This window comes from Streptomyces sp. Inha503 (assembly GCF_047215865.1).
Taxonomy (GTDB): Bacteria; Actinomycetota; Actinomycetes; order Streptomycetales; family Streptomycetaceae; genus Streptomyces; species Streptomyces lycopersici.
Genome location: NZ_CP178360.1, coordinates 517,386 through 573,976 on the forward strand (window position 1 = coordinate 517,386; position 56,591 = coordinate 573,976).

The 56,591-nt window shown below is 67.8% G+C and carries 53 protein-coding genes and 3 pseudogenes (2 of these 56 cut by a window edge); 27 read left to right on the forward strand and 29 right to left on the reverse strand.

The features are described from left to right. Positions 1-824, reverse strand: the 5' portion of a protein-coding gene (locus ACJX2R_RS02325; protein ID WP_413098495.1) for an acyl--CoA ligase family protein. 742 nt of this gene lie to the left of the window's left edge; only the first 824 of its 1,566 coding nucleotides appear in the window; it begins with the start codon at positions 822-824; the stop codon falls past the left edge of the window. Next, positions 821-1,162, reverse strand: a complete 342-nt coding sequence (locus ACJX2R_RS02330; protein ID WP_413098496.1) for an LLM class flavin-dependent oxidoreductase — start codon at positions 1,160-1,162, stop codon at positions 821-823. The genes ACJX2R_RS02325 and ACJX2R_RS02330 overlap by 4 nt, the downstream gene beginning before the upstream one ends. A 309-nt stretch (positions 1,163-1,471) precedes the next feature. Between ACJX2R_RS02330 and ACJX2R_RS02335 the strand changes: the two genes are divergently transcribed. The 4 genes from ACJX2R_RS02335 to ACJX2R_RS02350 all read left to right on the forward strand — a co-directional run bounded on the left by ACJX2R_RS02335 (position 1,472) and on the right by ACJX2R_RS02350 (position 4,975). Next, entirely contained in the window at positions 1,472-1,654 is a 183-nt protein-coding gene (locus tag ACJX2R_RS02335; RefSeq protein WP_413098497.1) for a hypothetical protein, read from the forward strand. Next, complete coding sequence (locus tag ACJX2R_RS02340; RefSeq protein ID WP_164437305.1) at positions 1,647-2,147, forward strand: flavin reductase family protein; 501 nt, start codon at positions 1,647-1,649, stop codon at positions 2,145-2,147. Before ACJX2R_RS02335 ends, ACJX2R_RS02340 begins: the two co-directional genes overlap by 8 nt. Positions 2,148-2,369: 222 nt before the next feature. Further along, the gene (locus ACJX2R_RS02345; protein WP_413098498.1) at positions 2,370-2,735 is read left to right on the forward strand and encodes a VOC family protein; all 366 of its coding nucleotides are present in this window, start codon (positions 2,370-2,372) and stop codon (positions 2,733-2,735) included. A gap of 581 nt (positions 2,736-3,316) precedes the next feature. Then, positions 3,317-4,975, forward strand: coding sequence for a sodium:solute symporter family transporter (locus ACJX2R_RS02350; protein WP_413098499.1), 1,659 nt, complete (start codon positions 3,317-3,319; stop codon positions 4,973-4,975). 95 nt (positions 4,976-5,070) lie between these two features. Here ACJX2R_RS02350 and ACJX2R_RS02355 read toward each other — a convergent pair whose 3' ends face one another. The 5 genes from ACJX2R_RS02355 to ACJX2R_RS02375 form a co-directional block, all read right to left on the reverse strand. After that, positions 5,071-6,369: an MFS transporter gene (locus ACJX2R_RS02355; protein ID WP_413098500.1), complete on the reverse strand. Its 1,299-nt coding sequence runs from the start codon at positions 6,367-6,369 to the stop codon at positions 5,071-5,073. Positions 6,370-7,052: 683 nt separating this feature from the next. Then, positions 7,053-7,418 (reverse strand): hypothetical protein, encoded by a 366-nt coding sequence (locus ACJX2R_RS02360; protein ID WP_413098501.1) that lies wholly within the window; start codon positions 7,416-7,418, stop codon positions 7,053-7,055. Positions 7,419-7,586: 168 nt separating this feature from the next. Next, positions 7,587-7,796 (reverse strand): hypothetical protein, encoded by a 210-nt coding sequence (locus ACJX2R_RS02365; RefSeq protein ID WP_413098502.1) that lies wholly within the window; start codon positions 7,794-7,796, stop codon positions 7,587-7,589. A gap of 600 nt (positions 7,797-8,396) precedes the next feature. Then, the gene (locus tag ACJX2R_RS02370) at positions 8,397-8,945 is read right to left on the reverse strand and encodes a TetR/AcrR family transcriptional regulator (protein ID WP_413098503.1); all 549 of its coding nucleotides are present in this window, start codon (positions 8,943-8,945) and stop codon (positions 8,397-8,399) included. Positions 8,946-9,013: 68 nt separating this feature from the next. Further along, positions 9,014-9,781, reverse strand: coding sequence for a creatininase family protein (locus ACJX2R_RS02375; RefSeq protein ID WP_413098504.1), 768 nt, complete (start codon positions 9,779-9,781; stop codon positions 9,014-9,016). Positions 9,782-10,218: 437 nt separating this feature from the next. Here ACJX2R_RS02375 and ACJX2R_RS02380 point away from each other — a divergent pair, with 437 nt between their 5' ends. From ACJX2R_RS02380 to ACJX2R_RS02395, 4 genes are all read left to right on the forward strand, one after another. Next, positions 10,219-10,902: an LLM class flavin-dependent oxidoreductase gene (locus ACJX2R_RS02380; protein WP_413098505.1), complete on the forward strand. Its 684-nt coding sequence runs from the start codon at positions 10,219-10,221 to the stop codon at positions 10,900-10,902. Positions 10,903-11,047: 145 nt separating this feature from the next. Then, positions 11,048-11,866: an enoyl-CoA hydratase/isomerase family protein gene (locus ACJX2R_RS02385; protein ID WP_413098506.1), complete on the forward strand. Its 819-nt coding sequence runs from the start codon at positions 11,048-11,050 to the stop codon at positions 11,864-11,866. A 12-nt stretch (positions 11,867-11,878) separates the two neighbouring features. After that, a complete protein-coding gene (locus tag ACJX2R_RS02390; RefSeq protein WP_413098507.1) occupies positions 11,879-12,658 on the forward strand; it encodes an enoyl-CoA hydratase/isomerase family protein in 780 nt (259 codons plus the stop codon). Further along, positions 12,651-13,943 carry a LysR substrate-binding domain-containing protein gene (locus ACJX2R_RS02395; protein ID WP_413098508.1) on the forward strand — a complete coding sequence of 431 codons (1,293 nt, stop codon included), beginning with the start codon at positions 12,651-12,653 and terminating at the stop codon, positions 13,941-13,943. The genes ACJX2R_RS02390 and ACJX2R_RS02395 overlap by 8 nt, the downstream gene beginning before the upstream one ends. A 181-nt stretch (positions 13,944-14,124) precedes the next feature. On the opposite strand, the gene ACJX2R_RS02400 is transcribed toward ACJX2R_RS02395, so the two are convergent. From ACJX2R_RS02400 to ACJX2R_RS02425, 6 genes are all read right to left on the reverse strand, one after another. Then, positions 14,125-14,562, reverse strand: a complete 438-nt coding sequence (locus ACJX2R_RS02400) for a VOC family protein (RefSeq protein WP_413098509.1) — start codon at positions 14,560-14,562, stop codon at positions 14,125-14,127. 302 nt (positions 14,563-14,864) lie between these two features. After that, a complete protein-coding gene (locus tag ACJX2R_RS02405) occupies positions 14,865-15,068 on the reverse strand; it encodes a hypothetical protein (RefSeq protein ID WP_413098510.1) in 204 nt (67 codons plus the stop codon). 23 nt (positions 15,069-15,091) lie between these two features. Beyond that, positions 15,092-15,463, reverse strand: a complete 372-nt coding sequence (locus ACJX2R_RS02410) for a YybH family protein (protein WP_413098511.1) — start codon at positions 15,461-15,463, stop codon at positions 15,092-15,094. Next, positions 15,441-15,782: a muconolactone Delta-isomerase family protein gene (locus tag ACJX2R_RS02415; RefSeq protein WP_413098512.1), complete on the reverse strand. Its 342-nt coding sequence runs from the start codon at positions 15,780-15,782 to the stop codon at positions 15,441-15,443. The genes ACJX2R_RS02410 and ACJX2R_RS02415 overlap by 23 nt, the downstream gene beginning before the upstream one ends. Before the next feature lie 139 nt (positions 15,783-15,921). Further along, positions 15,922-16,104, reverse strand: a complete 183-nt coding sequence (locus tag ACJX2R_RS02420; protein ID WP_413098513.1) for a VOC family protein — start codon at positions 16,102-16,104, stop codon at positions 15,922-15,924. 28 nt (positions 16,105-16,132) lie between these two features. Continuing rightward, positions 16,133-17,107 (reverse strand): aldo/keto reductase, encoded by a 975-nt coding sequence (locus ACJX2R_RS02425; RefSeq protein ID WP_413098514.1) that lies wholly within the window; start codon positions 17,105-17,107, stop codon positions 16,133-16,135. 220 nt (positions 17,108-17,327) lie between these two features. Here ACJX2R_RS02425 and ACJX2R_RS02430 point away from each other — a divergent pair. Beyond that, positions 17,328-17,672, forward strand: a pseudogene (locus ACJX2R_RS02430) (RNA-guided endonuclease TnpB family protein); the annotation flags it as partial. Here ACJX2R_RS02430 and ACJX2R_RS02435 read toward each other — a convergent pair. After that, positions 17,659-18,408, reverse strand: a complete 750-nt coding sequence (locus ACJX2R_RS02435) for a TetR/AcrR family transcriptional regulator (RefSeq protein WP_413098515.1) — start codon at positions 18,406-18,408, stop codon at positions 17,659-17,661. The pseudogene ACJX2R_RS02430 and the gene ACJX2R_RS02435 sit on opposite strands and share 14 nt — an antisense overlap. Before the next feature lie 8 nt (positions 18,409-18,416). On the opposite strand from ACJX2R_RS02435, the gene ACJX2R_RS02440 reads away from it, so the two are divergent. Both ACJX2R_RS02440 and ACJX2R_RS02445 read left to right on the forward strand, forming a co-directional pair. Continuing rightward, positions 18,417-19,094 carry an NADPH-dependent F420 reductase gene (locus ACJX2R_RS02440; protein ID WP_413098516.1) on the forward strand — a complete coding sequence of 226 codons (678 nt, stop codon included), beginning with the start codon at positions 18,417-18,419 and terminating at the stop codon, positions 19,092-19,094. Positions 19,095-19,132: 38 nt separating this feature from the next. Next, the gene (locus ACJX2R_RS02445) at positions 19,133-20,128 is read left to right on the forward strand and encodes an alcohol dehydrogenase catalytic domain-containing protein (RefSeq protein ID WP_413098517.1); all 996 of its coding nucleotides are present in this window, start codon (positions 19,133-19,135) and stop codon (positions 20,126-20,128) included. A 138-nt stretch (positions 20,129-20,266) separates the two neighbouring features. Here ACJX2R_RS02445 and ACJX2R_RS02450 read toward each other — a convergent pair whose 3' ends face one another. Next, the gene (locus ACJX2R_RS02450) at positions 20,267-20,827 is read right to left on the reverse strand and encodes a HEAT repeat domain-containing protein (protein WP_413098518.1); all 561 of its coding nucleotides are present in this window, start codon (positions 20,825-20,827) and stop codon (positions 20,267-20,269) included. Then, positions 20,757-21,123: pseudogene (locus ACJX2R_RS02455) on the reverse strand (deaminase); the annotation flags it as partial. The pseudogene ACJX2R_RS02455 and the gene ACJX2R_RS02450, both read right to left, overlap by 71 nt. Before the next feature lie 659 nt (positions 21,124-21,782). On the opposite strand from ACJX2R_RS02455, the gene ACJX2R_RS02460 reads away from it, so the two are divergent. Beyond that, on the forward strand, positions 21,783-22,442 hold the full coding sequence (locus ACJX2R_RS02460; protein WP_413098519.1) for a DUF1707 SHOCT-like domain-containing protein: 660 nt from the start codon (positions 21,783-21,785) through the stop codon (positions 22,440-22,442). Positions 22,443-22,947: 505 nt separating this feature from the next. On the opposite strand, the gene ACJX2R_RS02465 is transcribed toward ACJX2R_RS02460, so the two are convergent. Further along, positions 22,948-23,580 (reverse strand): TetR/AcrR family transcriptional regulator, encoded by a 633-nt coding sequence (locus tag ACJX2R_RS02465; RefSeq protein WP_413098520.1) that lies wholly within the window; start codon positions 23,578-23,580, stop codon positions 22,948-22,950. 578 nt (positions 23,581-24,158) lie between these two features. Here ACJX2R_RS02465 and ACJX2R_RS02470 point away from each other — a divergent pair. The 4 genes and pseudogenes from ACJX2R_RS02470 to ACJX2R_RS02485 all read left to right on the forward strand — a co-directional run. Beyond that, a complete protein-coding gene (locus ACJX2R_RS02470) occupies positions 24,159-26,474 on the forward strand; it encodes a pentapeptide repeat-containing protein (RefSeq protein ID WP_413098521.1) in 2,316 nt (771 codons plus the stop codon). A gap of 619 nt (positions 26,475-27,093) precedes the next feature. Beyond that, complete coding sequence (locus ACJX2R_RS02475; protein ID WP_413098522.1) at positions 27,094-27,906, forward strand: acyl carrier protein; 813 nt, start codon at positions 27,094-27,096, stop codon at positions 27,904-27,906. Positions 27,907-28,379: 473 nt separating this feature from the next. Further along, complete coding sequence (locus tag ACJX2R_RS02480; RefSeq protein WP_413098523.1) at positions 28,380-29,777, forward strand: IS4 family transposase; 1,398 nt, start codon at positions 28,380-28,382, stop codon at positions 29,775-29,777. A 155-nt stretch (positions 29,778-29,932) separates the two neighbouring features. Beyond that, a pseudogene (locus ACJX2R_RS02485) lies at positions 29,933-30,827 on the forward strand (IS701 family transposase); the annotation flags it as partial. Between the two features lie 908 nt (positions 30,828-31,735). On the opposite strand, the gene ACJX2R_RS02490 reads toward ACJX2R_RS02485, so the two are convergent. Continuing rightward, on the reverse strand, positions 31,736-33,052 hold the full coding sequence (locus ACJX2R_RS02490; RefSeq protein ID WP_413098524.1) for a DUF1214 domain-containing protein: 1,317 nt from the start codon (positions 33,050-33,052) through the stop codon (positions 31,736-31,738). Positions 33,053-33,184: 132 nt separating this feature from the next. Here ACJX2R_RS02490 and ACJX2R_RS02495 point away from each other — a divergent pair, with 132 nt between their 5' ends. The 4 genes from ACJX2R_RS02495 (at position 33,185) to ACJX2R_RS02510 (ending at position 36,860) form a co-directional block, all read left to right on the forward strand. Continuing rightward, on the forward strand, positions 33,185-34,549 hold the full coding sequence (locus ACJX2R_RS02495) for a DUF1254 domain-containing protein (protein ID WP_413098525.1): 1,365 nt from the start codon (positions 33,185-33,187) through the stop codon (positions 34,547-34,549). 207 nt (positions 34,550-34,756) lie between these two features. Next, the gene (locus ACJX2R_RS02500) at positions 34,757-35,035 is read left to right on the forward strand and encodes a transposase (RefSeq protein ID WP_413098526.1); all 279 of its coding nucleotides are present in this window, start codon (positions 34,757-34,759) and stop codon (positions 35,033-35,035) included. 17 nt (positions 35,036-35,052) lie between these two features. After that, positions 35,053-35,256 carry a transposase gene (locus ACJX2R_RS02505; protein WP_413098527.1) on the forward strand — a complete coding sequence of 68 codons (204 nt, stop codon included), beginning with the start codon at positions 35,053-35,055 and terminating at the stop codon, positions 35,254-35,256. Between the two features lie 227 nt (positions 35,257-35,483). Continuing rightward, positions 35,484-36,860 carry an MFS transporter gene (locus ACJX2R_RS02510; protein ID WP_413098528.1) on the forward strand — a complete coding sequence of 459 codons (1,377 nt, stop codon included), beginning with the start codon at positions 35,484-35,486 and terminating at the stop codon, positions 36,858-36,860. A gap of 353 nt (positions 36,861-37,213) precedes the next feature. Here ACJX2R_RS02510 and ACJX2R_RS02515 read toward each other — a convergent pair whose 3' ends face one another. Beyond that, the gene (locus ACJX2R_RS02515) at positions 37,214-38,611 is read right to left on the reverse strand and encodes an IS4 family transposase (RefSeq protein WP_413098523.1); all 1,398 of its coding nucleotides are present in this window, start codon (positions 38,609-38,611) and stop codon (positions 37,214-37,216) included. A gap of 157 nt (positions 38,612-38,768) precedes the next feature. Between ACJX2R_RS02515 and ACJX2R_RS02520 the strand changes: the two genes are divergently transcribed. Together ACJX2R_RS02520 and ACJX2R_RS02525 are read left to right on the forward strand one after the other, a co-directional pair. Continuing rightward, a complete protein-coding gene (locus tag ACJX2R_RS02520; protein ID WP_413098529.1) occupies positions 38,769-39,458 on the forward strand; it encodes a type 1 glutamine amidotransferase domain-containing protein in 690 nt (229 codons plus the stop codon). Positions 39,459-39,787: 329 nt separating this feature from the next. Then, positions 39,788-40,207, forward strand: a complete 420-nt coding sequence (locus tag ACJX2R_RS02525) for an NAD(P)-binding protein (protein ID WP_413098530.1) — start codon at positions 39,788-39,790, stop codon at positions 40,205-40,207. Here ACJX2R_RS02525 and ACJX2R_RS02530 read toward each other — a convergent pair. Next, a complete protein-coding gene (locus ACJX2R_RS02530) occupies positions 40,165-40,734 on the reverse strand; it encodes a TetR/AcrR family transcriptional regulator (RefSeq protein WP_413105756.1) in 570 nt (189 codons plus the stop codon). The genes ACJX2R_RS02525 and ACJX2R_RS02530 overlap by 43 nt on opposite strands. A gap of 94 nt (positions 40,735-40,828) precedes the next feature. Here ACJX2R_RS02530 and ACJX2R_RS02535 point away from each other — a divergent pair, with 94 nt between their 5' ends. Further along, positions 40,829-41,758 (forward strand): NADP-dependent oxidoreductase, encoded by a 930-nt coding sequence (locus ACJX2R_RS02535; protein ID WP_413098531.1) that lies wholly within the window; start codon positions 40,829-40,831, stop codon positions 41,756-41,758. Positions 41,759-42,022: 264 nt separating this feature from the next. On the opposite strand, the gene ACJX2R_RS02540 is transcribed toward ACJX2R_RS02535, so the two are convergent. Both ACJX2R_RS02540 and ACJX2R_RS02545 read right to left on the reverse strand, forming a co-directional pair. Beyond that, a complete protein-coding gene (locus ACJX2R_RS02540) occupies positions 42,023-43,639 on the reverse strand; it encodes a hypothetical protein (RefSeq protein WP_413098532.1) in 1,617 nt (538 codons plus the stop codon). A gap of 103 nt (positions 43,640-43,742) precedes the next feature. After that, positions 43,743-44,036, reverse strand: coding sequence for a hypothetical protein (locus tag ACJX2R_RS02545; RefSeq protein WP_413098533.1), 294 nt, complete (start codon positions 44,034-44,036; stop codon positions 43,743-43,745). A 526-nt stretch (positions 44,037-44,562) separates the two neighbouring features. Between ACJX2R_RS02545 and ACJX2R_RS02550 the strand changes: the two genes are divergently transcribed. Beyond that, on the forward strand, positions 44,563-45,906 hold the full coding sequence (locus ACJX2R_RS02550; RefSeq protein WP_413098534.1) for an endonuclease domain-containing protein: 1,344 nt from the start codon (positions 44,563-44,565) through the stop codon (positions 45,904-45,906). Positions 45,907-46,069: 163 nt separating this feature from the next. After that, the gene (locus ACJX2R_RS02555; protein WP_413098535.1) at positions 46,070-46,675 is read left to right on the forward strand and encodes a hypothetical protein; all 606 of its coding nucleotides are present in this window, start codon (positions 46,070-46,072) and stop codon (positions 46,673-46,675) included. A gap of 120 nt (positions 46,676-46,795) precedes the next feature. On the opposite strand, the gene ACJX2R_RS02560 is transcribed toward ACJX2R_RS02555, so the two are convergent. Further along, a complete protein-coding gene (locus ACJX2R_RS02560; RefSeq protein ID WP_413098536.1) occupies positions 46,796-47,323 on the reverse strand; it encodes a hypothetical protein in 528 nt (175 codons plus the stop codon). Between the two features lie 231 nt (positions 47,324-47,554). On the opposite strand from ACJX2R_RS02560, the gene ACJX2R_RS02565 reads away from it, so the two are divergent. Then, entirely contained in the window at positions 47,555-50,500 is a 2,946-nt protein-coding gene (locus ACJX2R_RS02565) for an alpha-glucuronidase family glycosyl hydrolase (RefSeq protein ID WP_413098537.1), read from the forward strand. A gap of 69 nt (positions 50,501-50,569) precedes the next feature. Here the strand turns inward: ACJX2R_RS02565 and ACJX2R_RS02570 are convergent, their stop codons facing one another. The 6 genes from ACJX2R_RS02570 to ACJX2R_RS02595 form a co-directional block, all read right to left on the reverse strand. Beyond that, complete coding sequence (locus ACJX2R_RS02570) at positions 50,570-51,328, reverse strand: SDR family NAD(P)-dependent oxidoreductase (protein ID WP_413098538.1); 759 nt, start codon at positions 51,326-51,328, stop codon at positions 50,570-50,572. Beyond that, the gene (locus ACJX2R_RS02575) at positions 51,325-52,266 is read right to left on the reverse strand and encodes a 3-keto-5-aminohexanoate cleavage protein (protein WP_413098539.1); all 942 of its coding nucleotides are present in this window, start codon (positions 52,264-52,266) and stop codon (positions 51,325-51,327) included. The genes ACJX2R_RS02570 and ACJX2R_RS02575 overlap by 4 nt, the downstream gene beginning before the upstream one ends. Continuing rightward, positions 52,266-53,171, reverse strand: a complete 906-nt coding sequence (locus ACJX2R_RS02580; protein ID WP_413098540.1) for an LLM class flavin-dependent oxidoreductase — start codon at positions 53,169-53,171, stop codon at positions 52,266-52,268. The genes ACJX2R_RS02575 and ACJX2R_RS02580 overlap by 1 nt, the downstream gene beginning before the upstream one ends. Positions 53,172-53,249: 78 nt before the next feature. Continuing rightward, positions 53,250-54,038: an HpcH/HpaI aldolase family protein gene (locus ACJX2R_RS02585; protein ID WP_413098541.1), complete on the reverse strand. Its 789-nt coding sequence runs from the start codon at positions 54,036-54,038 to the stop codon at positions 53,250-53,252. Continuing rightward, positions 54,035-54,970: a hypothetical protein gene (locus ACJX2R_RS02590; protein ID WP_413098542.1), complete on the reverse strand. Its 936-nt coding sequence runs from the start codon at positions 54,968-54,970 to the stop codon at positions 54,035-54,037. Before ACJX2R_RS02590 ends, ACJX2R_RS02585 begins: the two co-directional genes overlap by 4 nt. Further along, on the reverse strand, positions 54,971-55,861 hold the full coding sequence (locus ACJX2R_RS02595) for a DUF6282 family protein (protein WP_413098543.1): 891 nt from the start codon (positions 55,859-55,861) through the stop codon (positions 54,971-54,973). 196 nt (positions 55,862-56,057) lie between these two features. On the opposite strand from ACJX2R_RS02595, the gene ACJX2R_RS02600 reads away from it, so the two are divergent. Continuing rightward, positions 56,058-56,591 carry the 5' end (the start) of an MFS transporter gene (locus ACJX2R_RS02600; RefSeq protein WP_413098544.1) on the forward strand. Its footprint extends 864 nt past the window's final position, so the window shows 534 of its 1,398 coding nt (coding positions 1-534); the start codon lies at positions 56,058-56,060; its stop codon lies off the right edge, out of view.

The window sequence follows — 56,591 nt, forward strand, 5'->3', positions numbered from 1 at the left end:
ACCGTGCGGCCCAGGGGGGCGGCCTCTTGGGCGTAGGCGATCATCGACAGCACCGTCGGCGCCCCGTTGAGGTGCGTGACGCCCTCCTCCCGGAGCAGTCGCCAGACCTCCTCCGGACTCACCTTCGGCAGACAGACGTGTGTCCCAGCCGCCGCGGTCACCGCCCACGGGAACGTCCATCCGTTGCAGTGGAACATCGGCAGCGTCCACAGGTGCACGCTCGACGGAGTCAGTCCGGTGTGTCCCACCATCGCCACGGCCTGGAGGAACGCGCCCCGGTGGTGGTACATCACGCCCTTCGGGCGGCCCGTGGTCCCCGAGGTGTAGTTGATCGACAGCAGGGCCCGTTCGTCGGTCGGGGTCAGATGCAGCGGCTCCGCCACGGCCAGCAGATCCTCGTATTCCCGCCCCGCCCTGATTCGGTGCGGTGAGGCGTCCAGCCGGGCGAGGGCCTCGTCCACCAATGCGTCGAACGACGGGTCGTGGATCAGCACGGACACCTTGGAGTGCTCCAGGATGTAGGCGACCTCGCCCGCCGACAGCCGGGTGTTCACCGCGACCAGCGGCACGCCCGCCCACGGCACCCCGTAGTGCGCCTCCAGCGACATATGCGTGTTCGGTGCCAGCACCGCCACCGGACGTCCCCCGGCCAACGAGGCCAACCCGCCCGCCAACCGCTGACACCGATCACGCAGCTCCGCATAGGTCCACCGGGACCGCCCATCCACCACTGCGACTCGATCCCCATGCGACGCCGCAGCACGATCCAGATACGACGTCGGGGTCAACGGCTCGAAGGACAAGGAGCCCAGGTCGCGGGTCATCGCACCGCTCCGTGTACCAGGAAGGGGGCGTCGAGGAAGGCGCGGCGGATGAGTTCGACGCCTTCTCGCCACTGGGACTTGTTCTCGGATGGGTCGACTTCGAAGGCGCGCAGGGCGAGGGTGGTGTTGCCGCGTCCGGTGCCGAGTTCGACGCGGCCGTTGGAGAGGATGTCCTCGGTCGCGACGCGCTCGGCCACACGCAGTGCGTGGTCGGAACTGCCGAAGGCGTCGAAGCCGACGCGCTCTGCGAGCAGTACCTCCTCGACCAGTTCCCGGTAGCGGTGCTCATGCGTAAGCCCGACCGGGGTGTCCCCCTCAGACATGAGGATGAAGTCCATACCGACCCTTCCTGCGAATGTTATTCGGCGATAACGTAAGGCGTAGCCCAACCCAGGTCAAGGCCATTAGAGAGAGTGAATGCGTTACCAATCGATAACAACAAGGTCCAGCGAGCGCACACGGAGGCAGTGACCAGCGCAACCCCGGTCGCGTCGCCGACCGAGAGCCGCACAGTGAGGCCACAGAACGGCCTGGGGTCCTCCCTGGTTACCGTGTACTAACGCCTCTGCCTCCCCAGTCGGGCCTTGACCCCGCCCAGGTCAGGATCATATGTTATTCATCAATAACATTCGAAGGAGGGGCCGGTAATGAACGTCATCGTCATGGCTGAGGGGGACACCCCGACCAGGCTCGCGCGTGAGCACCGCTACCGGGAACTGGTCGATGAGGTGCTGCTCGCAGAAAAGCAGCCCAGCGCCGCCCTCACCAACGCGCGCCCCGTCTACCACGACCCTGCCGTCCGAGCTGTCCGCGAGGTGTGGAATGGCTGATCAAGTCCAGGGGCTGGACGCGGCTGCCTTCCGTTCGGCGTTGGCCCGCTTCCCTGCCGGCGTGACGATCGTGACGACCCGAAGTGCCGGGGGCACGCCGCATGGGTTCACCGCGAGTTCCTTCGCGGCGCTGTCGCTTGATCCACCACTTGTTCTGGTTTGCCTGGACCAAGGAGCGGACTGCTTCCCAGCATTTATAGCGGCTGAGCAGTTCGTCGTGAACATCGTGACGCCCGCGCATGCAAAGTTGGCCATGAGGTTCGCCACGAAGGGCGAGGACAAGTTCGCACACGGGAGCTTCGAGTCCGACGAGGGCGGACACCCGATACTGCCCGACGCCGCAGCGGTCATCCGCTGCGAGCTGGAGCAAGCCGTACCCGGCGGCGATCACGTCATTCTCATCGGTCGCGTGCACGACGCGCGCATAGGTAGCGGCAAGCCGGTGATGTGGTACCGCGGTGATTTCCTCCACCTCGGGCAGAGTGTTAAATGAATGACATCGGCCCCGGCTCATCAGCTCTGGTGGATCTGCGGAGAGGCCGTGCCATGGATCTGATGAATTCTGAACCGACCCGGACGAAGGCCCTTCGCGCCTACGCCGCCATGGCCACCAGCGTCGACACCGGCGCCGTCCGCCAGATCGCGCCAGTGGTTCATCGATACGCGGCGCGCGGTGTAGCGGGACCCTCCGCTTGGGCCGTTCCAAGGCCGTCCGGTGAGTGATCCCGTGGAGATCGACCTCGTGAAGATCGGGAACGTGCTGCACCCGGTGGCCGACATCGGCGCCGCCGTGCGCTTCTACACCGACACCTTCGGCCTGGCCACGAAGTTCGTCGACGGCGACCGCTACGCCGCCCTCGACGCCGGCAGCACCACGTTGGCCCTGACCAGCCCGGCCGAGGACGTCACCGGTGGGGTGCCAGCGGCGTCGTTCAAGGTCCCCGACGTGGCCTCGGCGCTCACCGCCCTCGTACAAGGCGGCGGATCCGTAGTCCGGGAGCCCGAGCAGGGCCCGCACGAGGTCCGGGCCGTGGCCCGGGACCCGTGGGGCAACACCGTAGTGATCTACGGGCCGCGGTAGCGGTCAGTCCGGTAGCGGGGCGGCCTCCGCCATGCCCCGGACCGAGACGTCGTCGGATGCCCTTGATATTCCCGTTCGTGTCCCTCCCCGGCCGTCGGCAAGATCCTCGACCTTTTGCGCGCCGGAACAAGCCGCGCGTCCGAGGCACCAATACTCGTCGGCCGAGTCACCCGCCCTCGAAGCCCGGAAGGTTTCCGTGCACCCCGTCTTCTCCTCGCCCGCACCGGATCACCCGCCGACACCGGACCCATCGCTCGATGCCCTCCGACTGCAACACGGTGAAAGTCTCCGCGGAACCACGCGTCGTGCCCAGCGTGCATTCGTCGCCGCCAACGCTGTCCCTCTTGTCGTCGGCCTCGCGCTGTCCTTGCTGACCGCCGTTCCCGCGGTTCATGTGTACGGGCACATCACTCTCGGCCTCGTCTGGGGCATCCTGCAATGCGGCCTCTTCGTCGCCACCGTATGCGTGTACGAGACGCGATGCACAGCCTGTGATCCCGTCGAGCGGCCCCGGACCTCCGGCATACCCCAGGCCGAGACGCCGGGTGCGTCCCCCGTCGATGATCCCTGGCGGTGAGGCGGTGACCGTACACATCTTGAGCGCAGGTGTACTCGACCCGATCGGTTCAGACGCCAGAGGCCCCGTGATCGTCGCCTTCCTGGTGTTCATCGGGCTGTCTCTCCTGTGGCTTTTCACGCTTGCCTCGGGTCAGGAACACGAGCCGGAAAGGCTCTACATCGCGGATCGGTCACTCTCTCCGGTCTTCAACGGGTTCGCCATGGCGGGCGAGCAGATCACGGTCGTCACTCTGTTGGTGACGTCCGGGTTCATCGCTCTGTACGGCTACGACGGGTTCAGCATCGCCATCGACCTCATGCTCGCCCTCGGTGTACTGCTGCTCCTTGCTCAAAAAATACGCGACAGCGGACTTTACACTCTCGGTGACCTCTTTTCCCTGCGTGCTGCGGGGCGCGCGTCGCGGACTGCCGCGGCTCTGGTGACACTTGCGATCACCATTCCTCTTCTCATGGTCCAACTGCGGGCTACCGGCATCAGCGTGGCCCTCCTGATCGGCCGGTCGAACCATGGAACCCAAGTGGTCTGCACGGTGCTGATGGGGCTTCTCGTCGGCTTCTTCGCCGTCGTGGCAGATCTGCGAGGCACCAGTTTCATGCAGGTCGTCAAGGTGGTCGTCACCCTGATCACGCTTTCGCTGATCACGCTGCTGGCCCTCAGCAGATTCGAGTGGAACCCCGGGTATCTGCTCTCCACGGCGGCAGAGAAGAGCATGTCGCCGAACGGATATCTGAGCCCTGGACTCTGGCCGCGCACCGCGAACCTCGGATCACTCAACGCGATCGGCGAACACATCGTCCTTATCATCGGTACGGCCGTGCTGCCGAACCTGATTCTGCGTGTGAGTGCCTCCCCCACCGGGCGCTCGGCACGCCGATCCATGAGCATTGCCTCGGGACTGGGTGCTGCCTTTGTCGTCCTCCTGAGCGCGGCGGGCTTCGCGGCCGCGGCCGTGGTGGGAGGCGACGCCATCCGAGCGGTTGACGACGTTGGGCAGGGGTCCCCGATTCTGCTGGCTTCGGAAGTACTCCCGCACGGCTCAGTGGCGCGCGTTGCGCTCATCACGGCCATGGCGTCCGTGGCCTTCCTCGCCGCGCTCACGACCGTGTCAAGTGTGGCCTTCGCTGGCGCTGTCACCTTCGCGCGTGATGTGTTCGCTCAGGGCAAGGACCCGCGTACCCGAACCGGAGAAGCGCGAGTACTGCGTCTGGTCCTCGCCGTCCTGGTCGCCGTGAGCCTGTCGCTGTCCACAGCCATCAGCCGGTACCCGGTCGAGTCCCTGGTCATCTTCGCTCTCTGCGTTGCGGCGTCGGGTGCATTCCCGGCGCTGATCTACACTTTCTTCTGGCCCAAGTTCAATCGCCGGGGGCTTCTCTGGTCCGTCTACGGGGGATTGCTGCTGTCCATCGTGCTCACGGTCTCCTCGCCCGCCGTCACCGGTACCAAGAACTCACTATGGCCGGAGTTGAGCTTCAACTGGTATCCGTACTACAACGCGGGCATGGTGTCCGTGCCAGCGGCACTCTTCCTCGGGTGGATCGGCAGCCTCACCTCACCAGCGAGTTCTCAACCGGTTGTCGGTGCAGTGAGTACGACGGGAAAGGAAGTCGGACGGAGGAGTACAGCCCGCCCGCGGACAGCGCGTGGTCGGCATGCAGGCTGATTCGCCGCGGTTGTGGTATCCGCAGGCTCGACGATCTCCTGCACCCGGGCGGCTTCCGCACAGCGTTGCAGGAGATCGTGGACCTGGGTGTCCGCTCAGGCGGGTAGCGGCTTCGACGCGGTCTTCGGTAGTCGCGCGACGGTGATCACTCCGATGAGTGCTACGGCGAGGATCCAGTAGACGGGGCTGGTTCTGCTTCCGGTACCGGCCACGAGGGCAGCGGCGACGAGTGGCGTGATGCCGCCGATGATCACGCCCAAGTTGTAGCCGATCGCGATGCCTGAGTAGCGCACGCTTGCCGGAAACAGCTCCGTGGCCAACGGCCACGTAGGCACCTGCGCCCACCCGGTGAAGAACATGAAGACCAGATAGACGGCTCCGACGGCCCAGAGGTTGGTTGCTGCGATGAGGAGTGCGAAGACCGGCCAAGCGATGACGGCGAAGATGATGTAGGACGCAAGCAGGATGGGCTTGCGGTCGTAGCGATCCGTCAACTTGCCCGCCCACGGGTAGGTGAAGGTGGCCAGGGCGATGCACAACGCTGATGTCCAGGCGACGCCTGTGGCGGAGAATCCTTCCTCCTGTAGGAAGATGGCGAAGTAGGCAACGCCGAAGTAGCCGGTGCCGTTGAATGCGATTGCCAGGCCCGCCACACGGGCAACCGACAGCGGGTGGCTACGCAGAGCGGCCAGCATCGGGCTGCGCACGATCGCGGCCTTCTCCTTCAGCTCTTGGAATTGAGGCGACTCCTCGACCCGCAGCCGAGCCCGCAGACACACCACAGTGAGGACCAGCGAAAGGAGGAACGGAATCCGCCAGCCCCACGTTGCCATCTGGTCGGCCGGAACCAGCAGCCGGACCAGCCCTACGACGCCGGCGGCCACGGCGAACCCGAGAGTAGACCCCATGGAAACCGTCGATCCGTAGAAGCCCCGCTTGCCGGGCGGCGCCAACTCGGCGATGTAGGTGGCAGCGCCACCGATCTCACCACCGGCAGCGAACCCTTGGACGAGTCGCACAACGATGATTGCGATCGTCCCGGCGACTCCAATCTGTCCGTAGGTGGGCAGCAGGCCCATCACGCCGCACGCCGCGCCCATCATCACGATCGTCGCGACGAGGGCTGTCCGGCGGCCGCGGCGGTCGCCGAGGCGACTGAAGAACCAGCCACCGAGCGGACGGATGAGGTAGGACGACGCGAACACCGCGAGCGCGGACAGGGTTGAGACCGTCGGATTGTCGCTGGGGAAGAACAACGGTCCGATGGTGAGGGTCAGAAACCCATAGACACTGAAGTCGTAGTACTCGATCAGTGTCCCCACGCCGCCCGCCAGCGATGCACGCCGGGCGGACCTCAAGCTGATCGCCTTTTCGGAATGTTGTGCCGTCGTCATTGACTCTCCTTGTCACACCAGGATGGGAGATGCGCCGTTCGGCCGCCCTCGCCGCGCGAGGTCGACGCCGTCACGTTGCTCGGCGCGATCAGGGGGGGTGGGTCCTGACTGGACCCTTCCGTCGGGTCAGGCTCCGAGACACTGTGGCGAGGTCGACAGTCGCCGGTGCCCGGTGCTGCCTCAGGGGGCTGAAGCCCCAATCTCTCTGGATTCGAGCGGCGCAGCCGTCAGCGCTACCTCGTCGGTGACTGCTGATTCGACGACTGCGGGATGGCCACCGGATGATGGGGCGCATTGATGGAGCGCCGCCGATCGCATGCCAAACCTCGTGGGTCAGCAGGAACTGCGTACGCACACACTCGATGCACTTCGCATGTGCTGACTCTGACCCGTCGTACACAGACGCGCAATGCACTGATACGACTGGAATAATTCAAATTCCACAAGTATGGATGCAGAAGAGACATGATCTGGGAGTGGCGCGCAAGAATGGAATTAAGTCAGCATTGTCGAACCACTCAAGCCGCAGACGCGGTCCGGGTAACCGAACCGCTCGGGCCAGGGCAGAAGCCGGAGTTGATCTGAGTCTCCCCATTGCTGTATGCGCGTCAGCAGATGTCGGAGCCACGGCCGACTCATTAAAGTTCTTCGCTAATGCGACCGCGGTCGTAGGTGGTTCGCGATCACTGTGTCGTCGTTTTGCCGCCGCTGGTGATGATCACGTCCTTCTTTCGGCCGATGAGGCGGATCTCACCGTGCGCGGTACGCTCAATCAGGTCGCCGGTACGGAACCAGCCGTCCCGCAGAACGGCATCTGTCTCTTTGGGGTTGCGCCAGTATTCGCGAAACAGCAGTGGTGCGCGGACCAGCGTTTCACCATCATGTGCGACCTCGACCTGGAAGCGTGGGTCCGAGAATTTTCGACCAATATTTCCCGGGCGAGGAAACGTCTGGTCGAAATGAGCAACGGATCCGCCATAGCGCGATGACGTTCTCGGGCGTCGCGGCAGAGGCGGTGAAAGCGACGCGAAGGCGGTCCAATCCGACACTTGCCCGCAACGGCAGGAAGACACGGTGAAGCACTGCGGTGTATGCGATCCGCAGCAATACCGAGGGATGACCACTGGACCAACGGCGCACGGCCATTCGGCGACCGACCCACATCGCGCCTTTGTAGGCGTACCGGCGCACCCGGGGCCAAGCCTGCGTTCGTGCGATCAGCTCGTGAAGATCAGCAGCAGCGCCGGCACCACGTGGGCCAGCGGCAGGAAGCCGACGATGTCGTGCTCACGGCTGTCGAGCTCCGGAGGCAGCGCCGACGGGGCGGTGTCCATGCCGACGACGAGCCGCAGCTTGGGTGTGCGGGCTGCGATCTCCGCCACCTTGTTGAGCTCCGTGGTTGTCTCGCCCAGGCTCGGAGCGCGCACGATCAAGCAACAGCTGCGGATGCGTCCGGATCGGTTCAAAATTCATCAGACCCATCACACGGCCTCTCCGCAGATCCACCAGAGCTGACGAGCCGGGCCCGATGAGTTTCATGTAACACCCTGCCCGAGGTTGAGGAAATCATCGCGGCACCACATCACCGGCTCGCAGCGGATGACCCTGCGTCGTCGAAGGGGAGCGGGCCAATACGGTGCTCATAGCGAGCCCGACCGGGGCGCCGGTCAGTCTGAAGTAATGAAGGAGGGAGGCAGTGGCGTGTAGTGTTCGATACAGCGCACCGGATCCTTCGGCATCCGGCCGAGTCTGCCCAGGGCCGGGCGGTCGTGGACATCGCCTCACCCAAGACACTGCGCGAGTGTTGGCCTGGGGAGATGCTGTTCGCGGTCCTGGACAGCTTCTCCCTGCATCGGCACGCCGAGGTCCACGCTGGACCGCCGCCAACGACGTGGAGCCGACGCTCGCCGCCAGCGGTGCCCCGACATCCGGATCATCCCGAAGCGCCGGGTCACCTCCCGGTCGCCAGCCCCGGCCTGGATCAGGTCAGCGGCTACGAGCCGCGCCCTTGAAGACCCCCACTCTTGTCAGATCGCGTCCGCGGGGATGAGCAGCGCGTTGATCGCGGCGGTGCGGATGGTCGTCGCGACGATGTCGGGATCGAGGCCGCTGTTGAACTGGGGTACCGCGTTGATCATCGAGAAGACGGCGTGTGTGAGAACGCGGGTCTGCGCGTCTGACAGGTCGGGCCGCAGCCGGGTGACCAGTCCGCTCCACTCTTCGGCGTAGAGGCGCATCATGCGTCGCATGCGATGGCGTTCGTCCTCGGGGACGTTGTGTTCGTTCTTCAGGAACACCAGTGTGGACGGAACGTTCTGGAGACTGCGTTTGACGTGGTAATCGATCATCTCCTCGAGTGCCTTGCGTGGATCCGTCACCTCGGCTGCCGTCTTGCGGGCATGAGCCAGTAGCTCGTCGAGCGGATCCTCGAGCACGGCGATCAGCAACGCCTGCTTGCTCGGGAAGTGCCGGTAGAGCGCGGGGCCGGTCACACCGGCGCGCGCGCCGATCATCTCAGTGGTGACCGCATCGAAGGCACGCTCGTTGAACAACTCTCCGGCGACCTTGATCAGCACCTGCCGACGGGTGGCGCGGGGAGACGCGGTACGGGGGGTAGGTGAGCTCGACACACGTAGAGTCTAGTCTAGGTGAGCGGCCGATAACGGGCCATTGCGTGTTCCGCGAGCAGGTCGGCCCCTGCGGTCAGACAGGCGAAGCCCAGCTCAGACGACATGCCGCGCGGATCACCGAGCACCCCGCTGGGTGCGACTGCCTTGACACCGTCAGTGAATACGCTGGCCAGCGACGCGTCATCCATGGACCCGGTGAAACCTGTGGCGGCACGATCGTTCCTCACGGCGTCCGGCCGCACGGCTAGCATGATCGAACTTTCGGCGACGTCGGCATGGCCTCCGACGTGGTCGGCGAGACCGGCGACGCGTTGAGCAGCATCGCGCCATGCGCGGAGGACCGCTGCCGAGTCTGCGAAGGCGATGACATCCAGGTCGGAGGGAAGCCGCGCGGCGAGCTTCGGCTCGATGTCGCTGAGCACCGGGTAGTTGCCGATATGCGCCGAGAAGATCAGCACCCGACGGAAGCCGTGCACGGCAAGGCTCGCACAGCAGTCGGCGCAGATCGCGTCGAGCGTCTCGGCCTGCAACGAGAGCGTTCCGGCGAAGCCGAGGTGGTGCGACGAGCAGCCGATCCGCACCGTCGGTAGCACGAGCGCGTCGCCAAGCCGCTCGGCGACAAGAACAGCCAGTCGATCGGCGTGATCACTGTCGACCGACATCGGCAGGTGCGCACCGTGCTGCTCCGTGGCGCCCAGCGGCAAGACCGCCGTACGCATACCGCTCGCGATGGCACTCGCGATGTCAGGTGAGGTCAAACGCTCAATCCGCAACTCGCTCACGTGTGGTCACTCCTGCGCCTGCTCGGCCAGTACCTCGCGGATGCGTCACTACTCGACGGATGGGGAGCGGCTCGCAGTCGAGACCCGCCTACGTTAGTCACAACTAACGCCTTCACTCTCTCTCATGGCCTTGACCTGGGTTGGGCCACGCCTTACGTTATCGCTGAATAACATTCGCCGGAAGGGTCGGTATGGACTTCATCCTCATGTCTGGGGGGACACCCCGGTCGGGCTCACCCATGAGCACCGCTACCGGGAACTGGTCGAGGAGGTACTGCTCGCAGAGCGCGTCGGCTTCGACGCCTTCGGCAGTTCCGAGCAGCACGTCGCCCTCGGGACGGCCTCGGTCTCCGCACCGGAAGTGCTCTATCCGTACCTGATGGCTCTCACCAGCCGGATCCGCTTCATCCACCTCGTGACGCTGCTGCCCGACACGGATGAACCACGCACTGCGCGTGGCCGAGCGCGTCGCGACCGAGGACGTCCTCTCCAACGGCCGCGTCGAACTCGGCACCGGACGCGGCAACACCACCCTCGCCCTGCGCGCCTTCGAAGTCGACCCATCCGAGAACAAGTCCCAGTGGCGAGAAGGCGTCGAACCCATCCGCCGCACCTTCCTCGACGACCCCTTCTCCTACGTGGGCGAGCACTACAAGATCCCGCCCCGCAGCCTGGTCCCCAAGCCCCTCCAAACCCCCCACCCACCCATCTCAGCCGCCGCCGGCAGCCCCAGCTCCGTCGAAACCGCGGCCACCATGGGCATCGGCGCCATCATGGGCGGCCTCTACCTCGGATTCGACCTCGTCGAAAACATGGTGAAGCTCTACGACAAGACACTCGCCGCCACCGACCACCCCCACCCGATCACACCACGCAAGATGGTCGCCATCTCAGGCGGAATGCACTGCGCCGAGACAACAGCACAAGCCCGCACCGAGGCCAAACCCCTCTTCGAGATGGCCAAACTCTCCACCGACGCCTACGAACGGCTGTCCAAACTCTCACAGGACTACGCCTACATGGGCGCCGTCAAAAACATCGACTTCAACGACGAGGAGTACATGTTCGCCTCCCCCACCACCAGCTACTGCGCTCGATCGAACTCTTCGGCAAATACGTGATCCCCCACTTCAAAAACCCCCGCAACATCATCCGCCCGGCCGACCACGTACTCGCCGACATCCGAGCCGCACGCCCCGCCCACCAACAAGCACTCCACCAGTTCCACTCCCAGCACAACCCCACACACCACAAGGAGACCGGCCGATGACCAACCTCTACAACCACGGCACCGGCGACATCCTCACCGAACGCCACGACAACGGCACCCTCCTGATCACGATCAATCGACCCGACCGGTACAACGCGCTCACTATGCCGATGTTCGAGGAGATGAACCAGATCTGGGCCGACGTCGAGCGCGACGAACAGACCCGGGTCGTCGTCATCACCGGGGCCGGCAACGCCTTCTGTACCGGGATGGACGTCGCTCAGCCCGATCCCACGCCCGAGGAAGCGCTCGCGATGCTGGAGACCGAACGCAAGCGGGTTGCGACGGTGCTGCGCATCGAGAAGCCGATCATCTCTGCGATCAACGGCCCCGCGGTCGGCTACGGGCTGTCGACCGCGCTTCTCGCCGACATCAGCATCGCCGCGGACGACGCGGTGCTGATGGAAGGCCACACCAAGGTCGGCGTGACCGCCGGCGACCACGCCGCACTCATCTGGCCGTTGCTTGTCGGCATGGCCAAGACCAAGTACTACGTGCTCACCTCCGAGAAGCTGACGGGCACCGAGGCCGAGCGGATCGGGCTCGTGAGCCTGTCCGTTCCCCGCGAGCAGGTGCTGCCGCGCGCGCTCGAGGTCGCATCCCAGCTGGCCCGCGGTTCCCAGCAGGCGCTCCGTTTCACCAAGCGTGCGCTCAACGCCTGGCTCACCAACGCGGTGCCTCAGCACGAGCTGTCCTCGGCACTCGAGATCCTCGACTTCGCCGGTGCCGACTACGCCGAAGCACGCCAGGCTTTCCGGGAGAAGCGCCCCGTGGACTTCCCCTCCGCTCGCGCCGCTGGCGGACCGGCGAACTAAGGGAAGGCGAGCATGAGCATTGCCTCGCACAACACAGCGCCCAGCGCTGTGCACGCGTCCGACGAAGTGGACGGCGTGGTCGTACTCACTCTGAATCACCCGCCGGCGAACGCGCTCAGCAATTCGCTCGTCAACGAGCTGTCAAAGACGCTGGAAACCCTTGCCAGCGGCCCCGGCACCCCCGCGGTGGTCCTGACGGGAGCTGGTGAGCGCTTCTTCTGCGCGGGTGGCGACATCAAGGAAGCTATCGACTTCGACGCCGATTCGATGGTCGAGCGGATGGCGTCGTTTCACGCGCTGCTCCGCGCACTGGAGGACTTTGCCCGGCCGCTGGTGTGTGCGGTCAACGGCTGGTGCGTCGGTGGTGGCATCGAAATGGCACTGTTCGCTGACATGGTGTACGCGTCAACAGAGGCGCGTTTCGTCTTCCCCGAGATCAGCCACGGGATGCTGCCGGCCGTGAAGGGGATCACTCGAGTGCGCGGGGTCCTGGGTGACCGCGCCGCCCGGCGCCTCCTGCTGGGCGGAGAGCCCGTCGACGCGTTCGATGCGGAGAGGATGGGCATCGTCGACCAGGTGGTCGAGCAGGACGACCTGCTCGCGATCGCGATGGCGGACGCGCGGGCGGCAGCGGCGAAACCACCTGCCGTGTTCGCGGCGCTGAAACGGGCCCTTCACTCGGGGACTTCCAGTTGGCCGGTCGAAGAGCAACTCCGCGTCACGGTTGCCGACGCGCGCATGGTCTTCAACGACCCTGCCGCCCGAGCTGCCCGCGAGGGATATCATGCTTGATCAATTTCAAGGACTGAACCCGGCCGCTTTCCGCTCGGCGTTGGCCCGCTTCCCTTCAGGCGTGACGATCCTGACGACGCGAAGCGCGTCAGGCACGCTGCACGGGTTCACCGCGAGTTCCTTCGCGGCGCTGTCGCTCGATCCGCCGCTCGTCCTGGTGTGCCTGGACCGAGGAGCGAACTGCTCTCCCGTCTTCATGGCGGCTGAGGGGTTCATCGTCAACATCGTGACACCTGCACACGCCGAGTTGGCGATCAAGTTCGCGACAAAAGCACCCGAGTATGCGGCAAGAGGTGGAGCCATGTCGGTCCCTGACCTGACGTTGCAGCAGCTTCGCGCAGTCCGGACACTCGCCGAATCCGGCAGTTTCACGAAAGCAGCCGCAGCAGAGCACATCTCTCAGTCAGTCCTCAGCAGGAGGATCAAGGAAATCGAGCGTCTCCTGCGGGTGCGGTTGTTCGACCGCACCACTCGACAGCTCGACCTCACGGCCGCGGGGCATGCCTTTCTCCTCATGACGGGCGCCGTCCTCGACGACATGGACATGCGACTGAGCCGCTTCATGTCGTACGTGGCGGCCCAGTCCGGAACCATCGCCGTAGCGGCGCTTCCGTCGCTCGCGGCGGCTGTACTGCCGGGCGTGATACGCGGCTTCATGCTGGATCACCCCGAGGTGGAGTTCGAGATCATCGACGGGGCCGCGAATGAAGTTGTCGAACGCCTCGAAGGTGGGACCGTCGAACTCGGCTTGACCGCCCACGGTGACCTGCCAGACGGCTTCTGCTTCACACCACTGCTGCGGGAACGGTTCTACGGCATCGCGCACCACAGCCATCCTTGGTCGGCGCGGAATTCCATCTCGTGGGCGGACTTCAATGGTGAGACCGTGGTCGCAACGCGGCCCGGAACCAGCATCCGAGCGATCACCGACGCTGCGTTCAGCAAGCACTCGATCTCGGTGAGCCACCATTTCAATGCCTGTAGCGCGGCGACGATCCGCGGGCTGCTACGGGCCGGCGTGGGCGTGGCAGCTCTGCCGGCCTTGGAGTTGCAGGGTTTCGGTCTGGATGATCTGGTCGCGGTACCCGTGGATTCGCCGGGAGCGACCAGGGTCACCGGCGTGATGTACCGCGGCTCTCAGGACCTCTCGCCCGTCGCGGCTCGTTTTTTGGATTTCATGCACGCGGCCGAGATCGATCCCCCGCGAGGAGTCTCCCGCGTTCGCGAGGGCCACACCGGCGAACCAGACACATTGAGCCACGCGCGGGTGCAGCTCGCAGAATGAGGTCGCGATCGTCTGGGCCGGGTGGTGCTGCCGGGTGGCCTTCGCCAGGCCGCCGGTCTTGCCGTATCGGCCCAGCCACTGCTGGCCCACGTTCGCAGTCTCGGTCCCGTGAAGGGTGTCAGACGCGTTCAGCAGCACGTCGATTGATCGGTCCGGAAATTGATCGGCCGCTGAGCCGGGCTCACTCGGGGAGCTGGTCGTCCTGCGAGTCGTGCAAGGAGGGGGCGTAGGAGATCCCGACGATCAAACCGTCCGTCGTGAGAAGTCTGGTCACCGTCTGGCCCCACGGTTCGGTGCGGGCCTGGTGCACCAGGTCGAAGCCCGCGCGCTGAAGCTCGGCACCGGCGGCTGTGACGGCTTCCGCGTTCGCCACCTCGAACTCGATCGATGCCTGAGGGACCACCCGGTCGGCGGGCCACTGGGCCGTGCCGAAGCATGCCTCGGCTGCCTGCGAGAGCGGCCACAGGCCGAAATGCTTGCTGCCGGGGACGGACCCGCTGGAGTAGTAACCGTTGCCTTGCCCCTCCAGGGGGAGGCCAAGAGCCTCGATGAACAGCTTGCGGCTCAGCGGCGGGTCGGCGACGACCGCCGCCACGCTCGTGATGAAGAGAACGTCCATGCCGGTGTTGGCACTCCCTGCTGCGACTGGACTGCGGGGGCCGGCGATTCGGCCTCGTCGGCACCGCTTTCAGCGACCGGCTCCCGCTCAACCTATGCGCCTGCTCTCCAAAGGGCCGAGACATCCGCGCCAACAGCAGCATTGAGTCACCCGATCGGGCCGACTCACATGCGCACTGCCGATCACGACCGCACCGTCATGCCACCGGTTCCCGGATGGCCAACCGGGCGCGTTCTGGCGGCAGCGTGACCGGCCCAGATCGGCATGGAACGCGACCTGCCGCCCAGGAGCCTCCGCAAGGGTCAATACGGCAAGGTCGGCGGCCTCGATGAGATGGCCGCAGCCTCTTCCGCACGGGTCTTGCCAGACCGCTTCCTGTCCTGGGTCAGACAGGTGGCGGCGATCACGTGGAGCTCGCCGCGCAGTGCGTAGGCGTCCGGACTCGTCAGGCGGGCCTGGAGCGCGTTGGCGGCGGCGGTGGCCTGTGCCAGAGCCTCGGCAGTCACGTGAACCGGATGAAAATGCTCAATCAGCTCAGCTTCGACACCTGATAGTGGGCGATGTGCCACTGGCCGGCGACGCGCCTGAGGACCACGCTGAGGGTGACCCTGAGGGTCGGCCGGTCGGTGAACGAGAAGTCGACGCCCAGGTAGCCGAGCAGGAGATCCTCGGCCAGCTGCCGTGTCTCCAGTACCCAGTAGTCCGCCGTCAAGCCGAGAGGCTGGGAATCGTAGTACTCGGCGACCCCCTGACGGCCGACCGTGTAGGGATGAAGCCCCTGAAAGATGGCGTCCTCGGTGAAATACGAGGCGACTCGCCGCGGTTCATGTGCATCGACTGCGGACTTCCACCGGTCCATGACGCCACGCAGGATCGCCTCATGCGCTGCTGTGCTGTTCATCAGTTTTCTCCTCTGAGCCGCATGGGCGCCACCCGACGCCCGGGTCGTTGGGGTGTGGCTGTACGGCGGTGACGGCCGCGGTCATCCAGGGCCACAGGGGCAGGGTGCCGAGGACCTTCGTACGCAGATCCGCCTCGTCGTCAGCGCGCCACACTCCGATGCTGCGGAGTTCGCCCACCGGGCGCCACAGCCGCACAAGATGGCCCGCGGAAGCGAGTTCCTTCGCCCGGACAGCCTCGTCGGCGCGGCGCCGACTGACCTCGGCGGGGTCGATGCCCTCGGGCACCGTCGTGGTGAGCTCGACCAGAAACTCCTTCATGGTCACTACCTCTCTCGGTCGGCGCGCCGGCGCCATGCGTCGTGGCCCGGCGGTCGGCGGTGCTGATGCGGACTGTCGGCCGCCGGGCGGCGCGGACAGGCTGCGACAGCCGCGCGCCCCGTGATTGGGCACGGCCTGGTCACCGCCCCGGCTTGGTGGCCCACAACTCCCAGGCGATACCGTCCGGGTCGGCCACGGAGATGAACTCCGCGTAGCCGGCGTCCCGCACCGGCGAACGGGGTACCCCGAGGTCGTCCAGGCGCCGGGCCCAGCCGTCCAGGGCGGCCCGGTCGGAAACGGTGAGTGAGAAGTGGTCGAGCACGCGGGGCCCTGGGCGCCGGGTGGGACGGTCAGTACCGGGCGCCGACAGGGGCGGGGATGGCGTTGAGGTCGGCGAGGTCGGCCGGAGACAGCTGGACGTTCGCGGCGCCCGCGTTGTCGGCGAGGTACTTCGGGGTCTTGGTGCCGGGGATCGGGACGACGTGCGGGCCCTGGGCGACGAGCCAGGCGAGGGCGACCTGCGCGGGGGTCGCGTCGATCCGGTCGGCGACTTCGCGGACCTTGGCAGCGATGTCGAGGTTGGCCCGCAGGTTGTCCTGCTGGAAGCGTGGCAGACGCCGCCGCTGGTCGTTCTGTGGCAGCTGGTCGAAGGAGGTGAAGCGGCCGGCGAGAAAGCCGCGGCCCAGAGGCGAGTACGGCAGGAGGCCGATGCCGTGCTGCGTGCAGTAGGGCAGGACCTCGGCCTGGACGTCGCGGGTCCACAGCGAGAACTCGGACTGCACGGTGACAACCGGGTGCATGGCCTGGGCGCGCTGGATCTGCTCGACGGTGACCTCGGACAGGCCCAGGTGACGGGCCTTGCCGGCCGCGACGGCCTCGGCCATGGCGCCCCAGGTCTCCTCGATCGGGACCTCGGGGTCGACGCGGTGGAGCTGGTAGAGGTCGACGTGGTCGGTGCCCAGGCGGCGCAGACTGGCGTCGATGGCGGCACGGACATGCTCGGGCCGGCCATTGGGCCTGACGAGCGGGGCACCGCCGGGGCCACCGGTGGGGTCGATGCACTCCATTCCGACCTTGGTGGCGATCACCGCGCGGTCGCGCCGTCCGGCCAGGGCGTGGCCGACGAGTTCCTCGTTGGTGTAGGGGCCGTAGACGTCGGCGGTGTCGATCAAGGTCATGCCCAGGTCGAGGGCCTGGTGGATGACGGAGACGGAGGTGGCTTCGTCACGCGGGGTGGCCATGTCGTAGGCGAAGCTCATTCCCATGGCGCCCAGACCGATGAGGCCGGCCTCTGGTCCGTGGGCGCCCAGGGTGGTGGTACGCATGCCGTTTTTCTGCCTTCGTGTCGATCGGGGGATCGTCGGATCGGGGGGTACCGTGACCGGGCCGTTAATTGGGCGACCGGTCGACTATGAGTCGACGATAGGCGGCTGGAACAGGGGAATCAAAGACCAGGAGGACCTGAGCCGGGACCTGCTTCCTCGCTACTGATAGGCCTGGCCTCCCAGCGCACGTCGGCGCGGCGGTGACGCGATCGGTATCGTGCGCCGCCGGGACTGGCACCACACGGAGTCCACACAGATCATTCGCGACAACCAAGCGGTGTAGGTGGAGGACCTCGCGGTGTCCGCCCTCGCCCGCACCCGGCTCGCCAAGTCCGTGCATGACGCGGGATGGTCCGCGTTCATCGGCATACTGGAGTACAAGGCGGCCCTGCACGGCCGCACCTTCGCCGCCGGACGGGCGGAGACGCTAGACGCCTGTGGAGCGCCGGTAGGACGGGCACACGTGCCCGCACAGCGCCGTGAAGCAGGAAGTCCCCGGAAGGGTCAGAAGACCCAGGCCGGAATCCCTGGACTTGAGGCCAGGGAGCACGTCAACTCTGCCTGAGCTGTTTGCGGTTGGCTGTCAGGACTTCGTCGGACAGTCCGGGGTCGGCCTCGGCGACAGCGCGGGAGACCACCAGCGCGCCGACCATCTGGCAGAACAGCGCCACTGCCTGTTCGCGGGCTTCCGCCGCCGTCGGTTCGGCGCCGGATTGGTGCGCGCGATCGAGCACCATCTCGGTGATGGCGCTGAAGTAGCCCTCAAGCCCGCGTCGGTACTCGGCCTGAGATGTGGCGCCGTGGCGTCCGGCATCAACTGCCAGGGCGGCTGAGGCGCAGCCGGTTTCCGGGTGATCACGGTGGTCAGCCGTCAGGTATACGTCGACCATGTCGTGCAGGGCCGCCCGGGCGGAGCGGGGATGTGCCTCGCGGATGGCGGCGAGCGCGTCGAGCGAGTCATCGAAGCCCTGACGGTAGACTTCGAGGGCGAGGTCTTCCTTCGAGGAGAAGTGGTTGTAGAACCCTCCGTGCGTCATCCCGGCGGTCTTCATCAGCTCCTCGATGCCGATCCCGTCGACCCCGTGCAGCCTGAAGCCTTCGCCTGCCGCCCGGACGATCTTTTCGCGGTTGAGCTTCTTCTGCTCCTGGGTGATGCGTGGCACCTCGGACACCTCCTCGACAAGACGGCACCGCTGCGTGCGGGCCGAGGCCGACATCTCGTCATTGAGATGATATCCGACATCAAAAAGGTGTCCACGCACGCCCACCGGCTTGACAGTAATAATGTTGACGACCATCATAAATTTTAATGATGCACGACCTCAAAGAGGGGCGGGTCGGTCGGGCCCGCGGACAGCCTGAACACCTTGGGAGGAAGACGCTGGTGGACTTCGGAATTATCGGAGCGGGCACGATCGGGCAGGGCATCGCCGGGCATCTCGTGACGGCAGGTCATCGCGTCGTCCTGAGCAACAGGCGCGGCCCGGACACACTGAGTGACACGGTGGCGCGGCTGGGGCCGCTGGCCACCGCCGGAACAGTCGCCGACGCAGCCGCGGCCGAGATGGTGTTCCTGGCGGTCAGGTGGCTGGACATCCCTGCCGCACTGGCCCACGTCTCCTCATGGGATGGCCGGATCCTGGTCGACACCAGCAATCAGATTGCCGGACCGACGCCAAGAGACTATGTCGACCTCGGTTCGGACACGGGCAGTGAATTCGTCGCCCGCCACGCTCCGGGCGCACGCGTGGTCAAGGCGTTCAACACGCTGTACGCCCAGTACATCGTGCCCGACCCACGGCACGCGGAAGGCCGCCAACTGCTCTTCTACGCCGGGGACGACGCGGACGCGAAAGCAGATTTCCGTGCGGTTGCCGACGAGATCGGCTTCGCGCCGGTGGACGCCGGGTCGTTGCGGGAAGGCGGCCGGCTGATGCAGGCCGACGGCGGCCTGCTCTCGGCGCTGCACGCTCTCAAACAGGACTGAACGGAGAAGATCATGACCCAGCAGGACAGGGGCATCATGTGAAAGCCCTCGCTTACGAAGAGGCCCACTCGCTCGACGCGTTCGCCATCGAGCTCATCGACGCCGCGGAACCACGGCTGCGCGACACGGATCTACTCGTCGGGATCCGCGCCGTGGGAATCAATCCGGGTGAAGCGCTGATCCGGCAGATGCGCAGCGCCGAACCGGGCGGACGAGTCATCTTGGGGTGGGAGTTCGCCGGGGTGGTGGAAGCCGTGGGACCGGAAACCACGGGCTTCGCAGTCGGCGACCGCGTCATGGGCACCGGAGACATGACACGAGACGGCGCCTGGGCGGAGCGGCTCACGGTCGACCATCGTGTGGTGGCGAGGATTCCGGACCAGCTGTCCTTCTCAGACGCCGCGTCCTTGCCCATCGGCGGCCTCACGGCCTGGGAAGCGCTGTTCCGCGATCACGACAGCTTGGTGGCGGGAATCGACCGGGTGCTGATCGTCGGCGGTGCCGGTGGCGTGGGGACGATGGCGACGCAGCTGTTGAAGAGCAGGACCTCGGCCCTGGTGGCAAGTACGGCCTCGCGTCCCGAATCACGCGAGTGGTGCACGAGGATGGGGGCGGATGTGGTCGTCAACCACACCGGAAACGTGCCCGGTCAACTACGTGACGCCGGTGTCGACCGGATCGACCTGGTGTTGTCCACTTCCGGGACCACCGGCAATGTCGGCTGGATGGCCGAGATCCTGCGGCCACTCGGTCACCTCGCCGTCATCGATCTGAACGGTCCCCTCGATCTCGGACCGCTCGTCGGTAAATCCGTGTCCCTGCACACCGAAACCGTCTTCAGCAAGATCACGGCCGGTGGCGACATCGTCGGCCAGGGCAGAATCCTCGCCGAACTGGCGGCGGATGTCGTCGCGGGCCGGCTGCGTCCCATCGCCACGACGGTGCTCGACGGCCTGAGTGTGGACACGATGAGAGCAGCCCACGAACTGGCCGAGAGCAGGCGGACGATCGGGAAGACCGTGATCAACGTCTGAGCCGCTTCTCCACTGGGGCTAGGTCTGCCCACGGCGCTGAGCAGGGCAAGTGGGCGGGTGTGGCCGGAGAGTTGTGCCGGGGCTCGCGGCGTCCGGTGCGGTGCGGTGCGTCGCAAAGCGGAGGTCCCACCCTAAGCCCTACGGGCTGTTCCGTTCCCTGGTCTCGGGCGGAATGATCCGTTCGTAGCTGCTCCCACCCGGTGTGAACCAACCCGCCTTCTTGCGCACCGCAGGGCTCGGGTCGTCGGCATGGGACGCCTTCAAGGCAGCAACGGCGCGGGCATCGGAGTGGGCGAACCTGCCGACCAGTTCGGCAGCCATGGCCCGGACGTGCGGATCCGGGTCTGAGGCCAAGTGGTACAGCGCGGGTTCGAGGACCCGGTCCGGGCCCGGTGCGCAGGTGTCACCCTTGCACCGATCGCAGGCTAGGGCGTGGAAGGCGGCAATCCTGACCCGTGCGTCCGGGTCGTCTGCCATGAGGACGAGTTCGTCCATCGACTCGGTGTCGACCAGGTGATCGAGAAGGCGGCAGCAGCCCTCACGGACGGCCGGATTCTCGTCACGCAGGCCGGCGCGGATGGCGCTCAGTGCGTTCTCCCCACGTCGCAGCAGTTCTCGGTGTGCCGCAACGGTGCGCTGAGGATCGCCCAAGCATGCGACGAGGGCTTCGTTGTCGGGCAACGACATCGACGGCGCCACCGCTCACGACGGTCGCGTCCGGCCAGTCGAGAGGTCCATCCAGGGTGGTCGACACCACCGTCGCAGGCAGGTTCATCATCCGGGTGACCCATGGGTCACGTCGTGACTCCCCGAAGGCCGGGGTCAGTGCCTGCGCGAACGCCCGATAGGTTGGCTCCGAAGATCATCCGCTGCTCGACCTCGTACAGGGAGAGGCCGCGGTCGAGCAGTTCGGGGCCCTGCTTGCCCCAGTAGCCGCCCCAGTCCCGACTGCTGGGGCGGCCCCGCTCACCGCGTCGGACGCCGAACACCGACACCCCGAAGCGGTCCCCGGACGCCGGTATGACCGCTGTCCCCCGCTACCAGCGGACCGCTGGTCACGGTCGCCCGGGGGGACCTCCTGGCGTGCGATGAGGATCCCTTCGTACGCGGCCCTGCCTTCTCCCTGTGCGGGGCGCTTCGTTCAGCCAGGTCAGGTTCCGATCTTGTGCAGCTTCGCTGGCCACTTCCAGCTCGACGTCCAGTACTGGCTGTGGCCCTCCGCCGCCACATCCGGCCGCCCGGCCTTACGTGCACCGCGCCGAGTTCCAGCAGATGCATGGATGCCTGGAAATCCTCGGTATGGTCACTGCTCATGTCCATCGGCGCACACGTCTGGATCGTCAGCTCACGCCAGTAGTCGAACGGTCCCTCGGCAGGTACATCCTGGCTTCGGAACACCGTTTCGTAGATCATGGCTCCCCCTGCCCTCTTGCTGAGTCCCTTTCCCCTTCGCCTTCCCGGCCTTGAGCCGAGTACCGGTTGTTGTCGGAGTTGGGCCTCGGCATGATGGATGCCGCATACCGTGAATCGACGCCGACCATCGCCTCTCCGCGGTGGAACCCAGCCGGGATCCATGTCGCGATATAGCGTTAGTCTTCAGCTCGCGCCGCTGCCTGCGTCGCGCGGAGAGGTACGACAGGACCAGGACGGAAGCATGTCGGGAGAGATTTCACCCACTGGGAAGCGCTCCGGCTCCGGCTCGTCACCCGAGCTGCGAGCCTCTCATGCGGACCGGGACCGGGTGGTGGATGTGCTGCGTATCGCGGCGGGGGACGGTCTGCTGACCGCGGAGGAGTTGGACGAGCGCCTGGAAGCTGCCCTGTCGGCACGGACCGTCAGCGCGCTGACCGCGCTGACCGCCGACCTGCCGGCCGTGTCCGTTTCGACCGGCACAGCCGTAGCGGAGATCAAGGACGTACTCCGGATCAACGGGATCCACAGTGGTGCGGTCGAACGCGTGGGACGCTGGGTGGTGCCGCGGAGGCTGGAGCTGGAAACGGCGTGGTGTGAGGTGACGCTCGACTTCACTCAGGCAGTGATCACGCAGGACACGTTACGGATCGACATGAACACGGCAGGCAAGAAGCTGACGCTGATCACCAAACCGGGCATCGTGGTCGATACGGGTGCCCTGAGCCTGGTACACAGCAAGGTCAAGAGTCGTCAGGCCCCAGACCCCGGGACGCCGATCACGCTGCGCGTGGAGCTGGTCGGCACGATGATGCACGGCCGCGTCGTGGTGCGGCCGCCACGTCGGACACTCGGGCAGTGGCTGCTGCGCAGGCCCACGCGGGTGCGGCCGCTGCCGAAGTGAGCCTGGCCACCTCGACCGCTTGGCCTGGTCGGCTTTGCCGCGGGCGGGACTTCTCTCGGGGGAAGTGAGCCGCCCGGATGGGTCGTAGCGTATCGAGCTCGCCGCCGCGGCGGCGATGCCGACGCAGTCGCGGTGGCGATGCCGACGCATCGTGGAGCTCGCCCGTGTCGCCCCGAAGGCCCCCTTCACCGCGGCCTCCTGCTGTGGTCGGCCTGGCACGGCGTCGTCTCCCCCCGTACCCCACCGCCCCTGCCCAGGCGGGGAGGCTACAGCGCCCGGCGAGGCGGGCTGAGGCGGTGCCGCCCTTGTGGGTGTGCAGGTGCTGGGTACGGGCCACAGCGCGGTCGCCGTCGATGTCGACACTGGAAACCCCTGGAAATGCTGCCACTTGAGCAGTCCGCTCATGGACCCGTCCGCCACGCGCATCACGTCCACGAGATCCTTGCAGGGGCCGCTCGGTCCCGGATGTACGGACAAAACGGCAAGTGTCCGACTGAGGGACCTATCATCCGCCGGTTCGCCGCTGTGCGGGAGCGCCGGCCCGCAGCAGGGTCAGCGTCGTGTCGAGAGCCGCTTCGAGGTGGGCGATGCCGCCGGTGGCCATCAGGATGGTCACCCCGCCCTGCACCGCGGCGACCAGTGCTGCCGCCGTCCGGTCGGCGTCCAGCTGTCGGTCGATCTCACCGGTCTCCTGCATGCCCCGGACGCCTTCGCGCAGGGCCGCCTGCCACGTGCTGATCAACTGGCCCGTCAGCTGCCGCGCGGCCGGGGTGGTGCGGCCCAGTTCGGTGATCAGCACCCCGAGCGGGCAGTTGACACCCTGTTGCTCATAGCGCCGCAGCACCGCGTCGCGCCAGTCCTGCCAGGCCGACCACGTGCGCAAGTTGGAGAGGTGGGGCTCCTGATCTTCCAGGACACGGTCGGCTTCGCGGGCAGCCACCGCGAGGAGCAGCTCCTCCTTCCCGCCGGGGAAGTAGTGAAAGATCTGGCTCTTGCTGGTCGCGGTGCGGGCGCGGATGTCATCGAGGGTCGTGCCGGCGGCACCCCGCTCGCGGATCTCCTCGGCCGCGCCCTCAACGATGCGCCGCCGGGTTTCCCTGCCCTTGCGGGTCAGCGAGCTGTCTCCACCGATGGCCACGGGTGTCTCCTGAAGCTCCAGATTTGGACTTGCCAGTCCATTTTATGCGAGGGAAGGTGGCCGACAACACGAACGTGACAGTGACGGGCTCGCCGACCGCCTCGGCCAGCCCGAGCACCCTCTCCATCTCATCGTTGATCGGATGAGCCACCACTACATCGATCTGAATGCTCATGGTGCCTGAGGCCACTGGCCGCTTCCGACATGCCAGCCCAAAACTCCGGCACCTGCACGCGCCGGCCGACATGGTCCGCGTCGACCGCGACCAGTTGCGGCCGGTGGCCGACGACAGCGAGCAGGCACAAGCCGTCAAGGGTCGTCGCCTGTGCCCACCAGACCCTGATCCGGGAACGCACTCGCACCTTCCGGCGGCTGCGCGACACACTGCGCGAGTACTTCCCCGGCCAGCCGGGCAAAGCTGACCCGCACCCAGGTCACCGCCGTCCTGGCTTGCCCCTCGTTCCCATCAGGGGTGGTCTCGACTCGAAGCCGCACCAGGCAGAGAGTTGGCATCGTACGCCCGAGCAGGTACAGCCCTTCAGCCCGCCACGAGTGAAAGCCCCGGAGCTCCCAGGCCAATGAGTACTCCCCCGGACCCCGCGCCGTCTGCCCCTTCCTGGCCGTACTGCGGACATGGTGCCGAGGACGCCACCGACCCCGTCGGCTGCCGCGGAATCCACGTCCCTGGCCAAACCGCGTGTCTGGCCCATCTGAACAGCGCCGGCCGCGACGCATACCTCGCCGGTCTGGCCCCCGGAACAGACATCGACCACCGCGGCACCCGCTTCACCGCACCACTTCTCAACGCTCTCCTCCAAGCCCTCAGGGATCCCACCACCGGAAAGCCCCACTTCGGTACCGCGAGGTTCGAAGGGGCGGAGTTCGCGGAGGAAGCCGGATTCCACCGGGCGCGGTTCTCGGGCACAGGCCACTTCGGCGGGGCGCGGTTTTCCAGCACCGCCAGATTCGGTGGAGCACACTTCGCCCACGACGCCGGGTTCGAGGGCACCCAGTTCGCCAGCACCGCATGGTTCGACGGTGCGCGCTTTTGTGGTGGCGCCCTGTTCCGCCATGCACAGTTCGCCGAGGCCGCCTGGTTCGGCGGGGTGCGGTTCGCGGGTACTGCCAGATTCGGCGGAACGTGGTTCCAGGACGATGCCAGATTCGGCGGGGCGCACTTCTTGGGCAGTGCCGGGTTCGCGAGCTCGCGCTTCTCCAGCACCGCTTGGTTCGAGGGCGCGCGGTTCGCCGCAGACGCCCGGTTCGAGGATGCGCTTTTCTCCGGCACCGCCGGCTTCGGCGGGGCGCGGTTCACCGACGATGTCTGGTTCGGTGGAGCGCGGTTCGCGGGCAGCGCCGGGTTCGGCGGGGCGCGCTTCTCCTCCACCGCCAGGTTCGGCGGAGCGGAATTCAGCGATGAGGCCCGGTTCGACGGGGCGCGGTTCTCCGGCACAGCCTGGTTCGACGGGGCGCGCTTCGCGGGCGATGCTCGGTTTCACCGGACGCGGTTCGCCGACGATGCCCGGTTCGGCGGGGCGCGGTTCTCCGGCATCGTCGGGTTCGACCTGGCCCAGTTCCGCGGTGGCGCTCTGTTCTCCCAGGCGCAGTTCACCGATGTCGCCCGGTTCGACGCGGCGCTGTTCTCGGGCACCGCCAGGTTCGAGGGAACGCGGTTTGCCGACGACGCCTGGTTCCACCTGGCCCAGTTCTCCGGTGACGCCCTGTTCCCCCAGGCCCGATTCACGGCGATGTCGTGGCTCGGGCCGGTGGTGTGCGCAAAGACGGTCGATCTGTCCGGTGCGCTGTTCGAGGCACCGGTGACGCTGGAGATCGCAGCGCGTGAAGTGCGCTGCGAGAGGACACGGTGGGAATCGACGGCTACGTTGCGACTTCGTTACGCCACGGTGGACCTCAGCCACGCCGTGCTCTTCTTCCCCGTGGCGGTCAACGCTCACCCCGTCCCCTTTACACACAGCAGCACGAGGGCGGACGAGAGCCTGCTGGCAGGAGCCCAGCACGGCGTACGGGTGGCCTCGGTGCACGGGGTGGACGCCACGTACCTGGTCCTGACCGACACCGATCTGAGCGATTGTCTGTTCTCCGGTAGCTTCCACCTCGACCAACTCCGCCTGGAAGGCCGGTGCAACTTCGCGGCCACCCCCACCGGCCTCCACTTCCGGCGCTCCATATGGCCCTACTGGTGGACCCGGCGACGCACCCTGGCCGAAGAGCACCACTGGCGCGCACAGACGGCCGGCCAGTCGCCCTCATCTTCGGGGCAGGCGCCCTCTCCCCGGCACTGGCGCACCGGGCCGCACCACCCCGACCCCGGCCGCACTCCCGACCCGGAACACCTGGCCGCGCTCTACCGGCAACTGCGCAAGGCTTTCGAAGACAGCAAGGACGAGCCCGGCGCCGCCGACTTCTACTACGGCGAGATGGAGATGCGCCGCCACGACCGCGTCGGCACGCCTCCCGGCGAACGGGGCTTGCTGTGGGGTTACTGGCTGACCTCCGGCTACGGTCTGCGCGCCTCCCGCGCCCTGGTCTGGCTCGCGGTGGCCATGACCGCCACCATCGCGCTGATGATGGGCCTGGGCCTGCCCGACTCCTCACCGAAACAGACGGCGTCCGGCACCATCCCCGCCGATGGCGGACGAGTGACACTGACCGTAGACAAACAGGACCCACGGTTGACCCTGCCCGCCGACGACCGCTTCACCGTGAAACGCTTCGACAAGTCGCTGCAAGTGGTGCTGAACTCCGTCGTCTTCCGCTCCAGCGGTCAAGATCTCACCACCTGGGGAACCTACACAGAGATGGTCAGTCGCTTCACCGAACCCGTACTGCTCGCTCTCGCCGTCCTCGCCATGCGCAGCCGTATCAAACGGTGAGGTGACTTGATCGAGAACGTCGTGGGGCACGGTCGCCGCCGGTGGCCGGGGCAGCCATGCCGCGCCCGGTCATCGTCCAGGTGATCGCGGTGCCGAGTCCGAGCGGCTCACGGACGGCAGCCAGGACCTGGCGGGCGAGATCGACGCCGCTCGGCTCGGTGGTCAGGCGTATGCGGGTTCTCGGTGACCGGCTCGAAGACGTGAAGAAGTCGACGAGCAGTCTCCGCGGCAAGGCTCCCCATCGAGATCACTGACGAAATGCGTCGGGCCATGGACACGGCCCGGTGGCAGGAACTGCACAAGGACCTGCGCGCCCTCGCCGCCAGTGTCCGGGCCGACGCGGAAGACCCCAGGCCGGGCCGCCAGCCGGTGATGTCCAGCAACAACCCATCCAGCTGCCCGCCGAGGGGAATGCGGGGCGGCCTGCGAGTGACGTCCAGGTGAATGCGCAACCCGGACAAACCCGCCTCCTGCCACAGCCACGTAACAGCGGCCGATCAGGGGACAACTTCCGCCCCGCCCCGCCGGTCGAACCTGGTGCGTCGCACACCTGCGCTGCGGCGGAACCGGTGCCGCCCGGCGCGACTTCTCCAGTCCCGACACAAGTTGGAGTTGACCCGTGCCCAGGAAGTCCCTGCCGACGCGGCTTGCCGCCACCGCCGCGCTCCTGCTCGCCGCAGGCGCCCTGTCCGCGCCCGCCGCCTCAGCGAAGCCCTCGGACGCTTCCCCCGGCGACGCCTACGTGCTGACCGTGAGCACCAACCCGACCAGCACCGACTACGACAACCGCACCGTCGACGTCACCGGCACCGTCACCAAGGCCGACGGCACCCCGGCGGCCAACATCCCTGTCACCGTCCAGGAGGTCGTCCGCTTCACCACCTGGAATCCCTGGGGCGATCCGATTGACCCCAACTACTACGAGCCGCGCGACCTGGGCACGCCGGTCACCGACACCAACGGGAAGTTCACCATTCCCGACGTCGACATCGACCACGTGAGCGGCAGCAGCCTGCTCAATGTCCAGCACGGGGTGCAGATCACGGCCCTCTACGATGAGGACGGCGACCTCAACACCCCGCAGGACAGCCACTACGCAGACACCACCGTGGCCGCCAACGCCAAGCCCACCTCCGTCAGTTACCGGGTCAACAGGAAGAAGGTGAAGGCGGGCGACGTCCTCATCGTCCAGGGCAAGGTCAGCCTTCCCCAAGGGGCCGAGCCCGGGAGCACCGAGGTCTTCCTACAGACCTACTGGGAGAACGAGTACCGCGTGAAGACCACCGTCAAGGACGACGGCTTCTTCGTGCTGTCCGTGCGCGTCTCGCGCGAGGACGACACGTTCGTGCTGCGCACGGCTCCGACGGACCTCTACGTGGCGGGCACGGACCAGCCGCTCCCGATCACCAACACCTCGCTCCCCCGCACGTAGACGTAGCCCTCCGGACGACGGGACGTCGGGCCCATGCGGGCCCGTAGCCCCGGGAAGCGGACCCGTGGGTCGCGGCAGACGGGTCACCCTCGTGCGAGCGGGGGTGGCCCCTGTGCGAGCGACGGTCACCCTCGTGTTTTCACGTGGCCCGCGGGGCCGCGCCTGTCAGAGCGGATACGAGGCTGGCGGCAGTTCCTGGCACTGGGCGGGAGCGCCGTGACCAGTAGGTCTTGGCGTCCCGATGCCGGTCACGCCAGGCCCCCAGGCCGGCCCGGCTTTACGCGCCCATGGCCACCGCAGGTGCGGCAGTCCACCACCCGCTCATACCATGCTTTAAGGAAGATACACGTGCTAATACTCCAGTCTCAACACCGTTGACTTTGGCCTGGCAGTGACGTGTCAAGGGGGTTGAACGGCGCAACGGAACTCCGGTAGATCAACTTTCGGCCAAGAGAGTTGATCAAGGAGTTCCGTTGCAGGAGCAGTCTGTCATCACCCGCGAGATCGCGGTAGCCAAGGGCGTGTTCGCGCCGGGACACCTTGGGGAGTTGACCCAGGTGGTGGACTTCGCCCTGGTCGATGCGGTGCTGGAGGAGACCGGAACGGTCCAGAAACGGGTCAGGCTGCTGCCCTCGCGGGTGGTGGTGTACTTCGTCCTGGCGCTGGCCCTGTTCGAGCGGTGCAGCTACCGGGCGGTGTGGGGCAAACTCGTCGCGAGCCTCGACGCCCTCGCCTTGGTGCGGCCGTGTACCTCGGCGCTGTGCCGGGCACGTCGCCGGGTGGGAGCCGCACCGTTCCAGGCATTGTTTGAGACGCTGGCCGGGCCGGTGGCCGGACCACGTACTCCCGGCGCGTTCTGGCGGGGCCTGCGGACGGTGGCCATCGACGGCACCAGCCTGCACCTTCCCGACAGCGAACCGATCGCCGCCCGGCACGCCAAACGCAAGCGCAAGGGCGAGGACGTGGAGTTCGGCTACCCGCTGTTGCGACTGCTCGTGCTCATCGAGTGCGGCACCCGGGCGGTGCTCGCCGCCGCCTTCGGCCCGGAGACCACAGGCGAGACCACCTACGCCGAGAGGATGCTCGATCGGTTGACCAGCGGGATGCTTGTACTGCTGGACACCGGCTTCGACGGTTACCCCTTCCTGCTCCAACTCCACTCCACCGGGGCGGAGTTCCTGTGCCGGTCCGGGGCCAGGCGCATCCCGCTGATCATCAAGCGGCTGCCTGACGGCTCCTACCTGTCGACCTTCGGCATGGGGAAGCTGCCGGTGCGGATCGTCGAAGCCTGGATCACCGTGACCTACGCCGACGGCACCGTCCGCCGTGAGCAGTGGCGCCTGGCCACCAGCCTCACGGACCCCGCCCGCTACCCCGCCCGCGAACTCGTCGCTCTCTATCACGAGAGGTGGCAGGCCGAGACCACGTACTTCTCGGTCAAGGCCACGATGCTGGACGGCCGCATCCTGCGCTCGCACCGCCCGCCGGAGGTCGACCAGGAGGTGTACGCCCTGCTGACCGCCTACCAGGCCCTCATACGGATCACCGCCGACGCCGCCGCCAGCCGACCGGCTCTCGACCCGGACCGGATCAGCTTCACCATCGCCCTGGAGACCGCCCGCGACCAGGTCACCACTGCCGCTGGGATCCTTCCCGGCGAGGTCACCCTGGTCGGTGCGATCGGCCACGCCGTCCTGGACAGCCTCCTGCCAGCCCGCCGCCGGCAGCGGGCCAAGGCCCGAACCCGAAAGAACCCGACCAGCAAGTACAGCAAGAACTCCCTCCAGCGCCCCGCCACCGCTCAGCACTACACCCTCGCAACCGAGGTCACGGTGATAGAAGACGGCTTGAAGGCCAGGTCAAAGCGCTAAATCAACGGTGTTGACTCCAGTCTGGTTTCGCGATCTTGCGGTGGACCCGGCTGGGAACGGGTACGGCCACCGCGTGATCATCGGGGGTTGTGTGGACTCCTGAAGATCGTGCGATGGCCGCAGGCCATAACGTAGACCCTGCCCGCCGGCGAGCGATGTTCGACCAGGCCATGGCTCGGATCGCGGGACGGTTCGGCCGAGTTGAGCCGCGAGCCACCGCCCGCGCCTATCTTCTCGGGCTGCTGTCGAATGTCGAGCGCAAGAACTGCTGGCAGCTGGCTGAACATGAAGAAGGGCCGGGCCTCGGCGGGGGTGCAGCGGCAGTACACCGGTACCGCAGGACGCATCGAGAACAGCCAGGTCGGCGTGTTCCTCGCGTTGGCCACCGTGCGGGGGCGGGCGCTGATCGACCGTCGGCTCTACCTGCCCGAGCACTCCTGGTCCACCGATCCCGGGCGCCGCCACGCGGCCGGGATACCCGACGAGGTGCAGTTCGCGACCAAGCCCCGCCTGGCCGGAGAGATGATCGCCGCCGCGCGGGACGCCGGCATCACCGCCTCCTGGGTGACCGGCGACGAAGTCTACGGCCAGGACCCCCAGCTCCGCGCCGCTCTGGAGGCACGGGGCCTGGGCTACGTGCTGGCCGTCGCCTGCTCCACCCGGGTCCGGGTCAACCACGGCCGCACCCGGATCCGCGTCGATGTCCTCGCCCGCTGCCTGCCCGCCACGGCCTGGCAGCGGCACAGCGCCGGGGCAGGGGCGAAAGGCCCGCGCTACTACGACTGGGCCTGGATCCACACCGGCACCGATCATCACCGCCACCTGCTGATCCGCCGCAACCGGACCACCGGTGAACTCGCCTTCTATCTGTGCTGGTCACCCACCAAGGTGCCCCTGGCGGAACTGGTCCGCGTTGCAGGTGTCCGCTGGAGCGTGGAGGAGTGTTTCCAGGCCGCCAAGGGCCAAGTCGGCCTCGACCATTACCAGGTCCGGAACTGGACCGCATGGCACCGGCATATCACTCTCGCCATGCTCGCCCTGGCCTTCCTGACCGCCGTCGCCGCCATCACGGCCCCGGACCGGTCCACCGACCCGGACCACCCCATCCGCAGCAGCAATCCGATTATGTTAACCGTCCCGGAGATCCGCCACCTGCTCGTCATCGTCCTCAGCTCACCGGCCGTCACCCCGGCCAGACTGCTGCACTGGTCCACCTGGCGCAGACGCCACCAGGCAACAGCCCAACGCAGCCACTACCGACGGCGGTCCCCTGACGAACTTGCTCCCACGTGGTGCCAGTCGGCGTGACGATCGACGCAGCCGCAGGCATCCCGCGCCATCACCCGACCGCAAATCCAGCAAAAGGTTGCCAATGTGCTGGCAGCGAGGCCCGTGTAGCCGTCTGCCAACTGACGGAGGCCGCCGGGCCACGCTGGAAGGAACAGCGGAAGTCCGCGCGGACTCGGATGCAGAAGCCGATGCTGTAGCTCGCTATGCCGATCGCTACGGACGTATGCCGGTCCCTGATCTGATCCGGAGCGCGTCGTGATTGAGATCGTGATCGAACGAGCCACGGGTCGAGCGGTGCTTCCCCATCTCGAAGGTCGCGGACACCTCGGCTTAGGGTGGACCCCGCTCGCGAGCATGGGGTGGTACGGGGCGCGTCCGCGGACCGGGCGGAAGCCCGCAGCGTGCGGGTGGCGGGCGATTGCCTCGGAGCCATGTCCCTGGCCGACCAGTTCGCGGGCGGTCTCGCCCGTGGTGGTTCTCCCTCCGGCCCAGGTGATGGTGAGGGTGCCCCGTTCGCTGGTGCCCCGCTGTGCCGCCGGGCGTCGCTGCGGCGGCACACGGACCCGTGACCGGCTGCCCAAGCGGCGTGAGCCACGCCCCGGCGCACCATAACTACGCGAGCCCCGGAACCGGTCCGGCTTCGGTTACCAGCCTGGAAACCGAACCGTTTACGAGACAGCCTTGTCTACGCGAATCACCGCTGGTGGATCCCAGGTCGTGCTCGCTGGCCGGTAGAGGCGGAGCATGAGGCGGAATGGACCGCTCGGCGCGGGTAGCCAGTTGACGTCGTGTGCCGGGCGGGAAGCCTGGATGCGGATGGTCAAAGAGCCGCCGTCACCCAGCCGCAGGTCTGATGTCCGGTCCCCGATGGCGTATCGATCGATCTCATTGTCGACCAGGAGGCCCTGGGCGTGGTACATGGTGAGTGACCAGAAGGCATGGACCGGCGGGAGCGCGCCGGCGGTGAAGGTGATCTCGTAGTTCCAGCGCTCACCGTCGAGTGGCTCGCCTGCGCCATCCACCTCGCAGACGGGATACAGGGCCTCGCTCACCGGGTTGATGAAGATCTGGGAATGGGCGACAGCGGCCCGCAGGAGGTGGTCGCCTCCGAAGGCTGTTCCGACGTCGTTGACCGCCCAACCGTTCGTCAGGCGACCGAACGAGCGAACATGTCGATCGATGTCGTCGTATCCCCGGCTCAGACCCTCGGCAATCGCACGCGTGGCCGGGGATGACAGCTCGCCGACGTCCTGTATCCGTGACTGGTCGATGTCGCGACGTAGGGTGTCAGTGACGGCGTCCGGGTCGGCGTCGTCGAGCACCTGGGCCAGTGCCAGGGCGAAGGCCGTGGGATCGCCGATCTCCGCCTGCCGGGTGTAGCGCGCGAGTTCCGCGTCGCGGAGAGCCAGGACGGGTGGCGCGCCGCGCGGCGTGATCTTCAGGTCCATCGCGTCCTGGAGCTGGTGCGCGCGCTCCAAGTCGAGGTCGTCGGCCGCGTCCACCAGGATGCGTCCGACGACCATGACATACCGCCAGTTGGTGCGCAGACTGACCTCATCGGTGTCCTCGTCCAGGCGTGTCGGGCCCTTGCCGATCCTGATGGTGGGCAGTGGTCCGCCCGACGTTGTCCGGCTGATCGCGATCGGTGACGTGGTATCCGGAAGGGCCAGTTGGAAGCTGGCGTAACGGTCACCGAAATCGGGCAGGCGCAGCTCGAACTCGTTGTGCCGGACGTCCAGCCAGGCAACCGAGTACAGCGTGTCCACGTTGGGAGCGACCCCAACCGTCAGTGTTGGATCAGACAGCCGTCGCTGGTGGCCGAAGGTGTTCAGGGGCGCGCCCGCAGAGGTCGACGGGCGCGGCGCGAATGGGTCGAGAGGTTGGACAAAGTTGAGTCGTACCCGCTGAGCGAAGATCAGTGGGTACGCCCACACCTGGACGTCTCGGGCGGCGGCCTCGAGGGTCGCCTCGGGTGCAGGTTGCACTCCCCAGCTCCTTGTTAAAGTAAATTCAGTTCAACTAACGTAGCATTGAAGTTGTGGCGATGCGCTAAAGGGAGGTGGCCGCCTGTGCCTCGGACGCGAGCTGGAGCCGAGCGCGAGACTGAGCAGGTGGGAATGGACTGGCGCGGCTACGACACCTCTGGGATCGAGCAGCTCGGCAGGGCCGGGCACCCGGACACCGTGCCGGCGGAGGCGGCTTGGCGAAGGCGCTGGGTGGAGAGTCTGAGCCTCCAGGCAGTCGTGTACGGGTTGCCGGCAGCACTGCAGTACGCCCAGATGTGCGTGGACGCCCTGGCCCCGGGAGCCACCCCCGGCATGGCGAAGTTCCGGCACGAGCGCGCGCTGGCCGGACCAGGCTTCAGCGCGTTCCGTGCGCCCAATGTCGACACTCTCTACTCCAGTGCATGGTTGGACCTGCGCGGGCAGGCTGTGGAGCTCCGGACGCCAGACTTTGGAGATCGCTACTTCACGGTCCAGCTCGTTGACGCCTACAGCAACGCCCTCAACATCAGCAACCGCACAGTCGGCTCGGCTTCCGCTCGCTACTGGCTGGTCCCGGCGCAGTGGGCCGAGACGGCGCCGGAAGGCACGGCGCTCGTGCGTGTCCCGACCGCCGTGACGTGGTTGCTGATGCGGATCCAAGTGATCGGCGGCGACGTGACCACCGTGCACGAGCTTCAGAACGCCGTCACGATCGCACCGACCAAAGGAGCCCGAAACGCGCTCGGGCCACTCGTCGATCCGCAGTCGGTCGAAGAGGACTGGCAGGCATACTTCCGTGCCCTCGACGCGGCGATACGGCTGAACACGTACCCACGCGAGGAGCACGCCCACGTGCACCAGTTCCGTGCGCTCGGCCTGCTGGGCCGCGAGCAGTGGGACCCTGGCGCACTCGATCCGGTGACCGCCGACGGAATGGCGGCCGGCTTCGAGGCGGCGATGGCGATGCTGAAATCGGCCCGACGCCAATTGGGGGCGGACACGGGCACCGGCTGGACACGGGTCCTGGACAAGGGAGCACACGGGCACAACTTTCTCGCCCGGGCGGTGATGAACCACGTCGGGCTCGGAGCCAACGTCACCGAGGAGAACGCCTCCTTCAACACCCATGTCGACGCGGAAGGAAACCAGCTGGGGGGCCGTCACGGCGACTACAGCCTGACCTTCGACGTCCCGCCACCGAACGGCGCATTCTGGAGCGTCACGCTCTACCACGTCGAGACCGGACGTGTCTTCGACAATCCGCTCGGCCGACACTGCATCGGCAGCGCCAATCTGGAATCCGCCGGGCCGGCCGGGTCAGTCCGGCTCGTGATTGCCCGAAGCGATCCGAAGGTGCCGAACTGGCTCCCGTGCCCAGACGACGACTTCTACCTGATCCTGCGCATTTACTCCCCGGGCGATGCCGTGCCCCGCGGGGATTGGCTGCCGACGCCCGTCCGGCGGATGGCGGGCGCGGCGAGCCGCATGGGCCAGTAGGGCTCCGTTAGGCGTATTTGCCGATTTTGTTCGGTTTCGGGCGCGGTGGATGGGTTGATACGCATCAGATGGAGGATCTGCGGGCGAGGTCAACTGGGCCCGTGGCGGATGTGTTCGCGTCGGTGCCGCGGCAGGGGCGGCGAGTGAAGGGTATCTGTTACCTGGCGGGGGCTGATGCTGGACGGGCGGCGTAGGCCGGTCCAGCCGATGGCGGAGCGGCTGCCGGACGGCGATGAGCAGAACCTGCGGCAATTCGTGAATCAGTCGCCGTGGGATCGCGGTGCCGATGCGGCGGCGGAACGCGAAGCTGATGGTGCCGCTGATCGGCTCGGATGCCTGGGCGGGAAGATGTCGGTCGGGGTCGGACATCGGTACTGTGGCGCGCTGGGCAAGCAGGTGAATTGCCAGGTCGCGGTCACCGTGCACGCCGTCAGCGAAGACTCGGGATCGCGCCTGTTGCAGTGGCGGCTGTTCCTGCCCAGGTAGTGGGCCCAGGAATCCGGGTGGGCGCGCGGCTGCGTGTGGCCGGGGCGCCGCAGGAGGTGGGGCACCGAGGGAAGCGGCGGCTGGGGCTGGACGAGCTGGTCGGGTGGGGTCTGGTGCCACCGCTGGTGGTGGCCGACGCCGGCTACGGTCAGAACGCCGACTTCCGGCACGCGCCGGCCGAGGGGACATTCCCTGGGTGGTCGGTGTCCGCGGCGATGTGACCGTCCAGTCGCATGAAGCGGCTCCCACGGCCCCGGGCTGTTCCGGCGACGGCCGCAAACCTCTGCCCCGCTACCGGACCAGGCGTCAACCAGCAAGATCCACATCAACCTAACCGAATCCTGCTGGATCTCGTACCGCCTCAAGCTGTTCATGGCACCTGCACTCCGTGCATGCGAAAACTCTTGAACTGATTTCAGTTTGTCTTTAGGGTGACGGCCGATTGGTCATGACGATTGTCCTGCCGGAGCGCAAGGGAGCGCCGATGTCGAAACAATCGCTGCCCGAACGGGAACGAGTGGCTCGTAGAGCGAGTCTGGCCGCAGCCGTCGGAACGGCGATCGAGTACTACGACTACGCGATCTATGGCTATCTCGCAGTCGTGCTGGCCCGCCTGTTCTTTCCCGGCCACGACGGTCTGGTCGGGTTGCTCAGCACGCTTGGTGTGGTCGCGAGCGGATCCCTGATCCGACCGCTCGGCGGACTGTTCTTCGGACGTCTGGGCGATCGCCGTGGCCGCAAGGCGGTCCTGATGGTAACGGTCACCCTGATGGGCACAGCGACCACGCTCACGGGCCTGCTGCCCACCTATGCGGCGGTCGGGCTCCTCGCACCGATTCTCCTGACGGTCCTGCGCCTCGTGCAGGGCTTCTCTGCCGGAGGCGAGGTCGGCGGAGCGGCGTCGCTGTCCACCGAGTCGGCCCCTACCCGGCGGCGTGGCCTATTCGGCTCTGCGACCTCGATCGGAGTGTCCCTCGGGCTCGCCGGCGCAGCCGCAACGGTCGGGACACTGACCGACGTCACGTCCGCCGAACAGTTGAATAGCTGGGGCTGGCGGGTACCCTTCCTCATCGCCGGGCCCCTGCTGGCGGTTGCCCTTCTCTATCGGATGCGGGTGGAGGACTCCCCACTGTTCGTGGAGATGGTGAAGGAGGCGACTCCCCCCAAGGCCCCCGTGACCGAGGTCCTCCAGGCCCACAGGGCTGCCGTCCTCCGGGTAATGGGCATCGCCTACTCGACCATGACCACCGGGGGGATCGCGTCGGTCTATATCGTCGTGCATCTGTCGGCGGTGCTGAAGTATCCGTTGGCCGGGGCCCTGTGGCTGGTCGTCCTGATCGCGCTGATGCCGCTGGCGATCATTCCGTGGGCCGGTTCCCTGAGCGATCGCTTCGGACGGCGCCGCATCTTGGCGGTCGGCATGGGGGGATTCCTCATCCTCGCCGTTCCCTGCTTCTGGATGATGCAGCAGGGATCGCTCGCGCTCGCCGTCGTCGCCGCACTGATCCTGAACATTCCCTTTGGTATCCAGCAGGGTGTGGTCTACACGATGTATGCGGAGCTGTTCCCGACGCGGGTCCGCTACACCGGCGTCTCGCTCGGCTTCAACGTTGGCGGGATCATTGGCACGGGGGTCGTCTCACTGGTATCGACCTCGCTGGTCGCCGTCACCGACCTCACCATTGCCCCGGCGTTCTACATCATCTTCGCCGCGGTCGTGGGGATGATCATCATTGGGACTATGCGCGAGAGCTCAAGCCACGACCCGGCAGCCGAGTCGCGCGCCAATGAGGCAGCCACGGTGGTCACCAAATCCGCGCAATGAGCCACGCATAGTGGGCGCGGCGTAGCGCAGCAGGCGCTGCATCGGCCCGGGCCGGGCGTGACCGGCCTGTTCAGCCAGCTGCCAGCAGTTCTTGCGCTCGACATTCGACAGCAGCCCGAGAAGATGGGCGCGGGCGGCGGCTCGCGGCTCAACTCGGCCGAACCGTCCCGCGATCCGAGCCATGGCCTGGTCGAACATCGCTCGCCGGCGGGCAGGGTCTACGTTATGGCCTGCGGCCATCGCACGATCTTCAGGAGTCCACACACCCCCCGATGATCACGCGGTGGCCGTACCCGTTCCCAGCCGGGTCCGCCGCAAGATCGCGAAACCAGACTGGAGTCAACACCGTTGATTTAGCGCTTTGACCTGGCCTTCAAGCCGTCTTCTATCACCGTGACCTCGGTTGCGAGGGTGTAGTGCTGAGCGGTGGCGGGGCGCTGGAGGGAGTTCTTGCTGTACTTGCTGGTCGGGTTCTTTCGGGTTCGGGCCTTGGCCCGCTGCCGGCGGCGGGCTGGCAGGAGGCTGTCCAGGACGGCGTGGCCGATCGCACCGACCAGGGTGACCTCGCCGGGAAGGATCCCAGCGGCAGTGGTGACCTGGTCGCGGGCGGTCTCCAGGGCGATGGTGAAGCTGATCCGGTCCGGGTCGAGAGCCGGTCGGCTGGCGGCGGCGTCGGCGGTGATCCGTATGAGGGCCTGGTAGGCGGTCAGCAGGGCGTACACCTCCTGGTCGACCTCCGGCGGGCGGTGCGAGCGCAGGATGCGGCCGTCCAGCATCGTGGCCTTGACCGAGAAGTACGTGGTCTCGGCCTGCCACCTCTCGTGATAGAGAGCGACGAGTTCGCGGGCGGGGTAGCGGGCGGGGTCCGTGAGGCTGGTGGCCAGGCGCCACTGCTCACGGCGGACGGTGCCGTCGGCGTAGGTCACGGTGATCCAGGCTTCGACGATCCGCACCGGCAGCTTCCCCATGCCGAAGGTCGACAGGTAGGAGCCGTCAGGCAGCCGCTTGATGATCAGCGGGATGCGCCTGGCCCCGGACCGGCACAGGAACTCCGCCCCGGTGGAGTGGAGTTGGAGCAGGAAGGGGTAACCGTCGAAGCCGGTGTCCAGCAGTACAAGCATCCCGCTGGTCAACCGATCGAGCATCCTCTCGGCGTAGGTGGTCTCGCCTGTGGTCTCCGGGCCGAAGGCGGCGGCGAGCACCGCCCGGGTGCCGCACTCGATGAGCACGAGCAGTCGCAACAGCGGGTAGCCGAACTCCACGTCCTCGCCCTTGCGCTTGCGTTTGGCGTGCCGGGCGGCGATCGGTTCGCTGTCGGGAAGGTGCAGGCTGGTGCCGTCGATGGCCACCGTCCGCAGGCCCCGCCAGAACGCGCCGGGAGTACGTGGTCCGGCCACCGGCCCGGCCAGCGTCTCAAACAATGCCTGGAACGGTGCGGCTCCCACCCGGCGACGTGCCCGGCACAGCGCCGAGGTACACGGCCGCACCAAGGCGAGGGCGTCGAGGCTCGCGACGAGTTTGCCCCACACCGCCCGGTAGCTGCACCGCTCGAACAGGGCCAGCGCCAGGACGAAGTACACCACCACCCGCGAGGGCAGCAGCCTGACCCGTTTCTGGACCGTTCCGGTCTCCTCCAGCACCGCATCGACCAGGGCGAAGTCCACCACCTGGGTCAACTCCCCAAGGTGTCCCGGCGCGAACACGCCCTTGGCTACCGCGATCTCGCGGGTGATGACAGACTGCTCCTGCAACGGAACTCCTTGATCAACTCTCTTGGCCGAAAGTTGATCTACCGGAGTTCCGTTGCGCCGTTCAACCCCCTTGACACGTCACTGCCAGGCCAAAGTCAACGGTGTTGAGACTGGAGTACTAACCGTGCCGAACCTCGGACAGGAAGGCGGTTGCGCGATGGCCAGAATCCTTTTCGTGGTGACCGGCACACCGTACTGGACGCTCAAGGACGGCACCAGGTACGCGACCGGCTACTGGGCCGAGGAGTTCGCCGCCCCCTACAAGGCCCTCACCGAGGCGGGCCACGAGATCACCGTCGCCACCCCCGGTGGGGCCGTCCCGACGGTGGACATGATGAGCCTGCGACCCGACATGGCAGGCAGCGCGCAGACCGCACTCGATCTCGAGGCGATCATCCGCTCCGCGGAGGTGATGCGGCGCCCGATCCACCTCTCAGATGCCCGACTGGACGACTACGACGCCATCTACTTCCCCGGCGGCCACGGGCCCATGGAAGACCTGAGCGTCGACGCCGACGCCGGCCGCCTGCTGGCGGCGGCCCTGCCCTCCGGTAAACCCCTCGCCATCGTCTGCCATGCCCCGGCAGCGATGCTGGCGACCAGGATCCACGGGAAATCGCCCTTCGCCGGCTACCGGGTCACCGGCTTCACCAACGAGGAAGAGGAGGAAGTCGGCCTCGCCCAGAGGGCCCGCTGGACACTGGAGACCGAACTCATCGAACTCGGCGTCGACTTCACCAAGGGCGAGAAATGGAAGCCCTACACCGTAGTCGACCGCAACCTGTACACCGGGCAGAACCCCGCATCGGCATCCCACCTGGCTGAACGCCTCCTCAAAGCCCTCTGAACCTCCGCCGGCCACCGTGACGTGGCAACTGATCGCGGTGGCCCTTCCTGGTCATGGCGGTTCCCTGCCGCGCCAGGGGTGTGGTGGCCCAGCCGTGTTCCAGCAGGGTGAACAGCTCCCACATGGTCCGGGCCGGGTCTGCACTCGCACGGGCGACGCTGGGGGCTTCCAGGGTGAAGCGCGCCAGGCCGGTGACGGCGGGGGCATCCGGGGCCGACCCGATCGCCGACCTCGGCCAGGGTGGCGGCCAGTGTCTTCTTCTCGTGGCGGGACCACATGCGCCGGGCGTAGTCCCGCAGCGCCGGGGGGACTCGACGAGGACGAATGTGGTGTCCACCACCCCTCGCATCGCGATCAGCGGCGCTGGTCTTGGCGGCCTCGGCTGCGCTCGCGCCCTGCAACAGCACGGCGTGCCGGTCACGGTCTTCGAGCGTGAGAGCGGCTCCCACTCCCGCTCGCAGGGCGGCACCCTGGACATCCACGAAGACACCGGCCAGGCGGCCCTGCGCGCAGCTGGACTCTTCGACCAATTCCTGGCCCTGTCCCGGCCCGAAGGCCAGGAGTGGCGCCTGTACGACCGCCACGCGACCCTGACATGCCGACAACGATCCCGAGTTGACCAGGGACCAACCAAGGCGACCCAGGGCCAGTCCACCGGCGGCAAGCCGGCCGGGCGCTTCCCGTTCGGCGCACCGCTCTGCCCGCGTCAGCACAGGGTGCTGGATGCCCGCACATCACGGAGGGCTTGACGCGCGACGTCACCGAAGTCGTCGCCGTCAGTGGCGTCGCTCCAGCGCTCATAGGCGATTTTCAACGCGAGCGCGCCCAGTTCCGCGGCCACGCACGAGGTCAGTTCGGGAACGCCGCGCCGCTCGAGCGCGTCAGTCATCGATGCGGTGAGGCCCAGGCCCTTCAGCGCCTCACGTTCCCGCAGTTCCGGGTTGGCGGCGATCACTGCCCGCCTGCGGGCGCTCATTGCGCGGCGAGCGGGGTGGAAAGCCTCCCTGCCGACCGTGTCCAGAGCATGAGCCACCGCCTCGAACGGCTTGGCGGTTGCCGGAGCCGCGGCGATCCCCTCGGCGAGCAGTCCGGCCATCGTGTCCCCGCCGAAGAGCACTTCCCGCTTGTCCTGGAAGTGTCGGAAGAAGGTGCTCTTCGTCAGCCCCGCGCGCTCCGCGATCTCGATCACCGTCGTGTTCTCGTAGCCCCGCTCCTCGAACAGCTCAAGGGCGGCGACGGCGAGTCGCTCTGGTGCGTTGGGTTGCCAGCGAGCCATGAGCAACAGTGTACGGCACTTGGTCCCGTCACCCATGTATAGTGATGGGACCAAGTCCCATCACGGATTCGTTTGCCCAACTGGAGGTCCGCCCATGAGCCGAGCCGTCATCTATCAGGCGTTCGGAGGCCCCGAGGTGCTGGAACTGCGAGACGTTTCGGAGCCGCACGCCGGCCCGGGCGAGGTGCGTGTCCGCGTGACGGCCGTCGGCCTGAATCCCATGGACTGGCTGCTCGCCTCTCTGCCCGAAGTGGCGGAGCAGTTCGGCGTCACCGTGCCATCCGGCTTCGGATACGACTTCGCCGGCGTCGTGGACGAGGTCGGCGGCGGCGCCACGGGTTTTGCCGTGGGCGATCGCGTCTACGGAGGCGCGCTGGGCAGAGCCGCCGCCGATTTCGTGGTGGTCAAGACGTCCGCTGAGGCGTCCGAGGCGCTCTTCCACACACCGGAGGGCATCAGCGACGAGGTGGCGAGCACGCTTCCGGTGGCCGGCCTGACCGCCGCCGCCGCTCTGGCCGCGATCGACCTGCGGTCCGGCGACACCCTCCTGATAGGCGGCGCCGCCGGCGGGGTAGGCGTGTTTGCCGTACAGCTCGCGAAGCACGCCGGAGCCAGAGTGATCGGTACCGCCTCGGAGAGCACCTTCGAGTTTATGCGGCAGCTGGGTGCCGAGCCCGTGGCATACGGCCCGGGGCTCGCGGACCGGGTACGGACACTGGCTCCCGATGGCGTGACCGCCGCGACCGACCTGTTCGGCACCGAGACGGCCGAGACCGCGCTCGCGCTCGGCGTACCACCGGAGCGGATCTCCACGATCGCCGCGGGACCCAACCCTCCCGGTGGCGTGCGCGCGACCGGCGGCACCGACGCGAGTCCGGACGCCCTGAAGCGGATCACCGACGCGATCCTCACCGGCACGATCACCGTGCCGATCGCCGCGACCTTCCCGATCGAGCAGATCCGTGACGCCGTGACACTTCAGGCCGAGCGCCACGTCCACGGCAAGATCGTGATCACGGTGTGACCGCCTATCCGCTGAGCGGCCGCGCCATGCCCCCGCTCAGGGCACCGATTTCCGTACTGGCCCACTCCCTCATGGCTCAGTTCGGCGCATCCGGGCAACCCCGGGCCCGCCGACGTACGGCCAGGAGCGCACCACCCGTCGCTTCGGCCTTGGGGCCCCTGTGGAAGTAGCCCAGCGGGAGGCGAAATCGATCGGCCGGCGACGAGACGACGGCCTCGCCTCGTCACGCGACTCCGCCCCGACGCGCACGATGAACCAGCAGCCTCAAGGCTCGACGATGATGGTGCCTATGGTCGATTCCGGGCCGGGCCCGTCTGGACGGTCGACTTTCCACCAGCCCAGCACGTCCTGATATTCGGGCTGGGGAATCGTACGTCCTTCGGCAGTCATCAACCGCCCCTGATATGCCTGGGCGTAACGCGCTCGAACCGAATAGGTGCCAGGCCTGTCGGGAACAACGATGTCGCACGACACATTGACCCACTCAGCCGGACCCGGGTTGTCTTCCGCCATCGCCTCGACGTCCGTGCCCCAATTGACGACCTTCAAGCCTCCCCCGCTGCGCTGCTTGCCATTCCATACCGACGCCTGGGCACGATCCTGGCCCGCCAGCCCAATAATGACCTGGTTGACAGCGTTTTCGCACTCCGAGCAGTCATGCAGCACATCGAAACTGAGCTGGTGTGAACCGCCTCCGCGGACGTACACCACGTCGCCCTGCCCATCGATCTTCATGTTGCGGATCTTGAACCGAATTCCCGTCCCACCCCCATACGGCTCGACCATTTCGGTGCCGGGCGACAAGAAATGCTCGGTGGGGGCTGGGGGTACGGGTGCGAACCCCGGCACTGACACGGGAGCGCTCGCCTTCGAGGTTGCCGACACGTCCTCGGGCAGCGGCTGCGCCGGCATATCCGGTGACGCCTGTACGACACGTACGCCCCGGTAGGCGACGGGTGGGTGGCCCGCACGTTGGCGGTAGCCGACGAAACTGGCGCTGCCCTCGACGAGAAATCTGACGGCTTCGAGCTGAAGGTGCGGAGAGCCGTTGCTGTCGGTGATCTCGAGGCGGTAGCGGTCATAGGATTCCGGCTCGGCGATCCGGTAAACCCGCGGCTGGTGCCGGTGGGCGAACGACTGACCGGAGCGGGTGTCCAGGGTCCGCCACAACCGCCCGTCCGCGGATCCACACAGGATCCATGCCGCCGGGTCGCGATCGGGCGCGTCGTTGGCGGAGGTCAGCACATACCGATCGACCGGCACCGGCTCGGTCAGCGCGAATTCCACGAACGCACGGTTATGGGGTGCGAACCACTTGCTGGCCGATGCGTCCACGAGATTCGCGGCCACCTCACCCGCGTCCCGGTGCTCGGCACTGGCCTCCACGGCGGTGACCAGGTCGCTGACATCCGCGTTGCCGGACCCACTCGCCGGACGCAGCGCCACCGAACACGCGTTGCCGGACCGGTCGTGCCAGGCCACCCACCGTACCGGTGCCTCGCCGCCGTCCTCGACAAGCACCCGCAGCCGTCCCGCCGGATGCCAACCGCCGGTGTCCTCGGCCTGCGTGTCGAACTCGTACCCCCGCGCACCGCCCCCATCCTCGGAGTGGTCTCGTTGGTCGTCGAGTTCGCCCCGGACCTCCACCACGTCACCGTCGGCGGTGCGGCGATGGCCGTAACAGCTCGCCATGTCCGGTGAGAAGCCGAGTGCGCACTGCGCCCCGTCCTCGGTGGCCCATGACAGCTGCTCCGGCACCTCACCCCCACCGTCGTTCAGGTGTACCAGCAACCGTGATCCCGGCACCCACCGCTCCGAGTCCCACCCGCGCCGCCACATCCGGAACACGAACACAGCCGCCTCATCCGACACCAACCGCACAGACGCTCCTCGCCACCACGGCGCCGGAGACAGGCGCCCGTCGACACACGACGAGGACGACCATAGCCACCCCCACTCCCGCCTTGCCACATCCAGCGACCGACTACACGCCCCGACACGCACATCGACGCCATTGGGCGGCCGCCGCGGCCCGCGGTGGGAGCACATAACGCGGCTGGTCGGCAGCGAAGCGGTCCTCGCCGCCGGGTTCGTTCTGCTGCCAGCCCATCCGGCGCAGCCGGTCGGAGATATCGAAGGCGGGCGGCTCAGGCGTGTTCCAGATCCACCGCGGTCCAGTCGATGACCGGGCCCTCGGGCAAAAATGACTCACCGAGGCACATGCCCGGACGAAGGACAGATGTTCCTCGCGGGTGATCGCCTTCAGGTGATAGCTCATGCGCAGTGCTCCTTTGGTCGACGCACAAGCCTACTGAGGCGTACAGGACCACCTGACCGGGTGAGCAGCCGACCACCGATGTGGTACGCCTGGCGCCTGGCCCGGAAGTCGCCCCCCCCCGGCCGGCCGGGGAAACCGGCACCGGCCAGCTGAGTACTGATCCGGTGGCGGTCGCGTCAGGTGCCGCTGCCGAGGTGCCGGGCTGCGAGCTCGATGACCTGGGCGCCCAGGTCCGTCAGGGCGGAATCGCGCAGTGCGGCGGCGTGCGCGAGTCGGGTCACGTCGTTTGCCCAGTCGCCGGTGGCCCGGTCGAGTCCGCCGTGCCTGATGCCAGCGACCCGGTCAGCTCCGCACGGGAGCCCGGGCAACACCCCTCCAGCGCGGTGCACACCCCGGCGGCCAAGGTGACACGATCGGTATCTCTGGCCATGACGCACACCGTAGTCCGCCCCCGCGTCACACCAATCCTCGGAGGACCGCCATGAGAGGCACCCGTTGTGGCGTTGCGGGCCGTTAGCCTGTCGGTATGTCAGAGCGTGTCATGCCCGGTCGCACGGACGGCCTGATCACCCTGGGTGCCGCGGACGCTCTGTGGGTCGATGTGACGGCCGACAGTGCTGTGCCGACGGCCTTTGGGGCGTTCACCCGCCCTCCTGCCCATGCCCGGGCGGGGTACGTCCTGCTCGGCGGCCATGTGGTGGCGACGGTGAGGGCGAGCGGCGGTCAGTGGAGTGTTCCGGAGGCTGAGGTGCGCCGGGCGGCCGCGGAATTGAACGCGGTGGGGATGGACCGGCAGGACCTGGTGCGCATCGGTCCGTTTCGTGAGGTGCCGAGGCAGGAGTGCGACGAGGGAACGCCGCTGCGTTGGCGCCGGCGCATCACGGGGGAACTGCGGGAGCCGAGCGGCCCCGAGCGGGCAGCACGACGTGAAGTCGGCCGCCCGTACCATCTGGCGGGGATCGACTGGCGACAGATACTCATGGAGTGGACCCGCGACGGGACGCAGCGGACCTGGTGGCTGCCGCGCGCCGTGGTCAGGCTGCTCGACGCGGCCGAGCACGCCGAAACGCAGTGGGTGCGAGCCGCGCGGACCCGCCAGGCAGGCGCAGCCACCACCGAGCCGCCCTCCCACCCCCGGCAGACCCGAGACGCCGACGGTCCGCGTACGACGAACTCCGAGGGCCCCACCGCCTCACCGCGCCCGTACAACGCAGAGCTGGAAGGCCAGCTGTACTCGGTGCTCAGCAGGAAGCCCGGCACCGCCCGCAGGGTGGCCGGGTGGGCGTGCGCCGTCTGCCGCACCACGCCCGCCACCGTGCTCGACCACTGCCACGAACACGGCTATGTCCGCGCCCCCGTCTGCCAGTCGTGCAACACCCAGGAACGCCCCGACCACCTGTACAGCAACGACATCCGCGTGGCGAACCGCTACACACGCCTCTTCCACACCGACGCCGACGACTGGCTTCGCCACTGGCACCGCTGCCCTGGCTGCCGCGCACGCACCACCCTGCCCCTGCCGCACCTCGCCGCATGGACCGCCCACATAGCCTGCCGATCGCTGCGCCCGACCCACCCCGCGCACCGCGGTCGCCAGCCCTGCGGTGTCCTGCGCGTGTCCTGGACGGGCAGCCAGAACGCGCCCCGTTCCTGCCTGCTCACTGTCGCAGTCGATTTCTGCCCCTCCGGCGAGCACCGTGTCCTGGCGCAAGTCCCCTACCGCGAGGCCGCCGAGCGGTTTCGCCTCTGGTTGGCCGAGACGGCTCCTGCCGTGGCCGCCGCGGCCGGCCCTGACCGCCTGGACGGGCTTCCCGCCCAGTCCCGGCCAGTCATCGCGGACACCAGCGGCGAGGGCCTGGCACTGTTCTGAGTCGGCCGTCCCCGGGCGTTTCGCGGGCGCAGCCGCGTCATCGAAAACGCGTCACCTGCACACCTGTACACACCTGCCCGCCGACGTCAGTAGTCATGCAACCGTCGCGCGGGGGTACTATCCACCACCAACATGAAAAGGCGCCCAGACGAGGGAGCTTGTGATGGACACCCCTGCCGACAACACCAGCCTCAAATCCCAGTACACGGCACAGATCACCGCCGACCTCGAACGAAACGCAGCCGAACACGAACGCCTCAGCGCCGACATCGCGACGTTGCAACGACAACTGTCGGCGCTGGAGGACAACCGGGTGCTGCTGCTCAGCATGCGGCAGACCCTCGACATCGAGGCCACCGGTGACGCGCCGGACAACACCGGCGTCAGCGGCTTGGAGGACGGCTCGTCCCCCGCCCGGAAGTCCGCATCCCCGTCAGCGCGGAAACCGAAGAGGAAAGCCTCCACGACCAGCGGAAAGAGGAAAGGGGCGGAGTCCGGCAGGAGCCGGACCAAGGGGGCGCGTGAGGCGGGTGTGCCCACGCTCGGGGACCTCATCCGCGACGACCTCGCCCAGCACGGTGAACCGCGCTCCGCCGCCGAAATCACCGCCGCCCTCACGCACGTCCTCCCGGACCGCGAGATCAAGGCCACAGTCGTGCGCGGCACCCTCGAGTCGCTTGTCGCCAAGGGCCAAGCACACCGCACCAAGCAGCAGAGGTCCGTCTTCTACTCGGCTGCCGCCCAGGGAGCAGCCGATGGTACGGCTTGAGCCCAGCGAGGCAACCCCCTCCTGAGGAGCCTCGACACCCGACCTGAGCAGACCTACGTCTGCAAGTGGTCGCATGGCCTCAACGATCGCTAGCACACGCCGGACATCGCGGATTTCCGTTCAATCCCCCGAGTATCCGAAGATTCCCACGTGGCTGGGTTCGTCGTCGGTGTAGAGGATGACGTACAAGCCGGTCCACCTCATCTGGCACTCGTCGGTCAGCACCTGGTCCGGGTTCGGCTGGATCGACCAGTCCCTGTCGCGGGCGAGCAGTTCCTGGAACTGGGCAGGCGTCGGCCGGTCGGTGCCGAAGTGGTGCAGTATGCGCTCGCGCCGGAGTGGTCGCAGCGTCCCGGAATCCTCGGGATCGTACGGGTCGGGTGGCTCGGCCGTGTGGGCCACCTCGCCGATGTCGAGGATCGTGTGTGTGCCCTCGTCCCAGAACTCATCGGTTTCCTTGGCCGCGTTGAGCTCGTCCAACGACGATGGTCGCGGCAACGACCCGTCGCCCGTGACCCCGTATTCGGCCAGGGTTTCCCAGGGCCAGATGTAATCGCCGCTCGCCAGGACCTGCTTCTGCACCGCGACCAATGTCGCCTCGACACTGCCCTGGTACCGAGTCAGGTAGTCCCAGCCGCTCGCGCCCATCGCCAGCCTCCCGTGGTGGGTGTGTAAACGCCTGCCACCGTAGTGGTGCGGTCTGACAACGGGTCTCGAAGCACCTCCAGCGACCCCTCTGTTGGATTTTGATCGCTGACCAAGACCTCCATGTTCCCTTATGGTCCATTGTGTTGACACCTGTCGTGGCGCGTGTGACGGTTGCGGGGCTTGCTCCTGGCCTGGATGTGCACTGTTCGTTCATCAACGGAAGTGGGACTCATGAGCTCAGGAATTCGGCGCCGCAGCATTCTGTCCGCGGCCGCCCTGGGAAGCGCGGCCGGTTCGCTCGGCCTCTCCGCTCCGGCGTCGGCGCGGCCGGTATCCGGCACCGAGGCGTCGGCGGGGGCGCTGCCCGCGGAGGACGGGTACGAACTGTGGCTTCGGTACCGGCAGGTGGAGGATCCCGGTCAACTCGAGCGGTACCGGGCCGCGTTAGGGACCCTGGTCTGGCAGGGAGGCGGCGGTCCACTACAGCAGTCGGCGGTGGACGAGTTGGTACGCGGGCTCAGCGGGCTGCTCGGCACCCGGGTGCGGCCACGCACCAGCGCCCCCGCACACGCGGCACTCGCGGTGGGCACCCCGGCGAGTTCCCCCCTGATCCGCGAGCTCGTCCCCGCGGCCGACCTGGCCGAGCTGGGCGACGAGGGCTACGTCGTCCGCCGGGTCACCCGGCGTGGCACGGACTTCACCGTGGTGGCGGCCCACGCGGACCGGGGTGTGCTCTACGGCGCGTTCCATCTGCTGCGCCTCGTACAGACCCGACGGCCGCTGGAGCGTGTCGACCTCACGGAGCGCCCGGCCGCCCCGCTGCGCATGGCCAACCACTGGGACAACGACGACGGTTCGATCGAGCGCGGCTATGCGGGCCGGTCCTTCTTCGACTGGGAGGAGCTGCCGCGGCTCGACGACCGGTACACGGACTACGCACGTGTCCTGGCCTCGCTCGGCATCAACGGCGCCGTGATCAACAATGTCAACACGCCCGCGGACTACCTCGCCGAGCCGTTCCTGACCAAACTGGCCGCGCTGGCCGGTGTCCTGCGCCGCTACGGCGTGGCGCTGTATGTCACGGCGAACTTCGCCGCCCCCATCGACCTGGGCGGGCTGGACACCGCCGACCCCTTCGACCCGGAGGTGCGCGGCTGGTGGACGAGGAAGGCCGAGGAGATCTACGGCAGGATCGAGGACTTCGGCGGCTTCCTGGTGAAGGCCAACTCCGAGGGCCGCCCCGGGCCGTTGGACTATGGACGCACCCACGCCGACGGTGCCAACCTGCTGGCGGGCGCGCTGAGACCGTACGGCGGGGTCGTGATGTGGCGGGCCTTCGTACACGACAGTGACGCGAAGTGGGACCGGCAGGCGTACCTCGACTTCACACCGCTGGACGGGAAGTTCGCGGACAACGCCATTGTGCAGATCAAGAACGGGCCGATCGACTTCCAGGTACGCGAGCCCGCCCACCCTCTCTTCGGCTCGCTGCCGCGTACCAACTCCATGATCGAGCTCCAGGTGACGCAGGAGTACACCGGGCACGCCACCCATCTGTGCTATCTGGTCCCGCAGTGGCGGGAAGTCCTGGACTTCGACACGCGCAAGGCGGGCGAGGGCAGCACCGTGGCCCGGGTCGTGACCGGCCGGGTGCACTCCTACGCGCACTTCGGATTCGCCGGTGTGATGAACTTCGGCGATGCCAGGAACTGGACCGGCTCACACCTGGCCGCCGCCAACACCCACGGCTACGGACGGCTCTCCTGGAACCCGGACCTGTCCGCGCGGGATCTGGCAGACGAGTGGACCCGGATGACCTTCGGCAACGACCCGTACGTCGTCGAGACCGTCTCCGCCCTGCTGCTGGGCTCCTGGCGCACCTACGAGGACTACACCTCGCCGCTGGGCACGGGATATCTCACCCATCCGCCGGACGGCTCGGTGACCGGGCACTTCGACCCCAGCCCGACGACGACCACCCAGTTCCACAAGTCGGACCGCGAGGGCATCGGCTACGACCGCACCGCCGCCACCGGCGACGGTTTCACCGAGCTGTACGCTCCGGCGACCCGGGACGCCTACGAGTCGCTGGAGAACTGCCCCGAGGAACTGCTCCTCTTCCTTCACCACGTCCCGTACAGCCACCGGCTGGACAGCGGCAAAACCGTGATCCAGCACATCTACGACACGCACTTCTCCGGCGCGGCGCGGGTGGCGGAGATGCGCACGGACTGGGAGGGGCTGCGCCGCCGGGTCGACCACCGGCGGTTCACCGAGGTGCACCGCCAGTTCGGGGAGCAGCTGACCGAGGCGGCCAAGTGGCGGGACACCCTGATCGCCTACTGGTTCGAGCTGAGCCGGATCCGCGATGAGCGCCGCGGCGGCTGGCTCCAGGCGATCGTCGCCCCGGCCGACACGGCGCTGCTGGGCGGGGAGCGCAACGAGCTTCCGGTGCGGGTGGTCAACGCGACGGGCTCCGGGCTGCGCACGGTGACCACGCTGGACGTTCCCGAGGGCTGGCGGTCCGAGGAGGCGACCGCTTACGTGGCCTCGCGGGAGGGCGAGACGGTGAGGATGACCGTGGTGCCGCCACCGGCCCCCGCGCTCGCCACCCTGCACGCGCTCCCGAGGTCGGGCGCGGTGCCGGTGCTGGACTCCTCGCTGCGCAGCCTGGCCAGGGTCGTGGTCGTCCCATCCGCCGCGCGATGCGTCCACGCGCTGGACGCCGGGCCCGCCTCGGCGCCGGTGCTGAAGGACTACACCCGTCTGTCGCCGGCCACCGGCTGGCACGAGGGCGCCGGGTTCGGCTGGGTCGGCAACGCGCCCGACGCCACGGACACCGGACTGTTCGATGTGGTCCGCCGGGACTACGTACGGGACAGCGCACCGGCCGTACTGCGGTTGACGCTGCCGGCCGGGCGCTGCACCGCGCATCTGCTCACCGGCGACCCCAACACCTTCAACAGGTCGCTGATCGTCCGGGTGGACGGGGTCGAGAAGGCCCGGAGCGAGCGGCTCGACGGCCGGGAGTTCACCTGGCTCCGGATCCCGTTGGACGGCGGAGCCTCCGGACGCGAGGTGGAGCTGGAGCTGTCCTCCAAGGAGGACGAGACCTGGCATCTCAGCGCCTGCGTGGTACTGGCGGACGGCCGGGAGGGGGTTTGGCCGCGATCGTGAACGGGGTGCGTGTCCGGGGGCGCCCGCGTGGGCACAGGGGTTCTGGGCGGTTCGGGGGGTGCGGGCGGTTCAGGCGCAGAGCCCACCGTCGATCGGCAGGACGGCTCCGCTGATGTGGCTCGCGCGGTCGCTCAGGAGGAATGCCGCGCTCGCTCCGACCTCCCGTCCCGTGCCGACCTTGCGCAAGGGAGTAGCGGCGATCCGGGCCTCCACGCCGCCGGGGATCGCGCGTCGTGTCTCGGCGAGCATCGGGGTCTCGGTCGGGCCGGGGGCCAGCGCGTTGACCCGGATTCCGAGGGGTCCGAAGTCATGGGCGGCGGTGCGGGTCAGGCCGATGACCGCGTGTTTGGTGGCCTGGTACGCGCCCATGCCGGAGCTGCCGCGGAGACCCCCGATGCTGCTCACGTTGACGATCGAGCCGAAGCCCTGCCGCTCCATGACGCGCACCTCTTCACGGACGCACAGCCAGGTGCCCTTCACGTTCACGGCCATGATCCGGTCGAAGTCCGCCTCCGGGACCGCGTCGAGGCGCCCGCCCTGGGTCATCGCGGCGTTGTTGAACGCCCCGTCGAGGCGGCCGAACCGTGCGACGGCGTTGTCGACAAAGCGGGTCACGCTCGCCACGTCGGAGACATCTCCGGTCGTGAAGGCCACGTCGTGTCCGGCGGAGGCGAGTTCCTCCGTGAGCGCGGCAAGCGGTTCCTTGGTGCGTGCGACGAGCATGAGCGCGGCGCCGTCTTCCGCGAGGACGCGTGCGGCGTCGGCTCCGATTCCCGCGCTCGCCCCGACGAGGAGGATGACTTTGCCGGCGAGTGGCGGAGTGCTCATGAGACGGTGCTCCTGTCGATGTCCGTGACGCCGCGCAGCGCGAGCATCGCCCGGGCGTCGGCCGGTGTGGCGATCTGTCGGTCCGCGTCCTCGACGAGCGAGCGGATCTTCCTGACCTGCTGGGCGTTGCTCTCCGCGAGCCGCCCCTTGCCGATCCACAGGCTGTCCTCGAGCCCCACGCGCACATGGCCGCCGAGCAGGGCGCTGTGGGTGGCGAACCGCATCTGGTCGCGGCCGGCCGCGAAGGCGGAGAAGGAGTAGGCGTCGCCGAAGAGCTTGTCCGCGACGCGCACCATGTGGTCCAGGTTCTCATGATCGGCGCCGATGCCGCCGAGGACGCCGAACACGCCCTGGATCAGCAGGGGTGGCTTGGCCAGGCCCCTATCGGCGAAGTGGGCGAGCGAGTAGAGGTGTCCGATGTCGTAGCACTCGTACTCGAACCGGGTGCCGGACTCGCCGAGCGTGCGCAAGGCGTGTTCGATCGTCTCGAAGGTGTTGATGAACGGTCGGGAGTAGGACGTGAGCACATGGGGCCGCTCCCAGTCGTGCTTCCAGTCGGTCACCCGGTCGGCCATCCCCGAGTACACGAAGTTCATCGAGCCCATGTTCATCGACGCGAGCTCGGGCCGGAGGCGGACGGCCGCCGCCAGGCGTTGCTCCATCGTCATCGCCGGCGAACCACCGGTCGTGATGTTGATGACGGCGTCGGTCCGCGCGGTGATCCGCCCGACGATCCGCTCGAAGACCTCGGGCTCGAACGTGGGCCGCCCGTCCGGTTGCCGGGCGTGCAGATGCACGACGGCGGATCCGGCCTCGACCGCCTCGAGTGCTGCCTCGGCCACCTGCTCGGCGGACAGCGGGAGGTAGGGGCTCTGGGACGGCACGTGTACGGAGCCCGTCACCGCGGTGGTGATGATGACCTTCTCGGCCGCCCGCATCAGTTGTTCTCCTCGGTGGTGGTCATGTGTCCTCTCCCGTCGTGCGGTTGGTGTGCGGGGGCGAGCGCCCGGTAGGCGTCGAGCTTGGCGTCGTCCAGCCTTCCGAGCAGGCTGATGGCGACCTGGGTGGCGCCCGCCTCGTACTGCCGCCGTACCGCCCGGCGCACCTGCTCCGGTGTGCCGCGGACGACGAGGGCGTCGACGAGCCGGTCGGACCCGGGCGGGGTGAGGTCGGCCTCGGTGAACCCGAGCCGGGTCAGCTTCGCGATCTGGTGCGGCAGCGTCAGGTAGTAGGCGAGACGCCTGCGTGCCACCTCGCGGGCGGCGGCACGGTCGCGGCTCACCACCGCCCACTGGACGACCGACAGGAACGGGTCGTCCCCGATCGTCTCGCGCGCCCAGCGGGTGTGCTCCGGTGTGACGAGGAAGGTGATGAGGCCGTCGGCACGTTCGGAGGCGAGGCGGGTGATCCCGGGCGAGTACGCGCCGAGCACCCGCGGCACCGCCACCCCGCCGCCGCGGCGGGCGATGGTCGCGTCCACTTCGTCGAGGTAGTGGCGGAGGAACGGCAACGGGGCGACACCCCGCTCGCGGACCGCGCCGCTGACCCCGAGCCCCAGCACATAGCGCCCGGGATAGCCGGCGGCGAGGTCCCGCGCCGCCGAGGCCGCGGACTTCGGCACGCGTTCGAGCGCGCGGGCGACGCCGTTGCCCACGACCATCCGCCGTGTCGAACCGAGCGCGAGCGCGGCGGTGGTGAACGCTTCGCGCCCGGCGACCTCGGGGATCCAGACCATCCGGTGACCGCCCTCTTCGAGGGCCCGGAGGAAGCGCACGGTTCCCTCGTGGTCGAGGTCGTCCAGTTCGGCGATCGACAGCGCCGAGCGCGGCAGGGAGAGCGTCATCGGCGGCCCTCCGCTCCCGAGCGTGGCAAGGAGAGCGTCATCGGCGGCCCTCCGCTCCCGAGCGTGGCAAGGAGAGCGTCATCGGCGGCCCTCCGCTTCCCGGAACGCCGTGACCAGCCCGCGCGCGGTCTCCGCCAGCATCGATGTGTCATTGCTGAGCAGGACGAAGTCACAGCCGTCGAGCACCGCCCGCGCGGCACGCTCGGGCGCGCCGCCGAACGCGAGTCCGCAGCGCTTTCCCGCGGTGTGCGCGGCTTCCCGCGCGGAGGCGATGAGTTCGAGCACCTCCGGCGAGGCGGGCGTGGAACCCATCGCCATCGAAAGGTCCGCGGCGCCCACGAACACCGCGTCGACGGAGTCGAGAGCCAGTATCCGCGGTGCGGCCTTGATGGCTTCGACGCTCTCGAGCTGCGGGACGCACAGCACGTCGTCGTTGCCGGTGGCCAGGTAGTCGGCGCCGGGGCGGAGCCCCCACGCTCCGGCACGGCTGGTGGAGCCGGCGCCGCGCACACCGTGGGGCGGGAACCGGCACGCCCGCCCGACGGCGGCGGCCTCCTCGACGGTGTCGACGTGGGGTACGAGGATGCCCATGGCCCCCGCGTCGAGGATCTTCTGAATCGTCGAGTCCGTGGTGTCCGGCACCCGTACCAGAGGCACCATGCCCAGCGCGGCGGCCGAGTTGATCAGCCGGTACGCGGTCTGGAGGTCCAGCGGCGCGTGCTCCAGGTCGATCACGACGAAGTCGAACCCGGCGAACGCCATGATCTCGGCCGGCTCACCCGAGGCGATCTTCAGCCAGGTGCCGAGCGGAGTGGTGGCGCGGTCCGGCGCGAACAGCCCGGCGCCCGTGCGTCGTGGCGCGCTCATGGCATCGGGTAGTCGTCGGCGTTGAGCACCCAGCCGGGTTTCTCCGAGAAGTCGGTGCGTGGCGGGCTGAAGATGTCGATCAGCTGGTTCACATCGGGATCGGCGGCTTCGGAGGTGTGCACGGTGGGCGGCGGAATGATCGCGAGGGACGGGCTGCCGAGCCGCACATGCTCGTCGTCGCGCCACTGGGAGCTGTCGCTCAGCCAGGGGGTGCGGATGTGGTGCACATACTGGCCCCGTACGGCCAGCGACAGCTGCTCGAAGTCGTCGTGGGTGTGCGGTGAGAGCTTGCGCGGATCACGCGGACCGTCCAGTTCGGGCAGGAAGTTGACCATGAACGACCGGGTGCGGAAGATGCGGCCGAACCGTGCCGGGTCGTCCGGAACCTCGGCCAGCGGGTAGAACCGCACGGCGGGTCCGCCGACGGGCTCCGGCCACCGCTCCAGCGGTGCGACGCGCGGGTGGTCTTCCGCGTACGCTTCGACGTTGGCGGCCCGGTCCCGCCACGCCGGCTCGCCGGCCTCGACCAGGCGGATCAGCGGGCCGTCGCCGTGCGCGCTGATCCGCGAGCCACCGGGTGGGACCACGACGAGCCCGGGCGCGTCGATGCGTGTGGTGCCGTCGCCGGTGACCACCGTGAAGGCGGGAGATGCGCCGGTGACCACCACGGCGAGCTCACCGTCGAGCGTCCCGTTGTCGAGGTCGTCTCCGGCCCGCGCCTCGGTGTGCACCAGCACCACGTTCTGAGCGCGGACGACCGCGGTACGGGCGTCCGGTGTCGCGGCGCCGGGCGGGGCGAGGCGGTGCAGATCGAAGTACTGCGCGGCGGCTATCGCGGCGCCGCTGTCCGGCCGTGGCGCGGTCGCCGTCGCGAGCGAGGAGCGGGGGTCGTCCTTCTCGTACACCGTGGTGTCCTTTCGCTCGGCTGTCACTCAGCTGTCGAGGTTGAGCAGATGGGCCGGGTTGTCGCGGACCATGCGCCGCAGGTCCTTCTCCGGCAGGCCGAGGTCGAGCAGCGCCCCGGCGACCCGCAACCAGGCGTCCACCGGTTTCGGGTTGATCGCCTGCCCGAAGTCCGAGGCCAGTACGGTGTGCTCGGGGCCGAGCGCCTCGATCCAGGTCAGCAGCCGCTTCGGATCCCTCTTCTGCGTCCCCTCGGGGTCGTACATGCCGACCTCGTGCTCGATGAACGCGCCGAGTGCGATGAGCTCGCGGCACAGCTCGGGGTCGGCGCCGATCACATAGTCGGGGTGGCTGACGACCATCCGCGTCATGCCGCGGTCCTTCGCGGCCCGGAACAGCGTACGGATGTACTCGGGGTACATATGGCCGCCGTTGACGACGGCTTCCTGCTCCTTGATCTCGTCGAGTATCTCGGCCGCCTCGGGCTTCAGTTCACCCCTCTCGTCGACGATGTCGATGCGTTCCAGGGTCAGGGGCACGGTGGTGGTCGGGAACGCCCCGTCCTCGGGGTGGCAGTCGATGTGCCGGCCCGAGGAGATGGTCGGGAACCAGACGACCTTGCCGCCCATGCGCAGACACATGCGCACCGCGTGCACATTGAGGCCGCCGACGGTGCTGTTGAGCGCGATGCCACCGTAGGCGGACGCGGCGACTCCGGCCAGGCGTCCCCTCATCGCCAGGATGTCCATCTGGGTGTTGTGGTGGTGGGACTTGGCGACCATGGCGCGCATCCCGATCCGGGCGCCGTCCTGCGCGGCTTCGACGTGGTCGAGGCGACGGGGAAACGGGCTGGGGCCGGAGTGGACATGCATGTCGACCAGTCCGTCCAGGACGGCGGCGATGGCAGGACGTTCCCTCATAGGAGACCACCTCGGTTCGCATTGTGAATTTCCGTTTCACTGTAGACCGCGAGTCAACCCCTTGCAGCAGTCTTGTGCGACGCAAGTCACAACTTTAGGGTAGTCAGCAGTTCGCTTCGTGAACACGCAGTTCGCAACGCGCCGCATGTGGCACCTCAGAGCTGCGGGCAGCCAGCAACCGATCCCGGAGGACGCGATGTCCCCACTGCCCCCCGCAGAGCAGCAGTCGGCGGCCTTGGACGACGACGCTCGCCCGAACGCCCCGCACGGTCCGAACACCCCGCACGGTCCGGACACCGCCAAGGCGCGCGCCGCGGTGCGTGGCGGGGCGTTCGCCTACTTCGTCGACCAGTTCGACATCTATCTGCCGATCGTCGTGCTCGCGCCCGCGACGGACTACTTCCAGTCGGCGCATCTGAGTGCGAGCACCACGGCCCTCCTCGCATCGCTGGTGTTCGCCTCGACGCTCATCGGCCGCCCGCTCGGCGCGATCATCTTCGGCCACTTCGCCGACACGGTCGGCCGCAAGCGCACCACACTCGTCGCGGTCGGCGGCTTCGGCATCATCACGCTGATCACCGCGTGTCTGCCGGGTCACGAGACGATCGGGACATGGTCGGTCGGCCTGCTGATCGCGCTGAGATTCATCGACGGGATCTTCCTCGGCGGTGAGTACACCACCGCGGTGCCCCTGGCGATGGAGTGGAGCCCACGGCACAAGCGCGGCCTC

Coding starts and splice junctions, on each gene's coding strand:
- ACJX2R_RS02330 (WP_413098496.1), bottom strand. CDS start 1,162: ATGGACTTCATCCTCATGTCTGAGGGGGACACCCCGGTCGGGCTTACG.
- ACJX2R_RS02335 (WP_413098497.1), top strand. CDS start 1,472: ATGAACGTCATCGTCATGGCTGAGGGGGACACCCCGACCAGGCTCGCG.
- ACJX2R_RS02340 (WP_164437305.1), top strand. CDS start 1,647: ATGGCTGATCAAGTCCAGGGGCTGGACGCGGCTGCCTTCCGTTCGGCG.
- ACJX2R_RS02355 (WP_413098500.1), bottom strand. CDS start 6,369: ATGACGACGGCACAACATTCCGAAAAGGCGATCAGCTTGAGGTCCGCC.
- ACJX2R_RS02380 (WP_413098505.1), top strand. CDS start 10,219: ATGAACCACGCACTGCGCGTGGCCGAGCGCGTCGCGACCGAGGACGTC.
- ACJX2R_RS02385 (WP_413098506.1), top strand. CDS start 11,048: ATGACCAACCTCTACAACCACGGCACCGGCGACATCCTCACCGAACGC.
- ACJX2R_RS02390 (WP_413098507.1), top strand. CDS start 11,879: ATGAGCATTGCCTCGCACAACACAGCGCCCAGCGCTGTGCACGCGTCC.
- ACJX2R_RS02395 (WP_413098508.1), top strand. CDS start 12,651: ATGCTTGATCAATTTCAAGGACTGAACCCGGCCGCTTTCCGCTCGGCG.
- ACJX2R_RS02400 (WP_413098509.1), bottom strand. CDS start 14,562: ATGGACGTTCTCTTCATCACGAGCGTGGCGGCGGTCGTCGCCGACCCG.
- ACJX2R_RS02410 (WP_413098511.1), bottom strand. CDS start 15,463: ATGAACAGCACAGCAGCGCATGAGGCGATCCTGCGTGGCGTCATGGAC.
- ACJX2R_RS02415 (WP_413098512.1), bottom strand. CDS start 15,782: ATGAAGGAGTTTCTGGTCGAGCTCACCACGACGGTGCCCGAGGGCATC.
- ACJX2R_RS02425 (WP_413098514.1), bottom strand. CDS start 17,107: ATGCGTACCACCACCCTGGGCGCCCACGGACCAGAGGCCGGCCTCATC.
- ACJX2R_RS02435 (WP_413098515.1), bottom strand. CDS start 18,408: ATGATGGTCGTCAACATTATTACTGTCAAGCCGGTGGGCGTGCGTGGA.
- ACJX2R_RS02440 (WP_413098516.1), top strand. CDS start 18,417: ATGATGCACGACCTCAAAGAGGGGCGGGTCGGTCGGGCCCGCGGACAG.
- ACJX2R_RS02460 (WP_413098519.1), top strand. CDS start 21,783: ATGTCGGGAGAGATTTCACCCACTGGGAAGCGCTCCGGCTCCGGCTCG.
- ACJX2R_RS02470 (WP_413098521.1), top strand. CDS start 24,159: ATGAGTACTCCCCCGGACCCCGCGCCGTCTGCCCCTTCCTGGCCGTAC.
- ACJX2R_RS02495 (WP_413098525.1), top strand. CDS start 33,185: ATGGACTGGCGCGGCTACGACACCTCTGGGATCGAGCAGCTCGGCAGG.
- ACJX2R_RS02500 (WP_413098526.1), top strand. CDS start 34,757: ATGGCGGAGCGGCTGCCGGACGGCGATGAGCAGAACCTGCGGCAATTC.
- ACJX2R_RS02510 (WP_413098528.1), top strand. CDS start 35,484: ATGACGATTGTCCTGCCGGAGCGCAAGGGAGCGCCGATGTCGAAACAA.
- ACJX2R_RS02520 (WP_413098529.1), top strand. CDS start 38,769: ATGGCCAGAATCCTTTTCGTGGTGACCGGCACACCGTACTGGACGCTC.
- ACJX2R_RS02530 (WP_413105756.1), bottom strand. CDS start 40,734: ATGGCTCGCTGGCAACCCAACGCACCAGAGCGACTCGCCGTCGCCGCC.
- ACJX2R_RS02535 (WP_413098531.1), top strand. CDS start 40,829: ATGAGCCGAGCCGTCATCTATCAGGCGTTCGGAGGCCCCGAGGTGCTG.
- ACJX2R_RS02545 (WP_413098533.1), bottom strand. CDS start 44,036: ATGAGCTATCACCTGAAGGCGATCACCCGCGAGGAACATCTGTCCTTC.
- ACJX2R_RS02550 (WP_413098534.1), top strand. CDS start 44,563: ATGTCAGAGCGTGTCATGCCCGGTCGCACGGACGGCCTGATCACCCTG.
- ACJX2R_RS02555 (WP_413098535.1), top strand. CDS start 46,070: ATGGACACCCCTGCCGACAACACCAGCCTCAAATCCCAGTACACGGCA.
- ACJX2R_RS02560 (WP_413098536.1), bottom strand. CDS start 47,323: ATGGGCGCGAGCGGCTGGGACTACCTGACTCGGTACCAGGGCAGTGTC.
- ACJX2R_RS02565 (WP_413098537.1), top strand. CDS start 47,555: ATGAGCTCAGGAATTCGGCGCCGCAGCATTCTGTCCGCGGCCGCCCTG.
- ACJX2R_RS02570 (WP_413098538.1), bottom strand. CDS start 51,328: ATGAGCACTCCGCCACTCGCCGGCAAAGTCATCCTCCTCGTCGGGGCG.
- ACJX2R_RS02575 (WP_413098539.1), bottom strand. CDS start 52,266: ATGCGGGCGGCCGAGAAGGTCATCATCACCACCGCGGTGACGGGCTCC.
- ACJX2R_RS02580 (WP_413098540.1), bottom strand. CDS start 53,171: ATGACGCTCTCCCTGCCGCGCTCGGCGCTGTCGATCGCCGAACTGGAC.
- ACJX2R_RS02585 (WP_413098541.1), bottom strand. CDS start 54,038: ATGAGCGCGCCACGACGCACGGGCGCCGGGCTGTTCGCGCCGGACCGC.
- ACJX2R_RS02595 (WP_413098543.1), bottom strand. CDS start 55,861: ATGAGGGAACGTCCTGCCATCGCCGCCGTCCTGGACGGACTGGTCGAC.